The sequence below is a fragment of the Paraburkholderia humisilvae genome (assembly GCF_902859855.1).
GTDB classification, from domain to species: domain Bacteria; phylum Pseudomonadota; class Gammaproteobacteria; order Burkholderiales; family Burkholderiaceae; genus Paraburkholderia; species Paraburkholderia humisilvae.
In genome coordinates, this window is the sequence record NZ_CADIKH010000010.1 from 173,014 (window position 1) to 222,006 (window position 48,993).

Sequence of the window (48,993 nt, forward strand, 5' to 3'; positions counted from 1 at the left end):
ATAGCGGTGCGCCGATCAATCCGGAAAACGCGGACGCGAGAAACAGCAGCGACGTGATGCGGCCGCGGAAACTCGCCGGGAACCACAGCGTCAGGTAATACAGCACGCCGGGCGCAAAACCCGCTTCCATCGCACCAATCACAAACCGCAGGCCGTAGAACTGCCATTCGGTATGCACGAACACCATCGCGGCGGTCGCTAAACCCCACGAGATCATGATGCGTGCAATCCAGCGCCGCGCACCGACCTTGAAGAGCAGCAGATTGCTTGGCACCTCGAAGATCACGTACCCAACCACGAACAGGCTCGCGCCCAGACCGTAAGCCGTGTTCGAAAAGCCAAGATCGCTTTGCAGCTGGAACTTCGCGAAACTGATGTTGATCCGGTCGAAGAACGCAAACAGATAACAGACCATGATCAGCGGCATCAGCCGCCATGCAACCTTGCGGATCAGCGCCGCCGCATCCTGGATGCTCGTTGCCGGTTTGTCTGCTGCGACTGCGCCTAGATCACTCATGTGTGTCTCCGTGCCGGATTCGGCGTGGTGCCTTCCGGTCGTGCGTGTTCTTCGTGAAGTTCTCGTTCAGATCGTCGGGGGGGGGGGGTGGAACGGGCGTAACGGGATTGACGATCAGGCTTACATGCAGACAATGCCGGCCGGCACCGGATGCAGATCCTTATTGCGGCCGGCTTTCGCCACTTGCCCAGACATCTCGTGGCCGAGCAATGCGGGCAACGTACGCGATAGCGTGATCAGCTTGTCGAGATCGATGCCGTGCGGAATACCGACTTCCTCGCACAGGTTGACGAGGTCTTCGGTACAGATGTTTCCTGACGCGCCCGGCGCGAACGGACAGCCGCCGAGGCCACCCAGCGACGCATCGAAACGGCGCGCACCCACTTCATACGCGGCCATCACGTTGACGAGGCCAAGGCCGCGCGTGTTATGGAAATGCAGCGTCAGCGCGCCGGCGGGAATACGGCCCAGCACACGCTTAACGATGCGCGCGACCTGGCGCGGATTGGCCATGCCGGTCGTGTCCGCGAGCGTGATGCCCTGAAAGCCCAGCTCGAGGTACTTGTCGACGATCGACATCACGAGGTCTTCGTCGATCTTGCCCTCGAACGGACAGCCGAACGTAGTCGCGACCGTACCGTTCAGCGTGACTGACGCACCGCGCGTCAGCTCGACAACCTCGCCGAACCCGGCTAGCGATTGATCGCGCGTCATCCGCATATTCGCGAGGTTGTGCGTCTGACTCGCGGACATCACCAGGTTCAGTTCGTCGGCGCGCGCCTCGAGCGCGCGCTCCGCGCCGCGCCGGTTCGGCACAAGCGCGACATAAATGACATCGGGATTGCGGCGGATCTGATGAAACACCGCTTCGCCGTCGCGCAACGCCGGAATCGCTTTCGGCGATACGAACGACCCCCCTTCAATACGCGAGAAGCCCGCGGTCGACAGCGCATCGATCAGCGCGACCTTGTCGGGCGTATCGACCCACGTCTTTTCAATTTGCAGGCCGTCACGCGGCGCGACTTCCTGCACGATCAGTTTGTCGTATTGAACGTCGCTCATTGCACTGCTCCTTCGCGGCGAAGCCGCTCGATGTCGTCAGCTGCGAATCCCAGTTCCGCGAGCACGCCGTCCGTGTGCTCGCCAAGCGTCGGCCCGCTCCAACGCACTTCACCCGGCGTATCGGACAGTTTCGGCACGATGCCCGGCATCTTCACCGATGCGCCTCCGGGAAGTTGCGCCCGCAACAACATGTCGCGCGCCAGGTAGTGCGGGTCATTGACGATGTCGGCAACCGAGTAAATGCGGCCCGACGGCACTTCGGCGCGCTCGAGCGCGGCCAGCACGTCTTCGGTCGAATGGTGCGACGTCCATTCGGTAATCGCGGCGTCGAGCATCGCGCTTTGCGCGGCGCGGCCGTCGTTGCGGGCAAGCGCCGGTTCGTCGGCGAGGTCGGGGCGGCCGATCACCTGCATCAGCCGCTTGAAGATCGGATCGCTGTTGCCGGCGATCACGACATACGCATTGTCTTCCGTGCGGTAGGTATTCGACGGCGCAATCCCGGGCAGCGCGCCGCCACTGCGTTCACGCACGTGCCCGAGCAGGTCGTACTCCGGCACAAGGCTTTCCATCAGGTTAAACACGCTCTCGACCAGCGATACGTCGACCACCTGGCCTTCGCCCTGACCGGTCTTCACGCGCAGCACCGACATCAGCGCGCCGATCACGCCATGCAGCGACGCGAGCGAATCGCCGAGGCTGACGCCCACGCGCGCCGGCGCGCCGTCCGGCTCACCGGTCGTGTAGCGGATGCCGCCCATCGACTCGCCAATCGCACCAAAGCCCGGCCGATCGCGATACGGCCCGGTCTGACCGTAGCCGGAAATGCGTACCATCGTGAGCTTCGGGTTGATCTTATGCAGCGTATCCCAGCCGAGACCCAGTTTCTCGAGCGCACCCGGGCGGAGATTTTCGACGAGGATGTCGGCGTCGGCGACAAGCCGCTTGACGATGCCGGCGCCGTCGGCCGACTTCAGATTGACACAGATGGATTTTTTGTTACGCGACTGGAGGTACCACCACAGCGACGTGCCCTCATGAAGCTTGCGCCATTTGCGAAGAGGGTCACCACCGTCGGGAGCTTCGATTTTGATGACTTCGGCGCCGAATTCCGCCAGAAGCCGCGCGGCGAACGGCGCGGCGATCAGGGTTCCGATTTCGACTACGCGGATACCCGTGAGAGGCCCACTCATGATGCTGTCTCCTGATACTTGAAAGCCATTGATGAACAGCTTAAAAGTCCCGTGGATACAGCGTCCAGCCGCTATTCACCAATGACCTTTCGCGAAACGCGAAGGGTCATTGGTGCTCCATCAAACCGCGCCCTCGACCGAGCGCAGATGGTCGAACAGCAGGCGGCCGACCGGCGAAAGCGCCCCTGCGTCACGTACCACGATGACCAGATTGCGTTCGGCCCATTCGTCTTCCAGCTTGACGGCGATCAGGCCGAGCGGCTTGCCCATGATCTGAAAAACGTTCGCCGGCAACACGCCTACGCCCATATCGGCCTGCACCATCCGGCACACCGCGTCGAAGCCCGGCACATGAATGCGCAAGCGCAGCGGCTTGCCCGCCTGGCGCGCCGCCATGTGCGTACGCGCGTTGATCGAGCTCGCCGAATGAAGACCGACATGGTCGCTATCCAGCGTTTCCGCAAACGTGACGCGCTCGCGGCCCGCGAGCGGATGGTCTTCGCGCATCACGACGACCAGCGAATCGTGCCGATAGTGCGTCGCTTGCAGGCCACGCGTATCGGCCTCTCCTGAACAGATGCCGAGGTCCGCGAGACTGTCCGCGACGGCTTCGACGACACCGCCGCTCGGCCGCTCTTCGAGGTCGATCTTGATCTGCTCGTTGACCGACAGAAAGGCGCGCAAGTCTTCTGGCAGGAATTCGACGATTGCCGACAGATTCGCCATCATGCGCACGTAACCGCGCACGCCGCTCGCATGGCCGGCGAGCTCGATGCCGATATTCTCGACGTCGCGCATCACACGCCGCGCGTGATGCAGCAGCGTTTCGCCAGCCGGCGTGAGCGTCATGCCACGCGCGGTGCGCTGAAACAATGTGGCGCCAACGGCCTGTTCAAGTTCGAGCAGGCGTTTGCTGGCGGCCGAGATCGCGATGGCTTCGCGTTCGGCAGCACGCGTCAGCGTGCCTTCCTCGTAGACAGCAATGAATAACTGAAGCGTCGTGAGGTCGAGGCGTCTCAGCAGGTTCTTTAAGACCATAGGTCGGGGTGCGCAAGAAGCGGCAAGTAAGAAGTAGGAGCCGGTCCGTATTTTGCCGCGATGCGGCTTAAGGTGCTGGCAAGCGTACAAAACGTGTCGTCAATCACATTTTGCGCACCGCACAGTGCAGCCACCGCTACGGCGCTTCGGCCAACCGTCGTGCGGTTCGGCCTTCGTGCGCGGCCCTTGCAAACGCTTCAAGCATGCCTGCGTCCCCTTGTCGCGTCAGTCGAACGCGTACAGCGCAATCGGATCGCTTGCCGGGAAAGTGTCCATCAAGGCCTGATCGACCAGCCAGTCTTGACGCTCGCCCGCCTTCTGTTGCTGGGCCGCGAACGATGCTTCGTCGAATTCGAAATCGGGTTTGATATCCTGTTTCATGGTGCGCTCCTAAAAGAGGGAAGGGGTGGATGTCGCATGCAGTGATGTCGCTTACAGTATTGGCCGCACAACGCTTGCAGGACAATCCCGGCGCACCGCCCAACGCTGCCAGAGATACCGCGTCCTCTGCCAGTGCGCAGCAAACCGATCTTTCGAGGAGATGAATCGATGCCGAGTGTCGCGATTGCGATCTTTCCGGGCGTACAGGCACTCGACGTCGCCGGGCCCGTCGACGTGTTTGCGGAAGCGAACGGGTTTATCGACACCGCAGACCACTACCAGGTCATGCTGGTCGCCGCGGATGCGGGCGCGATGCGCGCATCGAATGGCATGTCGCTCAACGCCGATGCCACCTTCGATGCAACGCAGCGCGGCTTCGATCTCGCTTTGGTCGCCGGCGGTCCCGCGTTACCCGAGCGGGTGCCCGATGAACGGCTGCTTGAATGGCTGCGAGGCGTGTCGGAGCGCTGCGGCCGCTTTGGCTCGATCTGCACCGGCGCATTCGCACTTGGCCACGCGGGCCTGCTCGACGAACGCAACGTGACCACGCACTGGCAGCATGCCGCGCAACTCGCGGCGCAGTTCCCGCGCGCGCACGTCGACTTCGACCGCATCTACCTGCGCGACGAACGTCTCGTGACGTCGGCGGGCGTGACAGCGGGGATTGATCTGTCGCTCGCCCTCGTCGCCGAAGACCACGGGCCGCACGTCGCGCTTGCGGTAGCAAAGCGGCTCGTCGTGTTCTCGCAGCGCCAGGGAGGACAGTCGCAGTTCAGTCCGTATCTGACCGCGCCAGCCGACGAAACTTCCCCGGTCGCGAAAGTGCAGGCGCATGTGATGGCGCACATCAGCGGAAACTTCACCGTGAAGCAGCTCGCTGACGTCGCCGGTATGAGCGCGCGCAACTTCGCGCGCGTGTTCGTTCAGGAGACCGACGTCACACCGCATGAGTTTATCGAGCGCGCGCGGATGGATGCCGCGCGCAAGCTGCTCGAAAGCACCCGTCTTGCGCTGAAGACCATCGCCTACGATTGCGGGTTCGGCACCGCCGACCGGATGCGGATCGTCTTCACGAAACGCATCGGCGCAACGCCGAAGCAGTATCGCGAACGCTTCCAGAATGTGAGCGGGTAGGACGCACTGCGCGGGGTATCGCGATGGATGCGCCGCGCGGCGCTGCAATCCTCAATTTCGCGTGAGAAAATAATGCGGAATAACGGCCACCTTTCACGGGAATAACGATCATGCCTGATTCCGACGCTTTTTCTACCGTTCGCGCGATCGTCACCGGACATACGCGCGGACTCGGCGAAGCGCTTGCCGAAGCGCTGCTCGCGCGCGGCATCGCGGTACTTGGGCTATCGCGCACGAAACACCAGACGCTGACATCACGCGACCGATGTGTATTCGAGCAGGTCGAACTCGATCTCGCGAATCTCGAGCACATCACCCGATGGCTTGCCGGCAACGCTCTGCAGCGGTTTATCGGCGATGCGCAGCGCGTGCCGCTGTTCAATAACGCGGGCACCGTGCAACCGATCGGCCCATTCGATGCGCAGGAGCCAACGGCCGTCGCTCAATCGGTGGTCCTGAATGTCGCCGCGCCATTGATGCTATCGAGTGCCTTCGCTTCGGCAAGCGCCCATGCGGCAGACCGTCGTATCGTTCATATCTCGAGCGGCGCGGGACGCAATCCGTACGCGGGGTGGGCCGTGTATTGCGCAACCAAGGCCGCTCTCGACCACCATGCGCGTGCGGTGGCCCTCGATTCGAATCGCGCGCTGCGCATTGGCAGCATCGCGCCAGGCACGCTCGATACGGACATGCAGGCCGAGCTTCGCGCAACCCGCCTCGATCGCTTCCCGATGCGCGAGCGGTTCGCGGAATACAAGCGCACCGGCGCGCTGACCCACCCGCACGACGCAGCGGCAAAGATGCTCGACTACGTATTAAGCGACGCGTTCGGCGCCGCGCCGATCGCGGATCTTAGAGAGTTGCCGTAACGCCCCACCCTCACCCCTATCCGACACCCACCATCCGCCACACGCGCTATCCGTCGGTCAGACGCCGGATAGCGCGCATCGACAATCCGGCACTGATTGATTTTCGAAGCGAAATCTGATTGTTTCGATTTTTTTCATGCCGCGTACATTTATTTTAATAAGCCGGTTTGTTTTTTTTTGCAATTTCCCGTTGTAGCGTCTTATTGCCTGATCGGACGAAAGCATTGCTGATGATTCGGCGCCCCGCAACTGCGTCCCGCTACCCCCGCGTTCGCAGCGGCGACGGCAATGAGCGCGTCACAACGAAAGGGGACCGGCACATGGTGCACATGGACGTGCGGGAAAAGCGGTATGAAGTACTGGATGGACTGCGAGGTGTCGCCGCGATCGGCGTGATGCTGATGCACTACTCGGAAAACACCGGTCGCATGTTATTCGTGAACGCGGATATCGCAGTCGATCTGTTTTTCGTGCTCAGCGGCTTTGTGCTGATGCACTCGTACAGAAGCAAGCTGCTACTGGGCCTGAGCGCCCGCGAGTACGTCAGGAAACGCATTATCCGGTTGTACCCGATGTTCGCCATTTCGATGGCGATCGGCATCCCCGCGCTCATCGCCGCCGCAATGATCGGGCTCGCCGATTATCCGCTGCGCTCGATCATCGTCGCGTCGCTGGACAATCTGCTATTCCTGCCCTATCTCGGCGATCACGGCGTCGCCAACATGGTAAGCGGCGCTGCGCACTTGCCGGTTGAAAAGTATACGGTCGGGGAAATCTTTCCGGCCAATCCGTCCGCCTGGTCGCTGTTCTTCGAAATGTGCGCGAGCGTCGCGCTGCTGGTGCTGATCCGCCTGCAACGGCGCGATCTGATCAAACTGATCATTGCCAGCGCGATCCTGCTGTTCGGCACCGGCGTGTTGTTAGGCTTCGAGCACAAGAACGCAATACCGGTATTTTTTGGCGCCGGCTGGGGAACCCGTAATTTTTTCGCAGGATTTATTCGCGTGTCCTACGGATTTTCCATGGGCGTGCTGATCTATTCGCTGCATGAAAACCAAACACCGCTGAAATTCGGCAGAGCGCTGTCCGCGGTCATTCGCAACGATCTTGCGCTATACCTGCTGTTCGCCGTCGCCATTGCCTGTCCGTTTGGCATGAAAGGCCTGTATCCGATGGCGGTGATTTTTTTCGTTGCGCCGCTGATGGTCTATTGCGGCGCGAATATCGCGCCGACCGGACGTGTCGGCGCACGGGTCGCGCATTTTCTGGGCTGGATGTCCTACCCGATCTACTGCCTGCACTTTCCGATCGGCCGGCTGATCTTTATGTATTTCCCCGGCAGCGAGCATCGCCCGGCACAGGCGATCGCGCTATCGGTCGCGCTAACGATCGTGATTTCGGTGATCGTCACGAAGCTGCTCGAGGAACCGGTGCGCACGTATCTGACGAAGAAGTTTGCGTCAAGAGCACGCGTGGGCTTGAAGGCGGAGTCCGTTGTTTAACCGGCATGACACTCCGGAACGCCCGGCAACACTCAATGCATTCTGGTTTGGGCCCGAAGTTGTGCTCCAGCTTGCAGCCGCGCATTGCCCCCGAAAACCCTCACCTTTGCACCCCGCGTCGACCATCAGCGGGCGCACGATTCCACTGAATGTCACTGGGAAAGCGGCACTTGCGCGCGATCGCAAAACAAAAAGCGAGTGCCGCGGCACTCGCTCCCGAAAACACTCACCTCAGTGTGCCGCGCACCGCGGCAGCACGTAGGCTGAATGCGTCAAACCTTGCGGCGGCTGCGACGGAACTGGTCGAACAGCACCGCCAGCAGCAGAATCCCGCCGCGAATCAGATACTGATAGAACGTCGGCACATTCAAGAGGCTCATCGCGTCCTGCACCGAGCCCATGATCAGCACGCCGACCAGCACGCCGGAAATCGTCGCGACACCGCCGGTCAACGACACGCCGCCCAGCACGCACGCCGAAATCACACCGAGTTCGAGGCCCACCGACGTCTTCGGATCACCGAGGCTCATCCGTGATGCGAGCATCACGCCGGCAAAACCGGTCACGAGGCCCTGCAGCACGAACACCGTAATCTTGATGCGCGTAACCGGCAAACCCGCCAGCAACGCCGCTTCGCCATTCCCGCCGACCGCCAGCACGTTCTTGCCGAACACGGTCTTGCGCAGCAGGAAGCCGAACAGCACGAAGCCGACGATGTTGCTCCAGATCGGAAACGAAATGCCGAGGAACGACCCGCCACCGAGATCGAAGAAGCGCTCTTCGGAAATCATCACCGCGTCGCCGTTCGATGTGATGTACGCAAGACCGCGCACGACTTCCATCATTGCGAGCGTGACGATCAGCGAGTTGATCTTGTAGCGCGCCACCAGCACGCCGTTCACGAGTCCGACCGCGCCGCCCGCCAGCACACCCCCAGCGACGCCGAGCATCACGCTATGCGTGGCCGTAATCAAGGTTGACGCGGCCACACCCGAAAACGCGACGATCGACGCGACCGACAGGTCGACTTCACCGAGCGCCAGCACGAACATCATCGTCACCGAGATCGAGCCGATCAGCGTGACGGACAGCAACAGGCCCTGCATGTTGCGGGTCGTCAGGAAGTCCGGCACGGTCGCCGACAGCACCGCGAACAGGATGATGAACACCATCACGATGCCGGACTTGTTGATCAGATCCCAGGTGCGTGCGGCGTGCGACGGCGCGCCAGGCTGCGCGGCACGGGTGGCTTGGGTGGTCGGAGTTTGCATGGTCATCTTCATCCAGTGGCGCGCGCTGACCCGCGCGCGATTGCTGTCCGCCGCTCAATGCGGCAGAGCCAGTTTGATCAATTGGTCAGGAGTGGCCTGCGCCTTCGGCAGATCGCCGACAATGCGCCCTTCTTTCATCACCAGCACGCGATCGGCAATGCCGATCACTTCCGCGAGGTCGCTCGATACCACCACGACCGTGCGTCCCGCTTCCGCGAGTTCGTACAGCAATTCGTAGATTTCCGAGCGGGCGCCGACGTCGATACCACGCGTCGGCTCGTCAAGCAGGAAGATGTCGATGCGCTCGGCGAGCCAGCGCGACAGAATCACCTTCTGCTGATTGCCACCCGACAGCGTGCCGATCGCCGTTTCGGTGTTGCGTGTCTTGATCGACAGCTTGTCGATGTACTCGCGCGCGAGATCGCGCTCGCGCCGCGCATTCAACAGGAAGCGCGCCGCGCTGAAATGACGCCGCGCGCTGATATTCAGATTGTCGGCAACCGATGCGATCGCAACGATTCCTTCCTGCTTGCGATCCTCCGGGCACAGCGCGATGCCGGCGCGCACTGCGTCGCGCGGCGTCGAGAATGCAACGCGCTTGCCGTTCAGTTCGACATGGCCTTCGCGCGGCTGCACCGCGCCGTAGATCAGCTTCATCAGTTCGGAGCGCCCTGCGCCGACCAGCCCGAAGAAGCCGACAATCTCGCCCTTCCTCGCGGCAAACGACACTGGCTCCGAGAGCCCCGGCCCGAGCAGGCCCTTCACTTCGAGCTGCACATCGCCGGCCTTGCGCGGCCGGTAGCCGTATACATCCCGAATCGACCGGCCGACCATGCAACTGATCAGCCGGTCGCGATCGAGGTCTGCAACCGATTCGAACGTTTCGATGCGACGCCCGTCACGGAACACCGTCACGCGGTCGCACAGTTCGTAAACTTCATCCATCCGATGCGTCACGTAGATCACCGCGCGGCCCTGCGCGCGCAACGCATTGATGATTCGAAAAAGATTCTCCGTTTCGCGTGCGGACAGCGAACTGGTCGGCTCATCGAACGCGATCACGCGTGCGTCGCGCATCAGCGCCTTGCCAATTTCGATCATCTGCCGCTGCCCGATCGACAGGCGCTTCACTTGCATGTTCGGGTCGATCGATTCGCCGAGGCGCTCGAGCTCGTCCATCGCGCGCTTCACCAGCGTCTTTTCGTCGAGCACGCCGAAGCGGTTCGGCAGTTGCCCGAGCATCAGGTTTTCCGCAACCGTGAGTTCCGGGACGAGATGCAACTCCTGGTAAATGATCGCGATGCCGGCCTCGATCGCCGCCTTGGTCGTCGTGAACTTGTGCTCGACACCCGCGAGGCGCAACGCGCCCGACGCGGGCTGATTCACGCCCGACAGCACCTTCAGAAGCGTCGATTTGCCTGCGCCGTTCTCGCCCATCAGGCCGTGCACTTCACCGCCGCGCACTTCGAACGACACGTTATCGAGCGCCAGCACGCCCGGGAAGCTGACGGAGATTCCGTCGAGTTCCAGGTACGTGCGGCCCTCGGCGCGCGGCCGCGTATGCGGCGCGGCGCCCGTTTCAGCATTGGCCATCATCGTGCATGTTTCCGTTGTTGCATCCCGCAGTACCACGCGTTACGCAAGGCCAGGCCCTGGCGGCCCAGCCTCGCTCGGCTCGCTTAAATACCGAGTTCCGTACGCACGTCCTTCCAGTTTTCGCGCGTCATCAGCTTGCCGGTGGTCTGCGTGTCCGCCGGCGGCTGCTTGCCCGACTTGATCCAGTCGACGAGGTTCTGCGTGCTCTGCTTGCCGTGGTTCGTCGAGCTCACCGCGATCGTGCCGTAGAAGCCCGTCGGTTCCTTCTTCTGGAACTCGGCGAAGGCTTCACCCGCGCCGTTGATGCCGACGCCGATCACATCGGTGCCCGGAATGTGCAACTGCTCGGTCGCGCGCACGCCGCCCAGCACCGACTCTTCGTTCAGCGCGAAGATCACCCACTTCTTGATGTTCGGGTGCTTCGACAGAACCGGCGACGCCGCGTTGAAGCCGCCTTCGTCGTCGGTGGTCTTTTGCGGCGCGTCGAAGATGTTGTCCTTCTTGAAGCCGTTGGCGACCAGCGTTTCGGTTGCGCCGTCGGTGCGCAGCTTCGCGGTCGGCAGCTCATAGTCGGTGATGCGGATCGCGCCGACTTCTTCCGGCTTCCAGCCGCGCTTCTTCATTTCGTCGGAGATCGCCTGGCCAACCTGGTTGCCGATCTTGAACGCGGACATGCCCAGGTGCGGGACGCCGGCGAGCGGCTTGCCGTTCGAATCGACAAGCTGGTCGTCAACCGTCACGAACTTCATGTTGTAGCGCTTTGCACGCGCCTGAATGGCCGGTCCGAGACGCACGTCCGGCGGGCAGATCACGAAGCCCTGCGCGCCTTGCGCACCGAGGTTGTCAATCGCCGCGAGCACCTTCTCGCCGTCGGGCGTGCCGATGTTGACCACCGAGAAGCCTTCCTTCTGGCCCAGCGCGGTCGCTGCCTTCTCTTCGTTGATGAACCATGCCTGCTCCGGCATCTTGACGAGCACGCCGATCTTCAGCGGTGCGTCGGCATGGGCGGACAGCGGCAGCGCGAACGGCGCCGCGCACAGTGCGGCAACCAGCGCGGACAGCGTCAGGCGGCGAATCGGGTTGGTCATGCTTGTCTCCTTCGTAAAGTCGTTACGACCGTAGGTGCGGGTTGATTACTATGACTGCGGTACGCGCGCGCACGTCGACACCCCTCGGTGCGCGCAGCACCGCGTTCTCTCTTGTTACCTGGTGTTGTCCTGCTCAGTCCTCGAAAGGCTCGACTGCCTGGTGGCTGCCGAGCAGGAACGCATCAGCGACGAGACGCAACGGACGCACATCGACGTCCTGCTCGCCGTGATCGATCAGCCACTGAAAACGTTCGTACAGCGCCGGGTATTCGCGTTCGGCCGCGAGGTCGACAGGCTGACCGGCGATCGCAAGGCGCTTGCCGCCTTCCGACAGGAACAGATTGCCGTCGCTCGTCGCCACTTCGATTTCCCATTGCTCGACCGGCCCATACCGCCAGTCGAACGACGCATGCACCGGCACGCCCTGTTCGTCGCTGAAGTCGAGTTCGGCGGCAATCGGCGTTTGGCGGTTGGACGGCACCGACAGCGCGGCGGACTTCAGCACGATTTCGCGCGGCAGAATGCGCGTGACGATCGACAGCGCGTTGATGCCCGGATCGAACACGCCGAGACCGCCCGGCGTCCAGATCCAATCCTGCCCCGGGTGCCAGCGCCGCACATCTTCTTTCCAGCGGACTTCAACCGAGCGTATTGCGCGCTTCGCCAGCCACTCACGCGCGACTTCGACGGCCGGTGAATAGCGCGAATGCCACGTCGCGAAGAGCGTGCGGCCGGCCACACGCGCCATCTCGCGCAGCACTTCCACTTCATGGACACTCGCGCCCGGCGGCTTTTCGAGCATCACATGCTTACCCGCCTTGAGCGCCGCGCGCGCCTGCTCGAAACGCACGTGCGGCGTCGCGCACAGCGATACCGCATCGAGCTCGGGCTCGCCCTGCAGCAATGCGTCGTGGGTCGGATAGTTGCGCACGCCTTCGACCGTCGCGTTGCGGCTCGCGCACGCGACCAGTTCGAAACGGTCGAGCCCCGCGATCGCGGGCAGATGCTGGTCACGCGCGATCTTGCCGACGCCGACGATGGCAATCGAAAGTTTTCTGTTCATATGGGTTAAGCGGTCAATGGCCCCAGCGCAGCGCGAGCGGGTTCGCTTCGCGCGCCAGTTCGAGCAGTTCGGCGCGGGTCGCACCGGACAATGCCTCGAGCGGATGGCGCACCGCATCGCTGCGAATCACGCCACCTTCCATCATGACGGTTTTCGTCGCACGTAACCCGCACTGGCGATTTTCATAGTTGATCAGCGGCAGGATACGCGCGTAGCCGGCGCGCGCCTCGTCACGCCGCCCGGCGCGGAACGCGTCGAACACCGGACGGATCAGGTCCGGCAGCAGCGCGCTCGACATCGTGCCGGTCGCGCCGGCGTCCAGGTCCGGCATCAGCGTAATCGCCTCTTCGCCGTCGAACGGCCCTTCGATCGTGTCGCCGCCGGCTGCGATCAGCGCGCGCAGCTTCGCCGCCGCGCCCGGCACTTCGATCTTGAAGTAGCGCACGAGCGGTAACTCGCGCGCCACGCGCACGAGGAACGGCACCGGCAGCGCAACGCCGCTCAGCGGCGCGTCCTGCACCATCACCGGCACGCCCGCCGCATCGGCGATGCGCGCGAAATGCTCGAACATGGCGCTTTCGTCGACCCGCAGCGTCGCGCCATGATACGGCGGCATCACCATGATCATGCTGGCGCCCGCGGCCACCGCACGCTTCGCTCGCTCGCTCGCGATCTGCGTGCTGAAGTGGCTGCAGGTGGCCATCACCGGCACACGGCCCGCGGTATGCGTAAGACACAGATCAACCAGCGTGTCGCGTTCGGCATCGGTCAGCACGAACTGCTCGGAGTAGTTCGCCAGAATGCAGATGCCGTCGACCTGCTGATCGACCATGCAATCGATCACGCGCCGCTGGCCGTCGAGGTCAAGCTCGCCCGACGCGGTAAACGGCGTCGGCGCGACAGGGAAAAGACCGGAGAAGCGAGGCGAAGTAACCACTATTTGAGACTCCTGTTGTTCTGCCGTGCGCAAACGGGCGCTATATTCTGAATAGCCAAACTATATGCGCGAGTGATGCGTCTAGTGATTAGTGTTTTCCCCCATTCTCGACGCGCAAAAAGTCATTCTATTTGTTCGCGAGTGCGAGTAAATTCTGGATATGTGGCACGTAATATCGTTGACATTTATAACCCTGTGCCAGAATTCGCCCGACTCCGCCATTGTGAAAAGTCTTGCTACAACGCAGCTTGGCTTCGGCGGCCCGCATCGAATATAGTATTACTATATTGTCCAAATCCGAATGGAACACCATGACTGATCAACCCCGCAAGCTCCGCTCGGCCCAGTGGTTCGGCACGGCCGACAAGAACGGCTTCATGTACCGCAGCTGGATGAAAAACCAGGGCATTCCGGACCACGAATTCGAAGGTAAGCCGATCATCGGCATCTGCAATACGTTCTCCGAACTCACGCCCTGCAATGCGCACTTTCGCAAGCTCGCTGAGCACGTCAAGCGCGGCGTGTTCGAAGCGGGCGGCTTCCCGGTCGAATTCCCGGTGTTCTCGAATGGCGAGTCGAACCTGCGGCCCACCGCGATGTTCACGCGCAACCTCGCGAGCATGGACGTCGAAGAATCGATCCGCGGCAATCCGCTCGATGCCGTCGTGCTGCTCGCCGGCTGCGACAAGACCACGCCCGCGCTGCTGATGGGCGCGGCCAGCTGCGACGTGCCGGCCATTCTGGTGACCGGCGGGCCGATGCTCAACGGCAAGCATCATGGCCGCGACATCGGTTCGGGCACCGTCGTCTGGCAACTCTCCGAGCAGGTTAAGGCCGGCAAGATTTCGATTCACGAATTCATGTCCGCCGAAGCGGGCATGTCGCGGTCGGCCGGCACCTGCAACACGATGGGCACCGCGTCGACGATGGCGTGCATGGCCGAAGCGCTCGGCGTGACGCTGCCGCACAACGCGGCGATTCCCGCGGTCGACGCGCGCCGCTATGTGCTTGCGCATCTGTCCGGCATGCGCATCGTCGAGATGGCGCTGCAAGACTTGCGGCTGTCAAAGCTGCTCACGCGCGAAGCATTCGAGAACGCGATCCGCGCGAACGCGGCAATCGGCGGCTCGACCAACGCGGCGATTCACCTGAAGGCGATCGCCGGGCGCATCGGTGTCGATCTTGCGCTCGACGACTGGACGCGCGTCGGCCGCGGCACGCCGACCATCGTCGACCTGCAGCCTTCGGGCCGCTTCCTGATGGAGGAGTTCTATTACGCGGGCGGCCTGCCTGCCGTGCTGCGCCGTCTCGGCGAAGCCGGCCTGCTGCCGCATCCGGACGCGCTGACGGCTAACGGCCGCACGCTATGGGAGAACGTCAAGGAAGCGCCGAACTATAACGAAGAAGTGATCCGCCCGCTCAACAATCCGCTCGTCACCGATGGCGGCCTGTGCGTGCTGCGCGGCAACCTCGCGCCGAATGGTGCAGTGCTCAAGCCGTCGGCGGCAACGCCCGCGCTGCTCAAGCATCGCGGCCGCGCGGTCGTGTTCGAGAACTTCGACGACTACAAGAAGCGCATCGTCGACCCGGATCTCGAAGTCACCGCGGACTCGGTGCTCGTGATGAAGAATTGCGGCCCGAAGGGCTACCCCGGCATGGCTGAAGTCGGCAACATGGGCCTGCCGCCGAAGCTCCTCGCACAGGGCGTGACCGACATGGTGCGGGTGTCCGACGCGCGGATGAGCGGCACCGCATACGGCACCGTGGTGCTGCACGTCGCGCCCGAAGCACGGGCGGGCGGGCCGCTGGCGGTCGTGCGCAACGGTGACTGGATCGAGCTCGATTGCGAAGCGGGCCGGCTGCACATCGACATTGACGACAAGGAAATGGCCGCGCGCCTTGCCGCATGGAAGGAAGCGCAGACGCGCAACCCGAAGGATGCGAGCGGCTATCGGAACCTGTACGTCGAGCATGTGCTGCAAGCCGACGAAGGCTGCGACTTCGACTTCCTGGTCGGCTGCCGCGGCGCGGAGGTGCCGCCGCACTCGCACTAAGCATGCGATTGGGCCGTCAGGCCCTTTTCCCTTCTGGGACTTTCCGCATGAAGCCGGCGCGATGGTTGCGCCGGCAAGCATCTTCCCGGCGCGCGCCGGCAGCTCAGCCGAGGCCGCGCGCCGCCAGCCCGAGAATCGAATTGGCGTCCGCGCGCGCGTTCTCGAGCTGGACAAGGCTCGCCTGCCGCGCGCCGAGCGCATCGCGATTCAGGATCGCGGTCAGAATCGCCTTATGGCGCGGCAGCGACAACGCGTGGGTATCCGGGTGACGGCTCGTCAGCTTGATCGACTCCGATAGCGCGAGCGACATCATGTTGCCGATGTACGCGAGCATGTCGTTGTGCGTTGCAGCCATGATCGCGCGGTGAAATTCAAGGTCCGGCTCAAGCAGCGCGCCCGCGTTCTGCGCGTGTTCCATACGGTCATACGCCGAACCGATTCGCTCGAGGTCTTCGTCGGTCGCAGCGGTCGCCGCGAGCGCGGCCGCCGCGGGTTCAATGATGCGGCGCACCGTCATCAGCGCGAGGAAGAACTCGCCTTCAGGGATGTTATTGAGCGTCCAGTACAACACGTCCGGATCGAGCATGTGCCACTCTTCGCGCGCACGCACGATACTTCCGACACGCGGCTTCGAAATGACGAGCCCCTTCGCGACCAGCACGCGCGTCGCCTCGCGCAAAACCGGGCGGCTCACACCGTACTGTTCACAGAGTGTGGCCTCGGCCGGCAGCCGCTCGCCCGGCTTCAACCGTCCGCTGACGATCTCGATGCCGAGTTCCTGCACGATCCGGGCGTGCATGCTTTTTCGCTTCTGGAGGTGCCGATAGTCCATTGCCGTTTGTATTCGAAGCCGCTGAGGGCGGACTTTTGTGCGCGGAGCAGGTTGCGGCGAAACCGCCGTAGGCCGGCGTTCAGGTCCGGCCCGCAGGGGGCTGAGCAAGCATAGCATGTGCACCGCTGTATTGGCCGGGTTCGCTTCTTGCTTTTTTGTCAGCATAGCGGAAGATACCCGCCGTTTTAGCGAGGACACGACGATGAAACGAAAATTCTTCGCTGTACTGCTGGCATTCATTGCCATGGGAAGCAGCGTGACGTTTGCGGCGTCGCAAGACGACGAGGACAAGGCGTGCCGTAGCGATGCGTTCCGGCTTTGTTCATCGGAAATTCCGGACAGGGACAAGATCGAGGCGTGCATGAAACAGCACTACGATCAGCTATCGCCGCAGTGCAAGAAGGTATTCCAGTCATCGTCGTCGGACAGCGGCAAATAAGCGCAACATGAGTGTCACCCAGCGAAACGAATGCGCCGCCTATTGCGGCGCACGCCGGCGTTCAACAGGAGGATGTACCCATGAAGATCTCGTCTCTCCACACACTGTCTGCATGGATCGCTGGGGCCGCGCTAGCGGTCGGCATGGCGGCAAACGCCGTTGCGCAGGACGCGCAGACTGACGGTTCGCAAGGCGGCGCCGCGATGCAGCCGGCCACCCCGCCGGCGACCGCCGCCAGCCTGACCAAGGCGCAACGCAAGGCGGCACAAAAAGAGGCTCGCAAGGAAGCGCGCGCCAAACGCAACGCGGAGCTCAAACAGCTGGAAGACGCGGGCTACTCGCCGGCCCGCGATGATCCGAATTACCCGCAAGACCTGCAGAATGCGCAGAAAAAGGCCGGCATCGGCCAGGGTTCGGGCCAATAGCGGGCAATCACAGCCCATAGCAGACGCGCCGTGGCCCACATACCGTAAGCCACGCCGTCGAGGCGGTGACCACGCTGCGCTCGAAATGCACGCGAGTGGGACGTCTATGTGATACTTCCGACGCTCGATCGCGGGGTTTCGTCCGTTGCATTGCGACATCCGGCCCCCGGTAGACGACAATCCGACAAGCGTAGCCTTCCAGTCAAAAATGCCGATTCAACTAGAACAAGCAGACGGGAATCCCGACCGGACGGCGGCCGTCGCAACCGTCGACCCGACCCACTTCCGGCGCATTATCCGGCGCAACATCGCGCTGCCGCTGGCGGTCGGGCTCGCGATGATTGCCGTGTTCGTCGCGCTGATCGCTTACCTCGTGTCGACGGTGAACTGGGTCGAGCATTCCGAGCGTGTGATCGGCAACGGGAATGAATTGATGCGTCTCGCGGTCGATCGGGAATCCGCGCTGCGCGGCTTCCTGCTGACCGGCGACGACTCGTTTCTCGCGCCCTATCAGGCGGGACAGCCACGCTTCCAGGCACAGATCGCCGAGCTGACCGACCTCGTATCGGACAATCCCGCGCAGATCGACCGCCTGAAGCGTATTGAGACCATTCAGATGCGCTGGAACACGTACGCGCAGCAGATGATCGACCTCGAGCGCAAGCATCAGAACGTCACCGACGTGATCGCCGCCGGACGCGGCAAGGCCGAATTCGACGAGACACGCCGGATCTTCGGCGAGTTTCTCGACACCGAGCAGGCGCTACGGCAACAACGCTCGGACGCGGCGCGCAGCCTGACCGGCATGACCGTGGCCGTATTCCTCGTGTTCAGCCTATGCATCAGCGGACTGCTCGCGTTTCGCGGGCGCCGCGATCTGCTCAACCTGTCCGCGAACTACGACGCGGTGCTGCAGCAGCAGGTCGCGTATTCGCAGCAGTTGCAGCAGCAGGTGTGGCTGCGTTCGGGCCAGCGGCTGCTCGCGGAAAGGGTCGTCGGCCAGGCGACGTCGCCGCTCGTCGGACGCGCGATACTCGAATTCCTCGCGCAGTACCTCGATGTCGTCGTCGCCGCGCTTTATGTGCGCGACCGGATCAACGGTGAATTGCGACGTATCGCCACCTACGGCTTCAGCGCGGAAAGCGAACAGGCGGTGCGCAACTTCCACGAAGGCGAAAGCCTCGTTGGCCAGGCGGCCGCTTCGCGTCGGACGATCGTGCTGCAGCCGGTGCCCGACAACTACATCAAGGTCGTGTCGGGCACCGGCGCGAGCGCGCCTGCCAGCGTGATCGTGCAGCCGATCGAAAACGACGGTGTCGTCAATGGCATCGTCGAGATGGGCTTCATGCGCACTGCCTCGGCGCGCGACCAGGAATTCCTGCAACTGGTGTCGAACAGCATGGGCGACTTCATCGAAGCGGCGCTGTATCGCGAGCGCCTGCAGGATGCACTCGCCGAAACGCAGCAGCTCAACGAAGAATTGCAGGTCCAGCAGGAAGAGTTGCGCGTGTCGAACGAAGGACTCGAAGAACGCGGCCGCGCGCTCATCGAATCGCAGACGCGACTCGAAGCCCAGCAAGCGGAACTCGAACAGACCAACGTGCAGCTTGAGGAATACGCGCAGCGGCTCGAGCGGCAGAAGGCCGAACTGCTCACCGCTCAGGACGAACTCGCCGCGAACGCCGCGCGGCTCGAACAATCGAGCCGCTATAAGTCGGAGTTCCTTGCGAACATGTCGCACGAGCTGCGCACGCCGCTCAACAGCTCGCTGATTCTCGCGAGACTGCTGCAGGAAAACCGTCATGGCAATCTGACCGACGAACAGGTGCGCTATGCGGAGACCATTCACGCATCGAATAGCGACCTGCTCGTGCTGATCAACGACATCCTCGATCTGTCGAAGGTCGAGGCCGGACAGATCACGATCGAGCCTCGTGCGGTGCCGATCGACGCGTTGCTGCAGTCGCTGCGCGAAATGTTCGAGCCGATGGCGGCCGCAAGGCACTTGCAGTTCTCCGCGCAACGCTCGCCCGGCGCGCCGGACACCATCGTGACCGACGGCCAGCGTCTCACGCAGATTCTGCGCAACCTGCTATCGAATGCGCTGAAGTTTACCGAGCAAGGCGAAGTCGCGCTCGATATCGCCGCGGACGAGCCAGGCATGCTGCGCATCGATGTGCGTGACACCGGCATCGGCATCGCCGCGGACAAGCTCGATATGATTTTTGACGCGTTCCAGCAGGCGGACGGGTCGACGAGCCGCCAATATGGCGGCAGCGGTCTCGGCCTGTCGATTTCGCGCGAGTTCGCGCGGCTGCTCGGCGGACGTATCGGCGTGGTCAGCGAGCCGGGCCGCGGCAGCGTGTTCACGGTGTGGCTGCCGACCGAGTTTTCGGCGCGGGCCGCTGCCGAACTGGCGCAAACCGCGCCGGCGCCCACCAGCCCTCTGCGTGCCGTGGCCGCCACGGAGGGCACGTCCAACGTCCCCGCGGCGCTCGCGCGAGCCAGCGCGCGAAACGCGACCACACCGGAAAGCGCGCGCACTGCATTGGCTTCGTCGGACACATCCGCCAGCACGCTAACCGCCGCACCGAGCGCCGCACCTCGCGCCACGCGTACAACCGGCGGTCTGCGCGCGGAACCGGCGCCGCAGCCTGTCGACGACGACCGCCACCAGCGCAAACACGACAACCGCCTGATTCTCGCGATCGAGGATGAACCGGCGTTTGCCGAAATCCTGCGCGACCTCGCGCATGAGCTCGACTTCGATTTCGTGCACGCGACCGACGCGGCAAGCGGCGTCGCGATGGTGCGCGATATGCAGCCCACCGCGGTGCTGCTCGACGTCGGGCTGCCGGACCGCTCGGGTCTCACCGTGCTCGAATGGCTGAAAAATGATCCGGCGACGCGGCATATCCCGATCCATATCGTGTCGGCCACCGATCACGCCGAAAAGGCACTGCATCTGGGCGCGGTCGGCTATACGCTGAAGCCCACCGCGCGCACGACACTCGAGGCCGCGATCCGCCGCCTCGAAACGCGCTTGCAGCAGCATATGAAACGGGTGCTCGTGATCGAAGACGACCCCGCGATGCGCGAAAGCATTCGCGCGCTGCTGCGCAGCGACAGCACGGAGATCATCGCCGTTGCGACGCTCGCGGCTGCACTCGAACAGCTGGACGGTACGCCCTTCGATTGCGTGGTCACCGACCTCGCGTTGCCGGACGGCACCGGCTACGATCTGCTCGAACGGATGGCCGCGGATACGGCGCTTCAGACATTGCCCGTGATCGTCTATACCGGCCGCATGCTGTCTGGCGACGAAGAACACCGACTGCGGCGCTATTCGAAGTCGATCATCATCAAGGGCGCGAAGTCGCCCGAACGGCTGCTCGACGAAGTGACGCTATTTCTGCATAGCGTCGAATCGTCGCTCGCGCCGGAACAGCAGCGCATGCTGCGCACCGTGCGCCAGCGCGACAATGCATTCGAAGGCCGCACGATCCTGCTCGCCGAAGACGACGTGCGCAATATCTTCGCGCTGTCGCACGTGATCGAGCCGCTCGGCGCGAAGCTCGAAATCGCCCGTAATGGACGCGAAGTGCTCGACCTGCTCGAAAAAGGCGTCGAAGTGGACCTGGTGCTGATGGACATCATGATGCCGGAGATGGACGGCCTGACCGCGACCGCGCAGATTCGCGCGAATCCGCGCTTCGCGCAACTGCCGGTCATCGCGCTGACCGCGAAGGCGATGGCGCACGACCGGATGAGCTGCCTTGAAGCGGGCGCCGACGACTACATCTCGAAGCCGATCGACGTCGACAAGCTGATCTCGCTATGCCGCGTATGGCTGCGGCAACGATAGCCGTGTAAGCGCGGCAGGGAGCCGAACCCGATGACCCGTTCGTTCTACGAGCTATCACCGCAGCGGATGCGCGATTTCGACATCGAGCTGACGCTGCTGCTCGAAGCGATCTATCTGAAGTATCAGCACGACTTCCGCCACTACGCGATGTCGTCGGTGCGGCGCCGTCTCACCCAGGCGCTCGAAGAATTCGACGTACTCACGCTGTCGCAGTTGCAGGACCGCATCATCCGCAGTGAAGCGGACTTCAACCGGCTCTTCCATTACCTGACGGTGCAGGTCAGCGACATGTTCCGCGACCCGCCCTACTTTCGTGCGCTGCGCGAACACGTGCTGCCGTTGCTGCAAACCTATCCGTCCATCAAGGTGTGGGTGGCCGGCTGCAGCACCGGCGAGGAATTGTGGTCGCTCAAGATTCTGTTCGATGAGGCGGGGCTGACCGAGCGTACGCTGTTCTACGCGACAGACATCAGCCCGGAAGCGCTTGCGCGCGCCGAAGCGGGTATTTACGCGCTCGACCGGATCGCCGGCTTCACTCGCAACTATCTCGCATCGGGCGGCAAGCATTCGCTGTCCGATTACTATCATGCGGCGTATGGCGGCGCGCGCTTCGCCGGTTCGCTGAAAGAGCGCGTGGTGTTCGCCGACCATAGCCTGTCGACCGACGAAGTGTTTCTTGAAGCGCATCTGGTTTCGTGCCGCAACGTGCTGATCTATTTCGATCGCGGCTTGCAGGACCGCGCGCTCGGGCTGTTCGAGCGGTCGCTCGTGCGGCGCGGATTTTTAGGGCTCGGCAGCAAGGAAAGTCTGCGCTTTTCGAACCATTACAGCGGATTCGACGAGTTTCGTGAACGCGAACGGATCTACCAGAAACGCTAGATGCGACGCTAAGCGCGGCACGAACTGCACTATCCCCTATCGACTGAACAGGACCTGTATGCGAGACGACCGAGACAGCGCCGCCGCCCCGCCCTCAGCGCCCTATTCCGCGCGCGTGTTCGACGCACTCGTGCTCGGTGGATCGGCGGGCTGCACCGAAGTGATGAGCCAGCTACTGGCCGCGCTACCCGCCGATTTCGCGCTGGCTGTGCTGGTGGTTTCGCACCTGCCTGCCGATACGCCCAGCTATCTGCTCGAAACACTCAGCTACCGCTGCGCGCTGCCCGTCATCGAACCGGACTCCGGCGAAGCGGTCGTCGCCGGGCGCGTGCATATCGCGCCGCCCGGCTATCACATGCTGGTCGACGACGATCGGTCGATCGTATTGTCGGTGGACGCGTCGGTGCGCTTTTCACGGCCGTCGATCGACGTGCTATTCGAATCGGCTGCGCATGCGTTCGCGTCGGGGTTGCTTGGCATCCTGCTGTCGGGCGCCAATGATGACGGTACACACGGTCTGGAAGTGATCCGCGCGCTGGGTGGCGTCGCGTGGGTGCAGGACCCGCAAACCGCAAGCTCGGCCACCATGCCGCGCGCCGCGATCGCTCGGGGAGCGGTCGACGACGTGCTTTCTCCCACTCTCATGGCCCAGCGGCTCGCCGCACTGCCGGCCTCCACGTAACATGACGCCATGGCGCATCCACCAGTCAACATCCTGATCGTCGACGACATCGCACATAACATCACGGCGCTCGAAGCGTTGCTGTCACGGCCGGGCGTCAAAGTGCTGGTCGCGCATTCGGGTACCGCGGCGCTGGACCTGCTGCTCAAACACGATGCCGCGCTCGCGATTCTCGACGTCAACATGCCCGGCATGAGCGGCTTCGAGCTCGCGTCGCTGATGCGCGGCAGTCCGCGCACGTCGCATGTGCCGATCATCTTTCTGACCGCAACGGCGGAGGATGCATCGCGCACCTTTCGCGGCTACGAAGCGGGCGCGGTCGACTTTCTGCATAAGCCATTCGATCCGCGCATTCTTCAATCGAAAGTCGATGTGTTCGTCCAGCTCGAACAGCACAAGCGGCGACTCGCCGACCAGCTGCTCGCGACACGGCAGCTGCTCGAATCGAATGAAATGCTGATGGCCGTGCTCGGCCACGATCTGCGCACGCCCCTGGGCACCGTGCTCGCGTCCGCCGAATATCTGGCGCGCAACGCGGCGGACAAGCAGGCGTGCACCGTCGCAAACCGCATCAGGAACAGCACGCTGCGCATGTCGCGGATGGTGCACCAGTTGTTGAATCTCGCACGGCTGCAAGGCGGCCGCATGCCGCTCGAACCGCGCCCGACTGATCTGGCGGCGCTGTGCCGGTCGGTCATCGAAGAGTTCGCCACGCAGGAAGGCGTCGAGCGGATCGCGGTCGATGCCCGTGGTGATTGCAGCGGTGCCTGGGATACCGATCTGCTGTGGCAGGCCATTTCGAATCTGATCAGCAATGCGTTGCATCATGGCGCGCAGGACGGCGGCATCGCCGTCGATATCGATGGCGGCGACGCGCAACACATTACGCTGAAGATTACGAACCGCGGCGCGATTCCGCCAAACGTGATGCCGCATCTGTTCGAAGCATTCGGCAGCACAACGGCCGACCGGCGCGCAACAGGCAGCCACCCGGCGGACGGCCGCCTTCGCGAAGGGCTCGGACTCGGCCTGCATATCGTGCGTACGATCGTGCACATGCATGGCGGTAAGGTCTGCGGCACATCGGACGCGGAGCACGGCACCGTATTCGCGATCGAATTGCCACGCACGGCAGATCACGGAACAACACGCTAGCGGAATGGCCACGCCGGCGTTGCAAAAACCGCGCGGTTTCACCTTCGCGGGCGCGAACCGCACTACAATGCTTGCCGATCCGTTCGACGTGCCGCGCGATGTCGCCGCGCGGTTTATCGCGTGCTTCGCAGTTTGTCCGCTTTCAACATGCTCACCCGTTCATCACGATTCGCGCGCGCGCTGCTGCCCGGGCTCGCCGTCACGCTTGCCGCGTGTTCATCGACGCCCAAACCGAAGTTGCAGGACGAGTTCCTCAGCAACGATGCGAGCCCATTCATGCGCACATTCGACGTGTCGAGCGCGCAGGCGTGTGAATCCGCGCGGCGCGCGCTGCTCAGCCAGGGTTACATGACGACGCTCGCGCGGCCCGACACCGTCGACGCGACGAAAAACTTCCAGCCCGCCAGCGACTCGCATTACACGGTCGAGTTTCATGTCGTGTGCACAGCCGGCGACAACGCGACGAACTCGAGCGTGATCTATGCGAACGCGGTGCAAAACGGCTATGCGCTGAAGAAAAGCGATACGTCGGCCAGCGTCGGCTTAAGCATCCTCGGCTCGCTGTCGCTGCCGATCCGCTCGAATAGCGATGCGATGGTCAAAACCTCGAGCGAGACGATCCAGGCTGGCAAGTTCTACGATCGATTCTTCGATCTCGTCGGACGATATCTGCAGACCACGGTGCTGAGTGCGCCTGTGCCGAGCGAATCGGTCGACACGAAGTCACTGCCGGACGATCCATTGCCACTGCCGGCGCCGGCGCTCGTCGCGGCGCCCGCGACCGTGATTCCGGCGCCTGTGGCCACGCTCCCGATGACCGCAACACCGGCGGCAGCGCTGCCTGCGACGGCCGCACCCGCAGCGGCGACCGCAGCGGTCACACACGCTGCGACAACTGCGGCGACCGCGAACGCTGCGGCGTCGGACAGCGCAGCCGCCGCCGCGCCTGTCACGGCGTCCGATGCCGTGATCCTGCCGGGTATGGCGACGCATCGACTGGAGCCTGCCGCGGATCGCGCGGCCACCGCTGCGCCTGCGTCCAGTCCTGCGATCGTGCCGCAGACGCAGTAAGCGCAACGCGACTCACCGCGCGCGGCGTCAACCATCGTTCAGTCGGTCGCGCTGCGCTCCGGCGCGGCCGCGTGCGGCCGCTCGCCGGCCGTCCCCGAATGCTCGCGAATCAAGTCGATCAGCGCCCGCAGCGCCGCCGGCACATGCCGCCGCCCCGGATAGTACAAACACAGACCGTCAAACGGCGGCGTCCAGTCCTCCAGTACGCGCTGCAGTGTGCCGGCCTTCAGATCAGCGCCAATCGTCCATTCGGTCAGGTACGTCACCCCCAACCCGGCGCGCGCGGCCGACAGCATCAGGTCGGGATCGTCGAGCGTGATCGCGCCTTTCACGTCGACCGCAAACGCCTCGCCGTGCCGCTCGAATTCCCAGTGATACATCGCACCGCTCGGCATCCGCGTGCGTATGCAGCGATGCGCAACGAGATCGGCTGGCGTGCGCGGCGGCGGATGCCGCTCGAAATACGCAGGGCTCGCCGCCACCGCGAAACGCAGCATCGGGCCAAACGGCACCGCGATCATGTCTTGCGGCACCGACTCCGCAAGCCGGATGCCGGCGTCGAAACCTTCGACAACGATGTCGATCATCCGGCCTTCGGTGACGAGGTCGAACTTCATCTCCGGGTAGCGGCGCATGAAATCGATGAAGATCGGCATCGCCTGGCGTGCCCCGCCTGACGATGTATTGATGCGCAACGTGCCGGAAGGCGTATCGCGGTAGCTGCCCGCCTGTTCGAGCGCCGTGCGGATTGTCGATAGCGCGGGCGCGATGCTGTCGACGAACTGGGCGCCGGCTTCCGACAGCGCGACGCTACGCGTGGTACGGTTAAAAAGCCGCACGCCGATGCGCGCCTCGAGCGCCGCCACGGCGTGGCTCAGTGCCGACTTCGATACGCCGAGCTCGGTGGCCGCCACGCGGAAGCTGCGATGCCGCGCCACCGCCAATACGGCTTCCAGTTCGCCCAGGCCGGATGTTTCCATTGTCCTAAATTCCTCAACAGCACATCCTTGATTATATGGCTAGTCAGGCCAACGTCGCAGCACTATCTTGATGGCTTGTTGTAAACCTTCAGGAGCTTCCCCTTCATGCAGCAGATCGACCGGATTTATATCGACGGAGCATTTGTCACGCCGCACGGCGAAGAAATGTTCGACCTGTTCAACCCCGCGACCGAACAGGTGATTGGCCGCGTCCGTCTCGCGGACGAACACGATGCGAACCGCGCGGTCGCTGCGGCAAAACGCGCGTTCGTGTCGTTTTCGCGGACCAGCAAAAGCGAACGGCTCGACATGCTGGAAAGCATGGCCGGTGCGCTGGCAGCACGCGAAGACGATCTCTATGAGGCAATCGTCGAGGAATACGGCTCACCGGTTTCCCGCGCACGCTGGATGGCGCAATTCGCAGCGGCCTCGGCCATCGAGGTGGCGAAGACCTTGCGTCAATACGATTTCACGCGGCGGATTAACGCCAGTGACATCGTTATGCAGCCGGTCGGCGTCGCCGGAATGATCACGCCATGGAACGCCAATGGGCACTTCATCAGCAACAAGCTCGCGACCGCGATCGCGGCAGGCTGCACGGCCGTCATCAAGCCGAGCGAGATGAGTGCGATCCAGACGCAGATCGTGACCGAGGCGCTGCACGCGGCGGGCTTGCCGGCCGGCGTGTTCAACATCGTCACGGGCCGCGGCGACGTGGTGGGCGCGACGATCAGCGCGCATCCGGACATCGCGAAAATTTCGTTCACCGGCTCGACGGTAGTCGGCAAGGCGATCCTGCGCGCCGGTGCTGAGACGCTCAAACGCATCACGCTGGAACTGGGCGGCAAATCACCGTTCGTCGTTCTCGACGACGCGAATTTCGCTGAAACGGTGCCGCTTGCGCTGCAGGCAGGGTTTATGAACAACGGCCAGGCGTGCATCGCGGGCACGCGCATTCTGGTGCCGCAACAGCGCGTCGCCGAATTCGAGGCGCTCATTCGCGCCGCCGTTGAAAAGACCCAATCTGGCGATCCGCGCGATCCGGCAACCGTGATCGGGCCGATGGTCAGCGAGAAGCAGTGGCACCGGGTGCAACGCTATATCCGCGTCGGCATCGACGAAGGCGCGCGTCTGTTGACGGGCGGCGAAGGGCGGCCCGACGGGCTTAAGTCGGGCTGGTTCGTGCGGCCTACCGTGTTCACCGACGTGCGTAACGATATGACCATCGCGCGAGAGGAAATCTTCGGGCCGGTGCTGTCGATCATTGCGTATCGCGATCTGGAAGATGCGATCGCCATTGCAAACGACACGACCTATGGGCTGCAGGCCTATGTGATGTCGTCCGATCCGGCACGGGCGCGCGAGGTCGGCGCGCGCATCGATGCGGGCCGCGTGATGATCAACGCGCTGACGCACGACCCGGCGGTGCCATTCGGCGGATTCAAGCAGTCTGGGATCGGTCGCGAACTCGGGACACTGGGTCTGGAGGCGTATCTGGAGCCGAAAGCGATGATGGGCGTGGTTTAAGCGGCACGGTGCGATGTGCAGGCCGGGTCTTGCACACGCGCTTCACATCAAATTGCGCATCGTGCGCGCCATCGCCTGCGGCGGCTGTCCAAACGCCCGCAGGAACGCGCGCCTCATCCGTTCGCGATCGCCGAACCCGGTCTCGCGCGCGACCACGTCGACACCATGCCGGCCGGTTTCCAGCATCAGCCGCGCCGCTTCCACGCGCAGCCGCTCGACTGCTTTTGCCGGCGTCTGCCCGGTTTCCGCGCGAAACGTGCGCGTAAACTGCCGAGGGCTCAAATGCGCGGCGCCGGCCAGTTCCTCGACCGACAATTCCGCCTGCAAATGCTGCTTCGCATAGTTCAACGCGTTCTGGATGCGATCGGACTTCGGTTCCAGATCCAGCAGCGCGGAAAACTGCGACTGCCCACCCGCACGCCGGTGGTAAAGCACGAGTTGCCGCGCGACCACCCGTGCAGCCTCCACGCCGGCATCCTTTTCGACCAGTGCGAGCGCCAGGTCGACACATGCGCTCATGCCCGCTGACGTCCACACCGGCCCGTCGATGATGAAAATCCGGTCCTCCTCCATTTTCACGTCCGGATAGTCGCGCCGCATTTTCTCCGCGAAGTACCAGTGGGTCGTCGCGCGCCGCCCGGCGAGCAGCCCGGCCTCCGCCAGATTGAACGCGCCGGTACACGTCGAGCCGATGCGCCGCACCGTCGGCGCCGAGCGCTTCAGAAACTCGATGACCGCGGGCGGCGACAGCACTCCATCGTTATCGCCGACGACAATCAGCGTGTCGAACCGGCTGTCGTCGAATTTCTGCGTGGTGACGGCGAAGCCCGACGACCCCTGCACCGCGCCACCGTCCTCGGAGAGCAGCACGAGGTCATACAACGGCGAGTCCGCCACCCGGTTGGCGAACTCGAATACCGTCAGCACCGACAGATTCATCATCTGAAACCCCGGAAACAGCACGATTCCCAAACGCAGCATCACAATCCCCCACCGATGTCCTAAAAGGTTGCATATACGACATTGCCGACATGTGAGTATGCACCTAATCTTCGTGACATGCAGCAGCGCATCGCATTGAAACTAAACCCCTCATTTATCTGGAGCCTGGTATGTCGAACCCATCTTTCAAAGGTACTGCCGTCGTCACGGGTGCATCCACCGGCATCGGCGCGATCTACGCCGAACGTCTTGCCCGCCGCGGCTACGATCTGATCGTCGTCGCCCGCAACCGCGCGCGCCTCGAGCAACTGGCTGCGCACATCACGAACGAAACGGGCCGTTCGGTGGAAATCGTCGTCGCCGATCTGTCGAACGATGAAGATATCCGTCGCGTCGAGCACGTGTTGCGCACCGACGCGAGCATTACGTTGCTCGTCAATAACGCCGGCGTCGGCGCCGCGCTGCCGCTGCTGAACTCGGACGTCGACACGATGGAAGCGATGATCAAGCTGAACGTCGTCTCGTTGACCCGGCTCACGTATGCCATCGCGCCGGCGTTCGTGGCGCGCGGCGGCGGCAGCATCATCAATGTCGCGTCGATCGCTGCTGTCGCGCCGGAAATTTTGAATGGCGTCTATGGCGGCACGAAGTCGTTTGTCATTGCGCTTACGCAATCGCTGCGTCACGAGCTGGCCGACAAGGGTGTGCGCGCGCAGGCCGTGCTGCCGGGCGCCACGCGCACCGAGTTCTGGGGCATCGCGGGCAAGCCCCTCGAAAACCTGCCCGAGCAGATCGTGATGGACGCCGGCGACATGGTCGACGCCGCACTCGCGGGCTTTGATCAGGGCGAGACGATCACGATTCCGTCGCTGCCCGATGTCGAAGACTGGAACAGGTTCGAATCGGCTCGCCAGGCGCTGATGCCGAATCTTTCGCGCAGCAAGCCGGCCGCGCGTTTCCACGTGACGGAAGCGGCCGAGGCCGAGTAGCCCAGCGGTTAGTCCTGGTGCCGCGACGGTTAATCGGCCGTCGCGGCCTCGTTCGCAATCAGCGCGGTTTGCACGTGTAGGCAGGTATCACAAACGAAATACCGTACTCCGTAGAATCGGTTTGCCTTTACGCGTTTCACCGATTACCAGTCTGATACGGAGAACGACATGACCCATGTATCGTCAACCGCTTCGCAGCCTTGGCTTTTCGCGCAACCGGACGACACGCCATCGGACCATGCGGCAACGACACAACGACGCCATCGACGGAAAGCAAACACAAGGCCGCCACACGACTATTCGCAAACGTCCACCGTGCCTCGACGCGCGCAAGACAAAACGCCAGCGGGCGACACCGGCGTCACACGCGCGTACCTTGGCCCTGTCTCGCAGGGCGCGCCCAGGCACGACAGTCCACAGATTCCGGAAAAAGTCTGGCTGCTGCAAGCACAAAGGAAAAAGAAAGCCCATCCTCCCCGGACGAACCAGCACACGTCAACGCAGCGCCCGCGGATACCACCCGTACCGCCTGCCGTCACGCGACCGGTCAGCCCCGCACTCGTCCCCAAACTCGCAACAACGGTCCCCATCGATCCCCGGCTGCAAGTGAACCAGGGGACCACCTCGCTAAAGCGCCTGCAAGGCGAGGGACCCATCAATCTGGAGCCCGCCGGTGAACCCGCCGCTGATACCGCGCGCATCAAACAGTTCGGTGCACCGCTCACGTTCTATCGGAACGACAGGAGCGAATCGGGCACGCGTAATCCCTCGTTGATCGACAAGACGCGCTATCGGGCACGGCATGACGTCGTTGCGGTCGGCAAAGGCACGGACGCAACCTCTTACGTGCCCGAGGCGAAGGCGTACATGGGAAGAGCCTGGTCCACCACGCCGACAGAATTATCGGGAACGGACGTCGTCAAGCTGGGCGCCGGCAAGGACGGCACCGCAGCGATCATGCTGCCGTTCCGCGAAATACGGCCTGGCTCCACGATTATCGTGACCGGAGGGCCGATGCGAGGCAGTACGATGCTGTTCGCCGCCGATCATCACGGCTTCCATGCCTACCACGCGGGCTCGTCATCGGACCATCCACGCTGGAGCGTGTCTGAAGACGGCGCACGAAGTATCGCCAACGCGTACCGTACGATGCACCCCGGACATGACGCGTGGATCACCGCCCGCTCCGGCGCCGAGGAACTGGTCTCCATCGCCCGGCAATACCCGTTCGCTGCGCTGATCTACAACGGCGAGTACTCAACCGAGCCGGGCCGCAAACTGCCGGACGAGCGCATCCATGCACCGTTGCATGCGAGCGGAACCGATCCGCATGACCCGTGGCACATGATGACCTTCAGCTATTTCGAACCGGGCGACGTTCGCAGTGTGGGCACCGCGGAGGCCGTGATATCGAAAGATGCCCGCGGCAAGGTCACGGTCCAGGTGCTCGGCGAAAAAGGCAGGCTCGACCATATGCAAACGCTGGATCTGCATGGCGGCTCGGTCGGCTTCCGCTATAAAACGATCGAGGGCGCGACGACGTCGTACAGCGTCGAGCAAGCGAAGCAATCCTGACGATGGACATCCGCCGCACGCCCGCACACGTGGCTGAACCGGCTCATGCCGCTCGCTAGCTCGCGAGCGCCTTAAGTTGCGCATGCAACGAATCTGGAATATCGATGCCATCCCGATTTGCCGACTCGGCGAGACCTTGTCGACGCTGGCCGGGCAAACGCACATCCGGGTCCTGTAGCAGGCTTTCGATCAGCGCCTCGACGCGCGACAGGTACAGGTCGTTGCCGGCCAGCGCACCTGGATCAACCGCCCAGAACAGATGACCGATGCGTGAACGCTCGCCTTCCTCGGTCAGGAACGATCCGGCTTCATACCCGAAGTTCGCGCCGGCCAGCGCGGCAGCCAGCAATTCGACCATCAATGCAAGCATCGCGCCCTTCGCACCGCCGAACGGTAGCACCATGCCGTCGAGCGCCGCTATCGCGTCAGTGGTGGGCGTGCCGTCGCGCGTGGTTGCCCAGCCTTCGGGAATGGGCTTGCCTTCACGCGCGGCGATCATGATCTTGCCGCGCGCCGCCTGCGACAGCGACAGGTCGATCAGCAGCGGCTCGCCATGGCGACGCGGGAATACGGCCGCAATCGGGTTGGTGCCGAACAGCGGGTGGCGGCCGCCCCATGCCGGCATCGCGCCCGGCGAATTGCTGAACGCGAGACCGACGAGCCCCGCGGCGCCGAGTGCTTCAAGATGGTACGCGCCGACGCCGAAATGATGGCTGCGCGTGACGCTGGCGACCGCACTGCCGTGTTCGCGCGCGCGCACGATCAGGGTATCGATGGCAAGCGCGCAGGCGGGAAAGGCCATACCGTCCGCCGCGTCGACGAGCACCGCGGCGTTGCGCGACACGATCACAGCGGGCCGCGCGTGCGGATCGACTCGGCCGTTGCGCAATTGCGCGATATACATCGGCAGACGAGCGACGCCGTGCGACGACAAGCCGCGCTCGTCCGCATAGACCAGCGCCCGCGCGGTCGCGACCGCGGTCTCGTGCGGCGCGCCGGTCCGTTCGACCGCGCTCGTTGCGAGCGCAAGCAATGCATCGGGTGAAACACGCGTCATACCAGGATTCCTTTTCATGTTGCGGCCGGAGCGCGCCGAAACCGGCCGCAACGCTCCCACCCTGTCAGTTCGAATTTTCGCGCGCGAATGCCGGCGACGTTCCGTCTTCGAGGTCGCCTGTTTGCGTCTGCGGTTCGTCGCGTAGTACTTCCTGCGGCGGTGCCGCGAGAAATTCGCGCGCGGCGCGCGCGTCGAATGCGCCTTCCCAGCGCGCAACCACGATAGTCGCCACCGCATTGCCGATCATGTTCACAATCGCGCGGACTTCGTTGAGCACGCGATCGATCCCGAGAATCAGCGTAATGCCCGCAACCGGGATGATATTGTGCGTCGACAGTGTAGCGGTCAGCGCGACCAGCGCGGCGCCCGCGACGCCGGCGCCGCCCTTCGATGTGAGCATCAGCACCGCGAGCAGGCCAAGTTGCTGCCACAGCGTCAGATGCGTATTGGTCGCCTGCGCGATGAAGAGCGATGTCATCGTCAGGTAAATGGCCGCGCCGTCGAGGTTGAACGAGTAGCCGGTCGGCAACACAAGACCGACCACTGTCTTCGGGCAGCCGAGCCGTTCGAGTTTTTCCATCAGGCGAGGCAGCACCGATTCGGTGGTCGACGTACCGAGCACGATCAGCAGTTCCTCGCGCAGATACTTGAGTAGCGGCCACAGCCCGACGCCGGCCCAGCGGCAAATCGTACCGAGCACCAGCACGATGAAAAGAATGCTGGTCACGTAGAAGCATACGATTAGCAACCCGAGTTGCTGCAAGGTCGTGATGCCGTACTTGCCGACCGTGAACGCCATCGCACCGAATGCGCCAAGCGGCGCGAGCCGCATGATCATTTCGACGATGGTCATCAGCGCATCGCTGGTTTGCTCGATCACGCGCGTGAGAAAACGGCTGCGCCGCGACGTCAGCGAAAGCGCAATGCCAAATAGCACCGAAAACAGCAGCACCTGCAGCAGATCGCCGCGCGCGAATGCGCCGATCACCGAGTTCGGCACAATCTGCTCGAGGAAATTCGTCGACGCCTCGTTGTGCACTTCGGTCACGTAATGTCCGACCGCGTGCGGATCGAGTGTTCCCGGATCGATGTTCAGGCCCGCGCCCGGGTGCAGCACGTTGGCGACGACGAGCCCGATCACGAGTGCGACCGTTGTCACCACTTCGAAGTACACGATCGTCTTCAGGCCGACGCGGCCCACCGCCTTCAACGACTCCATCCGCGCGATGCCGATCGATACCGTACAGAAGATCACGAGCGTGATCAGCATCTTGATGAGGCGGATGAACGTATCGCCAAGCGGCTTCATTTGCACGCCGAGGTCCGGCATGAAGTAGCCGACCACAATACCGGCCGCAAGGCCGATCAGGACTTGCACATAGAGATGTCGTAGCACGCGCAAGATGGTGTCTCCTCCACTCGCTGCTGCTGGAAAAGGACAATGCCGCGCCGCGTGCCGGGCCTGCGGGCCCTTGTACGTTGTGAGGGGCTACGCGTTGCGCGCGCACTGCTGCGAAACTGCGTTTGTGTATGTCTGGATTGGGCTAGGAGAGGCGCTAAAACGAAGCGGTGAGACGGCCCGGTGCGGCGTATCGCGAACGCCGCACCGCGCGCTTATCAGGCGCTTTCGAACAGACGCGTCAGCACAAATTCGCGGTGGCCGAGCGTTTCGGCCGCCGTCCAGCGGCCGTTGATCGTCGCCATCATCGATTCGAGCAGCTTGTCGCCGGCCTGGTCGAGGTTCTGCTCGCGCTGCAGCAGGCCCGACACGTCGACGTCAATATGCTCGCTCATCGTGCGCACCGTGCGCGGGTTCGCGCAGATCTTGATGACGGGCACGATCGGGTTACCAATCACGTTGCCCTGGCCGGTCGGGAAGAAGTGCACCGCAAAGCCGGATGCCGCGCACAGCGTGACCATTTCCGCAGCCGCCGACGATGAGTCCATAAACCACAGTCCCGAATGCGTCGGTGCTTCCGCTTTATCGAGCACACCGTCGACCATGCATTTCTTGCCGATCTTCTGGATGTTGCCGAGCGCCTTTTCTTCGATCGTCGTCAGGCCGCCGGCAATATTGCCCTTGGTCGGCTGCGATTCGGACAGGTCGTCGGTTTTCCAGCGGTTAATCATGTCCTGATAGCGGTCGAACATGAACTGGAAGCGCTCGCGCACCTTGTCGTTCGCGCAGCGTGCGGCGACGATCTGCTCGCCGCCCGTCAGTTCCGACGTCTCGCCGAACACAAGCGTCGTGCCAAGGCCGTACAGCTTGTCGAATGCGTTGCCGACCGTCGGGTTCGCGCCGCAACCGGACGTCGTATCCGATTCGCCGCACTTGGTCGACACCCACAAGTCCGAGATCGGGCATTCGACACGATCGAGCGACGTCGCGTACTGCACCATTTCCTTCGCGGCCTTCGACGCACGCATGATCGTGTCGTGGTCGCCGTGCAGTTCAATGCCGAAGCCCATCACCGGCTTGCCCGACTTCGCAATGCCATCGACGACGCGCTTGGTCCAGCCTTCCTCGATGCCGATCACGACGACCGCCGCGACATTCGGGTTGCAGCCCGCGCCGATCAGCGTGCGGAAATGCAGATCGAGGTCGGCGCCGAATTGCAGGCGGCCGTACGGGTGCGGCAGCGCCATCGTGCCTTTGATGTTGTTTTCGACCGCTTGCGCAGCAGCATTCGACAGATCGTCGACCGGCAGGATGATCACATGGTTGCGCACGCCGACGCGGCCGTTATCGCGGCGATAGCCGCGGAAAGTGGTGTTCTTGTCAATCACGCTCATGGTGTGTCTCGATGTTTTGAATGGAGGAACGTAGTGGGTTGCACGCGGGGTTGCACGCGGGGTGACCCGCTGCCGTTACCAGCGCTTCGTCTTGATGTTGTGAACGTGCGCGTGTTCACCCGCCTTGATGGGTGCAACCACCTTGCCGATATCGACGCCATACTTGAACACCGTGTCGCCGACAGCCATGTCCTTCAGCGCAACCTTGTGACCGATCGGAATGTCCTGCTTCGCGGCCACCGTAACGACTTCGTCATCATCCATGATCCACGCGTTCAGTTGCGTGCCCGCCTTGATCCCCTCCACCACCGCGACGCCGACGGTGTCTTTCGCTTCGTGCAGCACGATGTGAATCGTCCTCTTTGACCCGCCGGATTGTTGCGGCGCGGCTGATGCGGCGTTGCTCATCGAAATGTCTCCAGGGTGGTTGATACGGTTCGGCCTGTTGTGTCGTCCGTGCAACCCATCTTAGGCGTCGGGATTGCATGTGTCAACCATATCATCTATATGTGTTCAATGAGCCGTATGAAGTAGAATCCCCGGCAGGATTCCTGACAACGAGGTTGCATGCCGGGCTGCTGCGAGAAAAGTGACAAGGGGCAAGAGCCATGAACACGCTGACGATCGGTACGCCCGCCATTGGCGGCACGCGTTACAAGGAAGTGAAGCATGCCATGCTCGCGGCGCTGGCCGCGCATGAGTGGAAAGGCGGCGAAACCATTCCTTCGGAAAAGCGCCTCGCCGAGCGCTTCGGGGTGTCGATCGGCACGTTGCGCAAAGCCATCGACGAACTCGTTGCGGACAATATCCTCGTGCGTCACCAGGGCCTGGGCACGTTCGTCGCGCAACATCAGCGCGACCGCCACTTCTTCCGTTTTTTCCGCGTCGTGCGCGCGGACGGCGACAAGACCTATCCGACGGTGAGCCTCGTATCGTTCAGAAAAGCGAAAGCCACCCGCGAACTGGCGCCGCTGCTGAATATCGAAACCGGCGCGCGCGTGTTCACGTTCATGAACCAGCTCGCACTGCACGGCCAGAAAGTGATGACCGAGAACATCACCGTGCCGGAATCACGTTTTCCGGGGCTGACCGAAGCCGCGCTGCGCGACCGGCCAAGCACGCTGTACAACTTCTATCAGGACGTCTTTCATATCAACGTGGTCGGCACCGACGAACGCGTGCGCGTAGCACTCGCGGACCAGGTCGAGAGTGCGCTGCTCGGCGTCACGCCCGGCGCGCCGATCCTCGAGATCCGGCGCATTGCGTATTCGTATCATCAGTTGCCGGTCGAGGTGCGCATCTCACACGTGAACACCGAACACTATGAGTATGTGGGAGCGTCAGCGTCACACGACGAGCCTTTATGACGCCGCGGCAAGAGCAATCCCGATCTGGTAATTTGCAATCGGTGAAGCGATCACCTACACTCGCTACTCATACAGATGATTTAAATCATAAAGCGGTCGTTAGGAAGTCGTATTGAGCAGTCGCTGGAACAGCGGTCTTGACAGTCGGGGACTGTCAGCCACGCACGAATAGAGTCAGCTGCAATCAAAACCGGCCGCACGGCGCCCTGCGCGGGCAGGCCGGAATTCAGGAGACCCTCACGATGCACACCCCGTCCTTCCGCCATCCGCACTGCCTTGCGGCCCGTTCCTCCGGGCCACGCACCGTTTCCTGTTACCCAGTTTCTCGCCGCGCCGCAACGAATCCTTAATATTGGCGACTCATACTGCGCCGCTCCGTTCCCGGAAACATTTCTAACGATCCGCCGTGCCGTTCCTCTCGCAAGGAGTGTCGAGCAATGAGCTTTCGCAAAATCGCCGTCGTCTGTTCCGCGCTGGCCACGCTGCTGGTCTGCACGGTCGCCCGCGCCGACATGTCAGAGATCAAGATCGCGCGTCAGTACGGCGTCAGCTATCTGCCGCTGATGATCATGCAGGACCAGAAGCTGCTTGAAAAACACGCCGCGCAGCTCGGCGTGCCGAATCTGAAGGTATCGTGGGTCGAGTTTGCCGGCGGCAATGTGATGAACGACGCGCTGCTGTCCAATTCGTTGCAGATCGCATCGGGCGGCGTCGCGCCGCTCGTGCTGCTTTGGTCGCGCACGCATGGCACGCCGCTCGAAGTGAAGGCGCTCGCCGCGATCAATTCGATGCCGCTGCTGCTGAACACGACCAACGCCGCGGTCAAAACCGTGAAGGACTTCTCCGGCAAGGACAAGATCGCACTGCCCGCCGCCAAGGTGTCGATTCAGGCGATCACGCTGCAAATGGCCGCCGAAAAGGCGTTCGGCGCCGGCAATCAGGGGCAGCTCGACAAGTACACCGTATCGCTCGCGCATCCGGATGCGCAGCAGGCGCTGCTGTCCGGCAGTAGCGAAGTAACCGCGCATTTTGGTTCGCCGCCATTTCAGGAGCAGGAACTCGCGCATCCGGGCGTGCATACGGTCGTGAATTCCTATGATGTGCTCGGCGGCAAATCGACGTTCAACCTTGTCTGGTGCACGTCGCAGTTCTATCAGCAGAACCCGAAGCTCGTGCAGGCTTTCATGGCCGCACTCGACGAAGCCGAGGCGTCGATCAACAAGGACAAGCGCGCGGCCGCGCTCGCTTATCTGCGCATCAGCAAGGACAAGAGTAGCGTCGACGAAATCGAGAAGATGATCTCGTCGCCTGACGTGCAGTTCACGACCACCCCGCAAAACACGGTGAAATACGCGGACTTCATGGCGCGTACCGGCCTCATCAAGGCGAAGCCGGCGTCGTGGAAAGACCTGTTCTTTCCGACCGCGCAATCGCAGCAAGGGAGCTGACCATGTATTCGATGCGTAATGCGAGCGGCGCCGCATCGTCCGGACACGCGTCGGACAATGCGCCGTTGCTCGACGTGAAGGGCGTCACACTGCAATACAAAACGCGCAAGCATCTGGTGATGGCGACCTATCGGGTCGACTTCCAGGTGTTCCAGGGCGAGCGTTTTGTGCTGCTCGGCCCGTCGGGTTGCGGCAAATCGACCTTGCTAAAAAGCGTCGGCGGTTATCTGCCGCCCACCGAAGGGTCGATTTCGCTGAAGGGCAAGACGATTACGAAGCCTGGCCCGGACCGGATGATGGTGTTTCAGGAATTCGACCAGTTGCTGCCGTGGAAAACCGTCAAGCAGAACGTGATGTTCCCGCTGCTGTCGTCGCGACGGCTTGGCGCGCGCGACGCGGAACAGCGTGCGATGCACTACATCGACAAGGTCAATCTGACGAAATTCGCCGACAGCTACCCGCATATGCTGTCGGGCGGCATGAAGCAGCGCGTGGCGATCGCGCGCGGCATGGCGATGGAGCCGGACATTCTGCTGATGGACGAACCGTTCGCGGCACTCGATGCGCTCACGCGCCGCAAGATGCAGGACGAACTGCTCGCACTGTGGCAGGAAACGCGCTTCACGGTGCTGTTCGTCACGCACTCGATTCCCGAGGCGATCAAGGTGGGCAGCCGCATTCTGCTGCTATCGCCGCATCCGGGCCAGGTAAAGGCCGAGCTCAACACGGCCGTGTCCGGTGAAGCCGCGGTGGCGCTCGAAAAGCGCATCCAGCACATGCTGTTCGAAGACGAGATCGAAGAGGCCGAGAATGTCTAACGGTACTGCTCAGGGCACCGCGTCTGCCTACCCCAATCGCGAATCGATGGCCGGCGTCGCGATGGCGCCGCGTGAGGAAATCATTCGCGAAACCAGCGATACGCATCAATTCAGCGTCGTCGAAAAGCCGTTGTCGACGTTCGAACGGCTCTATAACCAGGGGTGGATTCGCAAGCTGGTCATTCTGGCGTTTCTCGCCATCGTCTGGGAAGTGTACGGTCGCATCCTCAACAATGCGCTGCTGTTCCCCACCTTCAGCGCGACGGTCAATGCGTTCGTCACGAGCATCGCCAATGGCGAATTGCCCGGTAAAGCGTGGGCATCGATCCATGTGCTGCTGATGGGCTACGCGTGCGGCATCGTGCTCGCGGCCGTGCTGACCGCAGCGGCGATCACGTCGCGCATCGGCACCGACTTTCTCGAAACGATGACCTCGATGCTGAACCCATTGCCCGCCATCGCGCTGCTGCCGCTAGCGCTGATCTGGTTCGGCCTGGGCAACGGCAGCCTGATTTTCGTGCTCGTGCATTCGGTCACGTGGTCGGTCGCGTTGAACACGCATTCGGGCTTTCTGTCGGTCAGCAACACGCTGAAGATGGTCGGGCGCAACTATGGCCTGCGCGGCGGCCGCTACGTCACGAAGATTCTCGTACCTGCCGCATTCCCTAGCATTCTCACGGGTCTGAAGATCGGCTGGGCGTTCGCGTGGCGCACGCTGATCGCGGCAGAGCTCGTGTTCGGCGTGAGCTCGGGCTCGGGGGGACTCGGCTGGTTCATCTACGAGAACAAGAACCTGCTCGACATTGCGAACGTGTTCGCCGGATTGTTTACCGTGATTCTGATCGGCCTTGCGGTCGAGAACCTGATCTTCCGCACGCTCGAACGGCATACGGTGCAGCGCTGGGGCATGCAGTCGTGAGCGGCGTCCCGTTGCTCGCCACCCGCTACGCTGCAGCGGAGCGCAGCCGTTGAGCACGCAACTTGCGCTGCTGGTGATAGGCGGCAGCGCGATCGCGGGCTTCGTATCGGGTCTCGCGGGATTCGCGTTTGGCCTCGTTGCGATGGTGTTCTGGGCATGGACACTGCCGCCGCAGGCAATCGGGCCGATGCTCGTGGTCGGCTCGCTGGCGGGCCAGGTGCTGACGGTGGGCACGGTGCGCAGTCAGATTCACCCGAAGCTGATCGGGCCGTTTATTGCGGGCGGGTTTATCGGCGTGCCGATCGGCGCCGCGCTGCTGCCGATCATCGATCCCACCGCGTTCCGGATCGGCGTCGGACTATTGCTGATTGTCTATTGCGGCCTGATGCTGGCGGCGAAGAACCTGCCGACCATTACCGCGGGCGGCGCGTGGGCCGATGGCGGCGTCGGCGTGATCGGCGGCGTGCTGGGCGGAATCGCGGGCCTTGTCGGCCCGGCGCCGACCGTCTGGTGCATGCTGCGCGGTCATCAGAAGGATGTGCAGCGTGCGATCTGCCAGAGCTTCTTTATCGCGATGCAGTCACTGACGCTCGTCACCTATGCGCTCACTGGCCTGATCGATCGGCAGACCCTCACATTGTTCGCGTGGATGGTGCCGTCGACGCTGATCTTCGCCTGGCTCGGCTCGCGCCTATACGTACGCATCTCGGACACCGCGTTCAAGCGCGTGCTGCTCGCGCTGCTGTTCGCATCGGGTGCCGTGCTGCTCGGTACGTCGGTTGTCCACGCATTGCGGTAGCGTCTGTTTGCGCGCATCGGCGGTCAATCCGCAGGGAACCGGGCTATGAGTGCAATTCGGTATTTCGTCACGTTTCTATCCGTCGCGCGGCATGGCTCGTTCGCCGCGGCCGCCGACGAGGTCTGCCTCACACAGGCCGCGGTGAGCCAGCAGATGCGCTCGCTCGAGCGCGATCTCGACATCGTGCTGTTCGAACGCACGCCGCGCTCGGTGTCCCTGAGCGAGCAAGGACGCACGATCCTGCCGCTCGCCGAAACGCTGGTCGCGAACTATCGCAAGATTCTCGCGGTCGGCGAGCGCGATGAAGTGGCCGGCGTGGTGCGCGTCGGCGCGCTTGTATCGTCGTTGATGGGCGCATTCGCGGACGCGATGCTGAACCTGAAGCGCCGCTATCCACGGCTCGAGCTCAAGCTGTTCACCGGGCTGTCGAGCGATTTCGCGACGCGCGTCGACAGCGGCGAACTCGACGCGGCCATCGTCACGCAATCGCCGACCGGATTCCCGGCCACGCTCAAATGGACCGCGCTCTACAGCGAGCCGATGGTGCTGATTTCATCGACCGACGACCCGCGCACCGACGTCGACGCGCTATTGCAGGAGCCGTATATCCGTTTCGACCGGCAGACGTGGACCGGCATTCTGATCGAAGAAGCGCTACAGGGCCTCGGCGCATCGGTGCGCGACATCATGGAGTTGAACTCGCTCGAAGCGATCTGCGAGATGGTAAAGCGCGGCTTCGGCGTATCGATCGTGCCGCGCCTCGCGAACGCAAACTGGAACCTCGAGTCGGGCCTGCGCGTCACCGCGTTGCCCGAGCGCATCGCGCCGCGCCGCGTCGGCTTGCTCGAGCGCCGCGAGCACGGGCGGGAAGCGTTCACCGATGCGGTGAAGCGTCATTTCACCGACGGTGCCGATGAACCCGCCGCGAGTGGTTCGCGCGGCGCCGACGCCGATGCGGGTGCGGGTGTCGATGCGGGTGCCGATGCATCGTCGAGCAGCGACTGACCGGGCCGCACACGCGTGAATTGCACGCGGCGGCGGCTCGTTTCCAGCTCGCCATCGCGCAATCGCAGGCACATATAGTCGGATGTTTCCAGATCGCCCGCGTCGGGGAAGTCTTCGCGGAAATGCGCACCGCGCGAGTTCTCGCGCAGCAATGCCGATTCGGTGATCGCGCGGCTCACGAGCGTGAGGTTCTGCAGGTTCAGCCAGTCGTGCCACGACAGGTTAAAACGCAAGTCGCGGCCATCGACGCCCGTGCGCGCAAGCCGTGCTTCGATATCCAGCAATGTATCGCGTGCGCGCGTAAGCCCTTGCGCATCGCGCAGAATGCCGACGTCGTTCCACATCAGATCGTAAAGCGTCTCGCGGATCGCTTCGAGGTCGGAATCGGGCTTGCGCGTCAGCGGCGCGCGACAGCGCTCGATCGCGCGCCCGATCTGCTTGCGATCCGCTTCTTCGTCACGTCCATAGCGCGGCACCCATTGCGCGAGCGTCTCGCCGGCAATGCCGCCGAATACGGTCGAATTCGCGACGCCATTGCCGCCCAGCCGATTCGCGCCGTGCACGCCGCCCGCATCTTCACCGGCGACGAACAGGCCTGGCAGCGTCGTCGAGCAATCGGCCTCGAACATCACGCCGCCCATCATGTAGTGCGCGGTCGGCACGACTTCGACCTGGCCGCCCGCCAGATCGAAGCCGCAATCCGCACAGCGCTCGACCATGCCCTTGAAGCGCTGCCGCACGGAATCGGGTCCGAGGTGGTCCATCCGCAGATAGACGCCGCCGTTCGGCGTCGCGTTGCCCGCGCGCAGCTCGCGGAAAATGCTGCGCGACACGATATCCCGCGTCGCGCGCTCGCCGCGCGGATCGTATCGATGCATGAAGCGTTCGCCGTCGCCGGTGAGCAGGTATCCTCCCGCGCCGCGCAAGCCTTCTTCGAGCACCGTGCCCGTCATCCGCGTGTGGGTGCCGGCCAGCAACCCGGTCGGATGGAATTGCACCATTTCCATATCGCGCAGCGTGAGCCCGGCGCGCAGCGCCATCGCCATCCCGTCGCAGCTCTTGTCGCCGCTTGGCGTGTGGTACTTGTACATGGTCGGGCCGCCGCCGGTGGCAAGCAGCACCGCCTTCGCGCGCACGAACGCAAACTCGCCGCTGCGCATATCGATCATCAGCACGCCGGCCAGCGCGCCGCCCGATTGGGTTTCGATAAACTCGACCGCGCGATGCTCTTCGAGCCGCGCGATACCGCGCGCCCACACCTGTTCGGCGAGCCGGTTGATGATCTCGATGCCGGTCTGGTCACCCTTGTGCACCGTGCGGTCGAAGGTCTGTCCGGCGAACGCCTTCTGCTTCAGCGTACCGTCCGGGTGACGGTCGAAGAAGCAGCCGAGCTCGTTCTCCAGTTCGTGAACGCGCTCGACTGCGCGCGTGACGAGTGTCCACGCGAGGTCCTGATTCGATAGCCACTTGCCGCCTTCAATCGTATCCATGAAGTGGCGTTCGATCGAATCGCCCTGCGCGAGCGCGACGTTATAGCCGCCCTGAACCATCCGCGTGCAACCGCATTTGCCGAGCAAGCCTTTTACCGCGATCGTGATGCGCAACTGCGGCGCCGCTGCATGCGCATGCAGCGCTGCGAACAGGCCTGCGCCGCCGCTGCCGAGAATCAGGATGTCGGTTTCGTACTGCTTCATCTGCGTGGGCTCCCGGGTCGATCAGCTCGATTGGCTTGATGCGTTTGAATGGTTACGGACGCACGCCTAGCGACGCGAGCACCTTGTCGCGCTTTGCCTGGGTATTCTGCTGTACCGTCGTGTAGACGCTGCCGCCGTAGCTGTCCATCGCGACCAGCAGCGGCCCGAACTCGCCGATCCTGAAGCGCCACAACGACTCAGGGTTCAGATCGTCGAGATCGACGTCTTCGATCTGTTCGATCCAGGTCGTCTCCAGCGCCGCGGTGCCGCCGACAATCGCCAGATACACGCCGCCATGCTTTGCAAATGCATCGCTCGAAGCCTGCGCGAGTCCGCCCTTGCCGATCACAATGCGCACACCGTATTGCGCCATCAACGGTTCGGTAAAGCGCTCCATGCGCATCGAGGTGGTCGTGCCGACACAGATCGGCTCATAGCCTGCCGGGTTCGTGTCCGATACCGGCACACGGCGCACATTCGGCGCGGTATGAATGACCGCGTGCCCGTTCAGATCGAAGCGCGTCTTGCGGCCACGGTCGAACATATGGATCTGCGTCGCGTCGCGAATGCCGAACAGGGTGCCGGTCAGCGTCACCATGTCGCCGATCTTCAATGTGCGAATCTGCGCTTCGGTCACCGGCGTCTGCAGTAGGTGGTGCGTCATCTATCAGGTCTCCTCGCACTCGGCATCGGTCAATAGCCGTATTCGACTGCGCCGCGCGTCAACGTCGCGCGTGCACGCCGCGCCGAATGGCATTGCATGTTCACCGCGACCGGATTCATCGTGATGTGCGTCGCGGCCAGCTCGACGTGCACCGCGAATGCGGTCGCGTCGCCGCCCAGCCCTTGCGGCCCGACGCCGAGTTGATTCACCGCGGCCGACAGTTCTTCTTCGAGCGCCGCCGCGTGCGGGTCGCTGTTGCGCGTGCCGAGCGCGCGCGTCGCGGCACGCTTGGCGAGCCAGACGCACAGGTCCGATGTGCCGCCGACGCCGACCCCGACGATGGTCGGCGGGCAGGTCTTGCCGCCGGCGTCGACCACACAGTCGATCACGAAACGTTTGATCGCGTCGATTCCGTCGGCCGGTGTCGCCATCTTCAGGAACGAGTTGTTCTCGGAGCCACTGCCCTTTGGAATCATCTCGATCACGAGCGTATCGGCGGTCGAATCGAAGTCGATATGGATCGCCGGCATCAGCGGGCCGCACGACGTCTGCTCGTTTTGCCTTGTCAACGGATGCACGACCGACGAGCGCAGCGGATGCTCGCGCGTCGCGCGCTCGCAGCCGCGGCGAATCGCCTCTTTCAGCGCGACGCCATCGAGCGCGAGACCCGCACCAATCATCACGTTGTAGATCGGCAGGCCGGTGTCCTGGCACAGCAGGTTGTCCGCGCTTTCGGCGACGCCAATATTCGTGCGCATGATGCCGAGCACACGGCGCGCGGTATCGTCGGTTTCCGCGCGTTCGAGGCGCGCAATGCCATCCTTGATGTCCGGCGGCAGTTGCTTTAACGCGCGAATGTAGAGCTGCTTCGCGACTTCTTCGACTTGCTGCATATCCATCGGGTGGTCTCCATCGCGCCCTTCAGTTTGCGTCCAGGTTGGCGCGTTTGATGGGTTCGGCTTACAACGTCAATGACAACGCGAATGCAAGGCCTATGACGAGCGCACCGCCGGCGGTTGCCGCGATCAGGTCCTTGCGCAGGCCGCTCCATGGCCGGTATTCGATCAACAGAATCCGCACGCCGCCGATCAGATGAGCGGCAAGCAGCGTGACGAGTCCCCATTCGGCAAACACGAACGCCGGCTGGCGCGTCACGGCGAGAAACGAATCGAACGCCGCGGCGCCATGCAATGCGGTGCCTAGCGCCCAGAAATGCATCGGCAGGAAAATGGCCAGCGCGAGTCCGGACAACCGGTGCACGAGAAATGCCCACCACGCGGGGTGATTGCGCGCACGCACGTCGGCGCGCCGTCCCGGCGTCTTGCGTTGGCTTGCGGCTGCGCCACAGCGCCATGCATCGATGTCACTCACAGCGGACCTCCGATCAGCGCGTAGACCGCGCGCAAGCCTGCCACCGCAAGCATCAGGCCGATCAGCGCGCTGACCGCGAACACACTGGCACCGCGCCAGCCGAGCCACTCCTCGGCGATGCGCCGCAAGCCGACCGGCACATGCGCGGCAGCCGCCAGCACAAACACCGCATAAAACAGGCCCCATACCCCATTGCCGTGCAGCCGCGCGAGAATCGCTCCCGCGGAAAGGCCGCCATGCACAACGACGATCATCGTCATCAGATGAACGGTCACGCATAGTGCGAGCACCATCGCCGAGATGCGCTGCACACGCCAGCCGCTGAGCGCTGCTTTCATTCGTCTGCTCCTTGTGGCGCCTTGCCGTTCAGGCGCTTCAGACCCGCAATGCTGGCGGTCGGCGCAAGCGATTTCGGGCACCGTTCGGTACACGAGCCGAGCGTATGGCACGAGTGACAGCCCGCATCGTTCGACACAGCGGCCACACGTGCCTGCTGCTGCGTATCGCGTACGTCGTTGACGAGCGTCCACGCGCGATTGAGCGCGGCTGGCCCGAGATAGTCAGGATTCCATGCGATGACATCGCAGCTCGCGTAGCAGACGCCGCAGCCGATGCATTCGATGCCCGCATCGGCGGCCTTGCGGGCGGCGGAGGCTGGGTCCACCCGCGCAACCGGCTCGGCGCGAGTGCGCTGGCCGGCGAAATAGCCTTTCGCGTCGCGCCATTTGTCGAAGAAACCGGTCATATCGACCGCGAGATCCTTGACCACCGGCAAATGATTGAGTGGCGCGATTTCGAGCACGTCGTCCGCGTGCCGCAGCACTTTCGTCACATGGGTGCGGCAGGTCCAGCGCGCGCGGCCGTTGACGGTCATCGCACATGAACCGCACATGCCGACACGGCACGCGAAGCGGTACGACAGCGTCGCGTCGAGATGTCGCTGAATATGAATGACGACGTCGAGAACCGTCTGGCTCTCCATGCGGGGCACGTCAAAGCGCTGAAACTCGCCTTCGTCCGCACCGCGCCAGACGTTCACCTTGAGTTGTGTGGGGGTTGCGCTTTGCATCCTGACCGTTCTGGTTCGCGTGATAGCGGAGCCAGTCTAAGATGCGTGCGCGATGACTGAAAGCCAAAGATTTTTGCGGCAAGCAAAAGGAATTCTTTTGCTCGAAGCGCGACCTGCAACCCGATGCAACGTAAAGCCGTTCAGTCACGGGGTCTCGGCCATATTGCGTACCCAGATGCCGAAATTTTCGTTTTCGAACTCGTATACGTCTCGTGGCGACTTGAGGACGATATTTTTGCCGGCGAGCCGGGATAACGCGCGCTGGACCTGTGTGGCGCCTAACGCCGCAACCCCCAATTGTTCCTTGAAGGCCGCCAGCTTGTCCCGCGAGAACGGCCTAAAGGCCGGATTCCCCGCAATTTCCCGCACCAGCAGGCGTTCCAGCGCACTCAAGGAATCCCACGTCGTTTCGTGGCCTTCCGCTCCGGCCAGCTTGTCGAGTTGGAACGCCACGGCGTCTTCAAAGGACATTCGCGGCTGCATCATCAGCGTGATCGCCACTTCAAGTAGCGGTTCCGGGCGGCGGTGAAACTGCGCAAAGGCGGCCTTGGCCTTCGGCACGCTCAGTTTGCGTGAGGTCGCCGCCGCAAACCGGGTTGCGACAAATTTCACGAATGCATCGTCCAGTAGCGGGAAGTCCTGCAGCGGGTTGGCTGCGGAATAGAGCGGAGCGCGCGTGTCTGTAAACACGTGCCCAAGCTGGGTCCGCGAGGACCCGGTGAATACGACGCGAAGCCGGTCCTTGTAGCGGGTCAGCGCGGTGCGCAGCGCGCGCGCCACGTCTTCGCCCTCTTCGCTCCGGCCCAAAGACTGAGCTTCGTCAACCAGCAGCAGCACGGGCCTGCGCCGGGCCAGACCACCCAGCAATTCGTCGAGCTGGAGTGCGGTGTTGGCCGCGGCCAGCTTCTTGTCGTCATTGAGCTCGATTGCGCCTTCGATCGACGTGCCGGCAATTTCCGCCTTGCCCTTTAACGATTTGAGCGAGGGCAACAACCGGGCCTTGAGCTTCCTTGCCAGCGTGTCGGGCTCGTGCGGCGATTGAAGCGCGTGAACGAGCGCGGCGCCCGGCGTCTGGCGCGTTTGCCAGAGGTCCGCGTAGACGACCACATAGCCCATCTGCTGGGCCGCCGGCGTCAGATCCTCCCGCAGAAACACCGTTTTCCCGGTGCGGCGCGGCGCGAAGATTGTCAGCGACGTCAGGATGCCCGAGTTCAGCGCGGTCAAATAGGCTTGCGCCAGTTCGGGGCGAGGAAAGTGCCACAGTTCGGTCAGTTTCACGGATTACACGAAATTATCATCGATATGTGTAATTATACAAAGACCCGATAATTTCGTGTAACGATGAACGCCTGCCGACGAAGTCGTGCCGAAGCTGGCCCGTCGCCTCCACGTCCCCGCGCGGTTCCGCGGTTCGTTACGCAACCTGCCGGTAGTAGAGGTTTTGCGGGTGGCGCGCTTCAGCAAAGAAGAACCACCGTTCGGCAACCAGCCCCGCGTACTGGATCGCGCACGCCGCGCACAACAGCATGGCCGAAAGCGCAACCGACCCGACGCTTCCGCCCAACGCGATCAGCACGAACGGCACCGGGAACGCGGCGATCAGAAATGTCCATTTGATTCGCTGCAGCGTTTGCGGCGTCTTGCCGTGGAAGAATTCGCGCAGATTGAACGCACCGGCCGTAAAGCCGCGCGATTTCTGGACCACCTTCGCCGCATGGATGCCGGTCGCGCTTTGCACCGTCGATTTCGGCCGTAGGCGCGCATTGCGTCTGAGCGACGCGACACGCGTCAGACAACCCGCGAGCGTCAATCCGCACGCGCACACGGCCAGCGCCGGCACGAGAGCCGGCGCAGACCACGCGGCGCTCGCGCTCGCCAGCGTGAAGCCCGACGCGCAGCCGAGCAGCACGAAGTTCACCATCGTCAGCGGCGTCGCCCATTCCTGCAAAAAGCGCAGACAGGCGTAGATCATCGACGTGCACACGAACAGCACGCCGCTTGCGAGCACTCCGAGCGCGCCGAGCGCGAGCGAATACGGCATACCCAGCGCATGCGCAACGCCATACGCGAACACACAGGCCAGAAACAGCGGCAACGCGAGACATTCGCGCGACAACCACGATGTGCGCCACATCGCGATCGCACGCCATGCGCGCTCCGGATGCCCGAGGTGGAAAAACGACGCGAACAGGCCAAGCACGCCGAGCACGACCGACAGCGCCGCGCCCGCGACGAAAAACGCCTGCGGCGGCAGCGCGATCACGCCAAATTGCGCGCCGAGTTCGACACCGAAGAGCGCGATCATCAGCCCTTGGCCCGCGCCGCTCAACGTGGTGAGAAATACAACCGAAAAAGCCGGATTCATCGTACAGGTCCCCAATCCTTTTCTGAGCGCGTCGCAATACGCGCCCGTTAAACGCGCGTCGCCATCGACGCAAGGTCCACCACGCCATGTTCGAGCGGCGCCGCCGGCGCCACGTCGGCCGCCCCTTCGGCATCCGAACCGCACGAGCACGACCCGCTGCCGCATGCGGTCGTCTTCTGGCGCGGCAGATAGTGGTTTGCCGGACGCGTGCCCCACTCCGGCATCAGTTGATACCCGCCGCGCTCGCGTATCGCCTTCGACACCACCGAGTCGGGATCGTGAATATCGCCGAAGAGCCGGGCCGAGGTCGGACACGCGAGCACGCAGGCCGGCTTGCGATCGCGTTCGGACAGGTTGTCGTCATGAATGCGGTCCGCGCACAGCGTGCACTTGGTCATTTCCTTGCGTTCTTCATCGAGCTCGCGCGCACCGTACGGGCACGCCCATGCGCAGTACTTGCAGCCGATGCAGCGGTCGAAATCGACCAGCACGAGGCCGTCTTCCTTGCGCTTGTAGCTCGCGCCGGTCGGACACACCGGCACGCACGGCGGGTCCTCGCAA

46 protein-coding genes (1 of these 46 only partly in view) are annotated in these 48,993 nt (G+C 63.2%); 20 read left to right on the forward strand and 26 right to left on the reverse strand.

Going from position 1 to position 48,993, the window contains the following annotated elements; translation table 11 throughout:
- The 5 genes from HV796_RS13000 to HV796_RS13020 form a co-directional block, all read right to left on the reverse strand.
- Nucleotides 1-517, reverse strand: the 5' end (the start) of a protein-coding gene (locus tag HV796_RS13000; protein WP_175226892.1) for an MFS transporter. The gene continues 818 nt to the left of window position 1, outside the view; 517 of the gene's 1,335 nt are visible here — the first part of the coding sequence; the start codon lies at nucleotides 515-517; its stop codon lies beyond the left edge, outside the window.
- A 120-nt stretch (nucleotides 518-637) separates the two neighbouring features.
- On the reverse strand, nucleotides 638-1,579 hold the full coding sequence (locus tag HV796_RS13005) for a hydroxymethylglutaryl-CoA lyase (RefSeq protein ID WP_175226893.1): 942 nt from the start codon (nucleotides 1,577-1,579) through the stop codon (nucleotides 638-640).
- Entirely contained in the window at nucleotides 1,576-2,769 is a 1,194-nt protein-coding gene (locus tag HV796_RS13010; RefSeq protein ID WP_175226894.1) for a CaiB/BaiF CoA transferase family protein, read from the reverse strand. Before HV796_RS13010 ends, HV796_RS13005 begins: the two co-directional genes overlap by 4 nt.
- A gap of 120 nt (nucleotides 2,770-2,889) precedes the next feature.
- A complete protein-coding gene (locus tag HV796_RS13015) occupies nucleotides 2,890-3,807 on the reverse strand; it encodes a LysR family transcriptional regulator (protein ID WP_175226895.1) in 918 nt (305 codons plus the stop codon).
- A 225-nt stretch (nucleotides 3,808-4,032) separates the two neighbouring features.
- Complete coding sequence (locus HV796_RS13020; RefSeq protein ID WP_175226896.1) at nucleotides 4,033-4,188, reverse strand: hypothetical protein; 156 nt, start codon at nucleotides 4,186-4,188, stop codon at nucleotides 4,033-4,035.
- A 168-nt stretch (nucleotides 4,189-4,356) separates the two neighbouring features.
- Between HV796_RS13020 and HV796_RS13025 the strand changes: the two genes are divergently transcribed.
- From HV796_RS13025 to HV796_RS13035, 3 genes are all read left to right on the forward strand, one after another.
- Nucleotides 4,357-5,322: a GlxA family transcriptional regulator gene (locus HV796_RS13025; RefSeq protein WP_175226897.1), complete on the forward strand. Its 966-nt coding sequence runs from the start codon at nucleotides 4,357-4,359 to the stop codon at nucleotides 5,320-5,322.
- A 110-nt stretch (nucleotides 5,323-5,432) separates the two neighbouring features.
- Nucleotides 5,433-6,191, forward strand: a complete 759-nt coding sequence (locus HV796_RS13030) for an SDR family oxidoreductase (protein ID WP_175226898.1) — start codon at nucleotides 5,433-5,435, stop codon at nucleotides 6,189-6,191.
- Nucleotides 6,192-6,511: 320 nt separating this feature from the next.
- The gene (locus tag HV796_RS13035; RefSeq protein ID WP_175226899.1) at nucleotides 6,512-7,693 is read left to right on the forward strand and encodes an acyltransferase family protein; all 1,182 of its coding nucleotides are present in this window, start codon (nucleotides 6,512-6,514) and stop codon (nucleotides 7,691-7,693) included.
- Nucleotides 7,694-7,965: 272 nt separating this feature from the next.
- Here the strand turns inward: HV796_RS13035 and araH are convergent, their stop codons facing one another.
- The 5 genes from araH to HV796_RS13060 form a co-directional block, all read right to left on the reverse strand.
- Nucleotides 7,966-8,964 carry an L-arabinose ABC transporter permease AraH gene (gene araH / locus HV796_RS13040; protein ID WP_175226900.1) on the reverse strand — a complete coding sequence of 333 codons (999 nt, stop codon included), beginning with the start codon at nucleotides 8,962-8,964 and terminating at the stop codon, nucleotides 7,966-7,968.
- 54 nt (nucleotides 8,965-9,018) lie between these two features.
- Nucleotides 9,019-10,557 (reverse strand): L-arabinose ABC transporter ATP-binding protein AraG, encoded by a 1,539-nt coding sequence (araG, locus tag HV796_RS13045; RefSeq protein WP_246355847.1) that lies wholly within the window; start codon nucleotides 10,555-10,557, stop codon nucleotides 9,019-9,021.
- An 86-nt stretch (nucleotides 10,558-10,643) separates the two neighbouring features.
- Entirely contained in the window at nucleotides 10,644-11,648 is a 1,005-nt protein-coding gene (locus HV796_RS13050) for an arabinose ABC transporter substrate-binding protein (RefSeq protein WP_175226901.1), read from the reverse strand.
- Between the two features lie 133 nt (nucleotides 11,649-11,781).
- Complete coding sequence (locus tag HV796_RS13055; protein ID WP_175226902.1) at nucleotides 11,782-12,711, reverse strand: Gfo/Idh/MocA family protein; 930 nt, start codon at nucleotides 12,709-12,711, stop codon at nucleotides 11,782-11,784.
- Nucleotides 12,712-12,724: 13 nt separating this feature from the next.
- Nucleotides 12,725-13,648 (reverse strand): dihydrodipicolinate synthase family protein, encoded by a 924-nt coding sequence (locus HV796_RS13060; RefSeq protein WP_217477903.1) that lies wholly within the window; start codon nucleotides 13,646-13,648, stop codon nucleotides 12,725-12,727.
- A 311-nt stretch (nucleotides 13,649-13,959) separates the two neighbouring features.
- Here HV796_RS13060 and HV796_RS13065 point away from each other — a divergent pair, with 311 nt between their 5' ends.
- On the forward strand, nucleotides 13,960-15,702 hold the full coding sequence (locus HV796_RS13065) for an IlvD/Edd family dehydratase (RefSeq protein ID WP_175226903.1): 1,743 nt from the start codon (nucleotides 13,960-13,962) through the stop codon (nucleotides 15,700-15,702).
- Between the two features lie 103 nt (nucleotides 15,703-15,805).
- Here the strand turns inward: HV796_RS13065 and HV796_RS13070 are convergent, their stop codons facing one another.
- Nucleotides 15,806-16,534, reverse strand: coding sequence for a FadR/GntR family transcriptional regulator (locus HV796_RS13070; protein ID WP_175226904.1), 729 nt, complete (start codon nucleotides 16,532-16,534; stop codon nucleotides 15,806-15,808).
- Nucleotides 16,535-16,736: 202 nt separating this feature from the next.
- Between HV796_RS13070 and HV796_RS13075 the strand changes: the two genes are divergently transcribed.
- The 7 genes from HV796_RS13075 (at nucleotide 16,737) to HV796_RS13105 (ending at nucleotide 25,050) form a co-directional block, all read left to right on the forward strand.
- Nucleotides 16,737-16,973: a hypothetical protein gene (locus HV796_RS13075; RefSeq protein WP_175226905.1), complete on the forward strand. Its 237-nt coding sequence runs from the start codon at nucleotides 16,737-16,739 to the stop codon at nucleotides 16,971-16,973.
- A gap of 80 nt (nucleotides 16,974-17,053) precedes the next feature.
- Nucleotides 17,054-17,398 (forward strand): hypothetical protein, encoded by a 345-nt coding sequence (locus tag HV796_RS13080; protein WP_175226906.1) that lies wholly within the window; start codon nucleotides 17,054-17,056, stop codon nucleotides 17,396-17,398.
- 208 nt (nucleotides 17,399-17,606) lie between these two features.
- Nucleotides 17,607-21,263 carry a response regulator gene (locus HV796_RS13085; protein WP_175226907.1) on the forward strand — a complete coding sequence of 1,219 codons (3,657 nt, stop codon included), beginning with the start codon at nucleotides 17,607-17,609 and terminating at the stop codon, nucleotides 21,261-21,263.
- 30 nt (nucleotides 21,264-21,293) lie between these two features.
- Entirely contained in the window at nucleotides 21,294-22,142 is an 849-nt protein-coding gene (locus HV796_RS13090; protein WP_175226908.1) for a CheR family methyltransferase, read from the forward strand.
- 58 nt (nucleotides 22,143-22,200) lie between these two features.
- Nucleotides 22,201-22,824 (forward strand): chemotaxis protein CheB, encoded by a 624-nt coding sequence (locus HV796_RS13095; protein ID WP_175226909.1) that lies wholly within the window; start codon nucleotides 22,201-22,203, stop codon nucleotides 22,822-22,824.
- A 9-nt stretch (nucleotides 22,825-22,833) separates the two neighbouring features.
- Nucleotides 22,834-23,979: a hybrid sensor histidine kinase/response regulator gene (locus HV796_RS13100; RefSeq protein ID WP_175226910.1), complete on the forward strand. Its 1,146-nt coding sequence runs from the start codon at nucleotides 22,834-22,836 to the stop codon at nucleotides 23,977-23,979.
- A gap of 147 nt (nucleotides 23,980-24,126) precedes the next feature.
- A complete protein-coding gene (locus HV796_RS13105; RefSeq protein ID WP_175226911.1) occupies nucleotides 24,127-25,050 on the forward strand; it encodes a DUF2242 domain-containing protein in 924 nt (307 codons plus the stop codon).
- 38 nt (nucleotides 25,051-25,088) lie between these two features.
- Here the strand turns inward: HV796_RS13105 and HV796_RS13110 are convergent, their stop codons facing one another.
- A complete protein-coding gene (locus tag HV796_RS13110; protein ID WP_175226912.1) occupies nucleotides 25,089-26,030 on the reverse strand; it encodes a LysR family transcriptional regulator in 942 nt (313 codons plus the stop codon).
- A 105-nt stretch (nucleotides 26,031-26,135) separates the two neighbouring features.
- On the opposite strand from HV796_RS13110, the gene HV796_RS13115 reads away from it, so the two are divergent.
- Nucleotides 26,136-27,557, forward strand: coding sequence for an aldehyde dehydrogenase family protein (locus HV796_RS13115; protein ID WP_175226913.1), 1,422 nt, complete (start codon nucleotides 26,136-26,138; stop codon nucleotides 27,555-27,557).
- 42 nt (nucleotides 27,558-27,599) lie between these two features.
- Here HV796_RS13115 and HV796_RS13120 read toward each other — a convergent pair whose 3' ends face one another.
- Complete coding sequence (locus HV796_RS13120; RefSeq protein WP_175226914.1) at nucleotides 27,600-28,538, reverse strand: GlxA family transcriptional regulator; 939 nt, start codon at nucleotides 28,536-28,538, stop codon at nucleotides 27,600-27,602.
- Between the two features lie 131 nt (nucleotides 28,539-28,669).
- Here HV796_RS13120 and HV796_RS13125 point away from each other — a divergent pair, with 131 nt between their 5' ends.
- Both HV796_RS13125 and HV796_RS13130 read left to right on the forward strand, forming a co-directional pair.
- Nucleotides 28,670-29,488 (forward strand): SDR family NAD(P)-dependent oxidoreductase, encoded by an 819-nt coding sequence (locus HV796_RS13125; RefSeq protein ID WP_175226915.1) that lies wholly within the window; start codon nucleotides 28,670-28,672, stop codon nucleotides 29,486-29,488.
- A 606-nt stretch (nucleotides 29,489-30,094) separates the two neighbouring features.
- Nucleotides 30,095-31,063 carry a cytotoxic necrotizing factor Rho-activating domain-containing protein gene (locus HV796_RS13130; RefSeq protein WP_175226916.1) on the forward strand — a complete coding sequence of 323 codons (969 nt, stop codon included), beginning with the start codon at nucleotides 30,095-30,097 and terminating at the stop codon, nucleotides 31,061-31,063.
- A gap of 55 nt (nucleotides 31,064-31,118) precedes the next feature.
- Here the strand turns inward: HV796_RS13130 and HV796_RS13135 are convergent, their stop codons facing one another.
- From HV796_RS13135 to HV796_RS13150, 4 genes are all read right to left on the reverse strand, one after another.
- Complete coding sequence (locus HV796_RS13135; RefSeq protein ID WP_175226917.1) at nucleotides 31,119-32,120, reverse strand: Ldh family oxidoreductase; 1,002 nt, start codon at nucleotides 32,118-32,120, stop codon at nucleotides 31,119-31,121.
- 64 nt (nucleotides 32,121-32,184) lie between these two features.
- A complete protein-coding gene (gene dctA, locus HV796_RS13140; RefSeq protein ID WP_175226918.1) occupies nucleotides 32,185-33,522 on the reverse strand; it encodes a C4-dicarboxylate transporter DctA in 1,338 nt (445 codons plus the stop codon).
- Between the two features lie 215 nt (nucleotides 33,523-33,737).
- Nucleotides 33,738-34,913 carry a UxaA family hydrolase gene (locus HV796_RS13145; protein WP_175226919.1) on the reverse strand — a complete coding sequence of 392 codons (1,176 nt, stop codon included), beginning with the start codon at nucleotides 34,911-34,913 and terminating at the stop codon, nucleotides 33,738-33,740.
- Nucleotides 34,914-34,988: 75 nt separating this feature from the next.
- Nucleotides 34,989-35,321 carry a UxaA family hydrolase gene (locus HV796_RS13150; RefSeq protein ID WP_175226920.1) on the reverse strand — a complete coding sequence of 111 codons (333 nt, stop codon included), beginning with the start codon at nucleotides 35,319-35,321 and terminating at the stop codon, nucleotides 34,989-34,991.
- Between the two features lie 200 nt (nucleotides 35,322-35,521).
- On the opposite strand from HV796_RS13150, the gene HV796_RS13155 reads away from it, so the two are divergent.
- The 6 genes from HV796_RS13155 (at nucleotide 35,522) to HV796_RS13180 (ending at nucleotide 41,269) form a co-directional block, all read left to right on the forward strand.
- Nucleotides 35,522-36,280 (forward strand): GntR family transcriptional regulator, encoded by a 759-nt coding sequence (locus HV796_RS13155; RefSeq protein ID WP_175226921.1) that lies wholly within the window; start codon nucleotides 35,522-35,524, stop codon nucleotides 36,278-36,280.
- A gap of 437 nt (nucleotides 36,281-36,717) precedes the next feature.
- Nucleotides 36,718-37,728: an ABC transporter substrate-binding protein gene (locus HV796_RS13160; RefSeq protein ID WP_175226922.1), complete on the forward strand. Its 1,011-nt coding sequence runs from the start codon at nucleotides 36,718-36,720 to the stop codon at nucleotides 37,726-37,728.
- A gap of 11 nt (nucleotides 37,729-37,739) precedes the next feature.
- Nucleotides 37,740-38,546, forward strand: a complete 807-nt coding sequence (locus HV796_RS13165) for an ABC transporter ATP-binding protein (protein ID WP_175226952.1) — start codon at nucleotides 37,740-37,742, stop codon at nucleotides 38,544-38,546.
- A 61-nt stretch (nucleotides 38,547-38,607) separates the two neighbouring features.
- Nucleotides 38,608-39,465, forward strand: coding sequence for an ABC transporter permease (locus HV796_RS13170; protein WP_246355848.1), 858 nt, complete (start codon nucleotides 38,608-38,610; stop codon nucleotides 39,463-39,465).
- Nucleotides 39,466-39,514: 49 nt separating this feature from the next.
- Nucleotides 39,515-40,264 (forward strand): sulfite exporter TauE/SafE family protein, encoded by a 750-nt coding sequence (locus tag HV796_RS13175; protein WP_175226924.1) that lies wholly within the window; start codon nucleotides 39,515-39,517, stop codon nucleotides 40,262-40,264.
- Nucleotides 40,265-40,309: 45 nt separating this feature from the next.
- Nucleotides 40,310-41,269 carry a LysR substrate-binding domain-containing protein gene (locus tag HV796_RS13180; RefSeq protein ID WP_175226925.1) on the forward strand — a complete coding sequence of 320 codons (960 nt, stop codon included), beginning with the start codon at nucleotides 40,310-40,312 and terminating at the stop codon, nucleotides 41,267-41,269.
- Here the strand turns inward: HV796_RS13180 and HV796_RS13185 are convergent.
- From HV796_RS13185 to HV796_RS13225, 9 genes are all read right to left on the reverse strand, one after another.
- The gene (locus tag HV796_RS13185; RefSeq protein ID WP_175226926.1) at nucleotides 41,158-42,963 is read right to left on the reverse strand and encodes an L-aspartate oxidase; all 1,806 of its coding nucleotides are present in this window, start codon (nucleotides 42,961-42,963) and stop codon (nucleotides 41,158-41,160) included. The genes HV796_RS13180 and HV796_RS13185 overlap by 112 nt on opposite strands.
- 52 nt (nucleotides 42,964-43,015) lie before the next feature.
- Nucleotides 43,016-43,627, reverse strand: coding sequence for a fumarate hydratase C-terminal domain-containing protein (locus HV796_RS13190; protein ID WP_175226927.1), 612 nt, complete (start codon nucleotides 43,625-43,627; stop codon nucleotides 43,016-43,018).
- A gap of 29 nt (nucleotides 43,628-43,656) precedes the next feature.
- Nucleotides 43,657-44,526, reverse strand: coding sequence for a fumarate hydratase (locus tag HV796_RS13195; RefSeq protein ID WP_175226928.1), 870 nt, complete (start codon nucleotides 44,524-44,526; stop codon nucleotides 43,657-43,659).
- Nucleotides 44,527-44,587: 61 nt separating this feature from the next.
- Nucleotides 44,588-44,998 carry a succinate dehydrogenase, cytochrome b556 subunit gene (gene sdhC, locus HV796_RS13200; protein ID WP_377693856.1) on the reverse strand — a complete coding sequence of 137 codons (411 nt, stop codon included), beginning with the start codon at nucleotides 44,996-44,998 and terminating at the stop codon, nucleotides 44,588-44,590.
- On the reverse strand, nucleotides 44,995-45,336 hold the full coding sequence (locus tag HV796_RS13205) for a succinate dehydrogenase/fumarate reductase transmembrane subunit (RefSeq protein ID WP_175226929.1): 342 nt from the start codon (nucleotides 45,334-45,336) through the stop codon (nucleotides 44,995-44,997). The genes sdhC and HV796_RS13205 overlap by 4 nt, the downstream gene beginning before the upstream one ends.
- Nucleotides 45,333-46,067 carry a succinate dehydrogenase/fumarate reductase iron-sulfur subunit gene (locus tag HV796_RS13210; RefSeq protein ID WP_175226930.1) on the reverse strand — a complete coding sequence of 245 codons (735 nt, stop codon included), beginning with the start codon at nucleotides 46,065-46,067 and terminating at the stop codon, nucleotides 45,333-45,335. The genes HV796_RS13205 and HV796_RS13210 overlap by 4 nt, the downstream gene beginning before the upstream one ends.
- Nucleotides 46,068-46,211: 144 nt before the next feature.
- The gene (locus HV796_RS13215) at nucleotides 46,212-47,345 is read right to left on the reverse strand and encodes an ATP-binding protein (RefSeq protein WP_175226931.1); all 1,134 of its coding nucleotides are present in this window, start codon (nucleotides 47,343-47,345) and stop codon (nucleotides 46,212-46,214) included.
- Nucleotides 47,346-47,481: 136 nt separating this feature from the next.
- Nucleotides 47,482-48,432, reverse strand: coding sequence for a dimethyl sulfoxide reductase anchor subunit family protein (locus HV796_RS13220; protein ID WP_175226932.1), 951 nt, complete (start codon nucleotides 48,430-48,432; stop codon nucleotides 47,482-47,484).
- A 47-nt stretch (nucleotides 48,433-48,479) separates the two neighbouring features.
- The coding region (locus tag HV796_RS13225) for a 4Fe-4S dicluster domain-containing protein (RefSeq protein ID WP_175226933.1) at nucleotides 48,480-48,993 on the reverse strand (514 nt) is incomplete at its 5' end.

Coding starts and splice junctions, on each gene's coding strand:
- HV796_RS13005 (WP_175226893.1), bottom strand. CDS start 1,579: ATGAGCGACGTTCAATACGACAAACTGATCGTGCAGGAAGTCGCGCCG.
- HV796_RS13010 (WP_175226894.1), bottom strand. CDS start 2,769: ATGAGTGGGCCTCTCACGGGTATCCGCGTAGTCGAAATCGGAACCCTG.
- HV796_RS13015 (WP_175226895.1), bottom strand. CDS start 3,807: ATGGTCTTAAAGAACCTGCTGAGACGCCTCGACCTCACGACGCTTCAG.
- HV796_RS13020 (WP_175226896.1), bottom strand. CDS start 4,188: ATGAAACAGGATATCAAACCCGATTTCGAATTCGACGAAGCATCGTTC.
- HV796_RS13025 (WP_175226897.1), top strand. CDS start 4,357: ATGCCGAGTGTCGCGATTGCGATCTTTCCGGGCGTACAGGCACTCGAC.
- HV796_RS13030 (WP_175226898.1), top strand. CDS start 5,433: ATGCCTGATTCCGACGCTTTTTCTACCGTTCGCGCGATCGTCACCGGA.
- HV796_RS13035 (WP_175226899.1), top strand. CDS start 6,512: ATGGTGCACATGGACGTGCGGGAAAAGCGGTATGAAGTACTGGATGGA.
- araH (WP_175226900.1), bottom strand. CDS start 8,964: ATGCAAACTCCGACCACCCAAGCCACCCGTGCCGCGCAGCCTGGCGCG.
- araG (WP_246355847.1), bottom strand. CDS start 10,557: ATGGCCAATGCTGAAACGGGCGCCGCGCCGCATACGCGGCCGCGCGCC.
- HV796_RS13050 (WP_175226901.1), bottom strand. CDS start 11,648: ATGACCAACCCGATTCGCCGCCTGACGCTGTCCGCGCTGGTTGCCGCA.
- HV796_RS13055 (WP_175226902.1), bottom strand. CDS start 12,711: ATGAACAGAAAACTTTCGATTGCCATCGTCGGCGTCGGCAAGATCGCG.
- HV796_RS13065 (WP_175226903.1), top strand. CDS start 13,960: ATGACTGATCAACCCCGCAAGCTCCGCTCGGCCCAGTGGTTCGGCACG.
- HV796_RS13070 (WP_175226904.1), bottom strand. CDS start 16,534: ATGGACTATCGGCACCTCCAGAAGCGAAAAAGCATGCACGCCCGGATC.
- HV796_RS13075 (WP_175226905.1), top strand. CDS start 16,737: ATGAAACGAAAATTCTTCGCTGTACTGCTGGCATTCATTGCCATGGGA.
- HV796_RS13080 (WP_175226906.1), top strand. CDS start 17,054: ATGAAGATCTCGTCTCTCCACACACTGTCTGCATGGATCGCTGGGGCC.
- HV796_RS13085 (WP_175226907.1), top strand. CDS start 17,607: ATGCCGATTCAACTAGAACAAGCAGACGGGAATCCCGACCGGACGGCG.
- HV796_RS13090 (WP_175226908.1), top strand. CDS start 21,294: ATGACCCGTTCGTTCTACGAGCTATCACCGCAGCGGATGCGCGATTTC.
- HV796_RS13095 (WP_175226909.1), top strand. CDS start 22,201: ATGCGAGACGACCGAGACAGCGCCGCCGCCCCGCCCTCAGCGCCCTAT.
- HV796_RS13100 (WP_175226910.1), top strand. CDS start 22,834: ATGGCGCATCCACCAGTCAACATCCTGATCGTCGACGACATCGCACAT.
- HV796_RS13105 (WP_175226911.1), top strand. CDS start 24,127: ATGCTCACCCGTTCATCACGATTCGCGCGCGCGCTGCTGCCCGGGCTC.
- HV796_RS13110 (WP_175226912.1), bottom strand. CDS start 26,030: ATGGAAACATCCGGCCTGGGCGAACTGGAAGCCGTATTGGCGGTGGCG.
- HV796_RS13115 (WP_175226913.1), top strand. CDS start 26,136: ATGCAGCAGATCGACCGGATTTATATCGACGGAGCATTTGTCACGCCG.
- HV796_RS13120 (WP_175226914.1), bottom strand. CDS start 28,538: ATGCTGCGTTTGGGAATCGTGCTGTTTCCGGGGTTTCAGATGATGAAT.
- HV796_RS13125 (WP_175226915.1), top strand. CDS start 28,670: ATGTCGAACCCATCTTTCAAAGGTACTGCCGTCGTCACGGGTGCATCC.
- HV796_RS13135 (WP_175226917.1), bottom strand. CDS start 32,120: ATGACGCGTGTTTCACCCGATGCATTGCTTGCGCTCGCAACGAGCGCG.
- HV796_RS13145 (WP_175226919.1), bottom strand. CDS start 34,913: ATGAGCGTGATTGACAAGAACACCACTTTCCGCGGCTATCGCCGCGAT.
- HV796_RS13150 (WP_175226920.1), bottom strand. CDS start 35,321: ATGAGCAACGCCGCATCAGCCGCGCCGCAACAATCCGGCGGGTCAAAG.
- HV796_RS13155 (WP_175226921.1), top strand. CDS start 35,522: ATGAACACGCTGACGATCGGTACGCCCGCCATTGGCGGCACGCGTTAC.
- HV796_RS13160 (WP_175226922.1), top strand. CDS start 36,718: ATGAGCTTTCGCAAAATCGCCGTCGTCTGTTCCGCGCTGGCCACGCTG.
- HV796_RS13165 (WP_175226952.1), top strand. CDS start 37,740: ATGCGTAATGCGAGCGGCGCCGCATCGTCCGGACACGCGTCGGACAAT.
- HV796_RS13170 (WP_246355848.1), top strand. CDS start 38,608: ATGGCGCCGCGTGAGGAAATCATTCGCGAAACCAGCGATACGCATCAA.
- HV796_RS13180 (WP_175226925.1), top strand. CDS start 40,310: ATGAGTGCAATTCGGTATTTCGTCACGTTTCTATCCGTCGCGCGGCAT.
- HV796_RS13185 (WP_175226926.1), bottom strand. CDS start 42,963: ATGAAGCAGTACGAAACCGACATCCTGATTCTCGGCAGCGGCGGCGCA.
- HV796_RS13190 (WP_175226927.1), bottom strand. CDS start 43,627: ATGACGCACCACCTACTGCAGACGCCGGTGACCGAAGCGCAGATTCGC.
- HV796_RS13195 (WP_175226928.1), bottom strand. CDS start 44,526: ATGGATATGCAGCAAGTCGAAGAAGTCGCGAAGCAGCTCTACATTCGC.
- HV796_RS13205 (WP_175226929.1), bottom strand. CDS start 45,336: ATGAAAGCAGCGCTCAGCGGCTGGCGTGTGCAGCGCATCTCGGCGATG.
- HV796_RS13210 (WP_175226930.1), bottom strand. CDS start 46,067: ATGCAAAGCGCAACCCCCACACAACTCAAGGTGAACGTCTGGCGCGGT.
- HV796_RS13220 (WP_175226932.1), bottom strand. CDS start 48,432: ATGAATCCGGCTTTTTCGGTTGTATTTCTCACCACGTTGAGCGGCGCG.